The sequence below is a fragment of the Photobacterium sp. GB-36 genome (assembly GCF_003026135.1).
GTDB lineage: Bacteria > Pseudomonadota > Gammaproteobacteria > Enterobacterales > Vibrionaceae > Photobacterium.
In genome coordinates this window covers 57,672-115,342 of record NZ_PYNY01000004.1, presented here as the reverse complement: position 1 = coordinate 115,342, position 57,671 = coordinate 57,672, and the positions used below count along the sequence as shown (strand labels likewise).

Below are 57,671 nucleotides of genomic sequence, written 5' to 3'. Positions count from 1 at the left end.
TTATGTCGTTATGCGAGTGTACCTCCACCTAGACAAATTTCTGGTTATGTCTATGAAGATCAATTGACCCAAGATATTGATGGCGTATCAAGGCAGAATGGGTCAAAAGATGCTGGTGAACCCGGCATATCGGGTGTGACTATCACTCTCTATGATTTAACTGATGAAGTCTGTCAACAAACAACAACTGACGGTTCAGGTTATTATCAGTTCACTGTAGGTAAAGGTCACGAATATGAAATTTATGAAACAGCAGATGCCGGAACAATAGATTGCTCAACGGGACCGCCATCATTTGGAAGTGTGGATAAATCGACGGGTTCAGTGGTGAATAACGATGTCGCTGATCCTTCTGGTTATGGTTCAATAACGCCGAATAAAATCGCTCTTGGAATAGTCGATAACGATAGCACTAACAATAATTTTGGTAACTTTGTTGCCAGTCAACCATTTGATACCTGTAGTATTACCGCTTATCTTTCAAATAATTCCCCAACGGCGACAAATTACAGTCAAATAGAATTAATTTCTGGTGGGCGTACCAACATAAACAGCTCATCAGCTGCGACCGTTCACGCCATGGGATACAGTGTGCGACAGCAAAGAATATGGGGGGTGTCTGCCAATTACAATGATCTCATTGCTCTCAATTCACAAGGTGATACGGTGGCAAGAATATCCAATGCTGATGTACCGACTCAAACAACAGTAGCGACGGTGACTGATGACGATATTTTGGTGCTTGTTACTAATAATGCGCTAGGTCGGCAATTACGCTTTTTCGACGTGAACCCTAATTCATCATCTTATCTCACCGAAGTCGGTATACGCTCCGGTAATATCGGCATTAATGTTGGTGATATTGCTGTTCATCCGACAGATGGGTCGTTGTGGATGCTTTCTTATGATGACCGTCCGCACCTTTATAAGTTGGTATTAGATAGCACGGGGGTTAATGCACAGTCTATTACCGATGTTGGTGAAACGGACTTACCGAATGGAAGTGATGGTACTAATCCGGGAGCCTTATATTTTGATAAGTTTGGTTATCTATTTGTTGTCATGGAGGGGGCAAGTGCGCATCAAACTTTCCGGTTAGATATTACTAATTTGAATAGCCCATCATTAAGTGCGGAGTTAATGGGCACTGATACATTTTCAGCCAATGACAACATAGATGGAGCCTCTTGTCGTTATAATGGTGTAGAGCCAAATAAAGAAATATCTGGTTATGTTTTTACTGATACAAAGACCGCTGGCGTCAATGGATTCCAAAAACATAATGGACAAATGGATGGTGGAGAAGTTGGTATTGGCGGTGTGACCATCACATTGTTAGATGTTGCCGAAAATATATGTTACCAGGTGAATACGTCAGATGGTTCAAGCGATATTAATGGTGATGGTATTACAGACCCTCTTGGTTACTATTACTTTGATGGTAAGCACGGCAAAGAATATAAAATATTTGAAACCGCGAATGCTAGTTCTATCGATTGTAGTTTAGGTGAGCCATCTGCAGGTATTCAAGATGCTGCAACAGGAGTTGTGTCTGGTGCTGAAATAGCCGATCCTACAGGTTACCTTTCTAGTTCCCCGAATGTTATTCATATTCCACTGATAACGACAAATGTTAATAATCAAAACTTCGCAGATGTTCCTTTCACACAAGGGCTAACGTGTGACAATACGCCATATTTTGCAATTGGCTCAGGCACGGACACAGATTTACACAATGTGAATTTAACTACGGGTAATTTTACAGATGTAACGCTATCAGAAGTCGCTATGTATCGTGGACTTGGCTACAGCACTAGACAAAATATGTTGTTCTCGATCATGCAGCAAGGTTCGAATGATATTATTGCGATTAACAGCCTAGGTGAGCCCGTTCTTAGGTTTGGTGTGGATGCACCTACTTTGTCGGCAATAGCGATTACAAATGACGATATACTCATTGCCATTACTAGAGATTTTTTAAGTTCAGGTATCAATTCTGTACGTAAAATATTGCTGTATGATTTAAATCCGGCAAGAAGCACATATCTGTCTCGTATTGATACTAATGGTGACGGAGCAACAAATGATATCGGCTACACTATTGGCGATATTGCTATTCATCCTGATGGTAGTGTTTTTGCTATTGATGATTCGCTTAAGCTGCTGAAATTAAATATAAACCTTGATTTAAGTTCGAGCTCTTTAGGACAGACGACAGTCACGGAAGTCGGTACGACGAATTATCCAGCGACGATTGAAGCGCCAGATGCACATTTCATGGATAGTAGTGGCTCGCTTTATGTCGTGTCAGGAGTGGTATCTCAGAGTCCTTATTACTATCAAATTTGGCGTTATGATATTTCAGACTCCAATGCCCCGAATTTGAACGGTGAGTTTATAGGGCGCTTTCAAAAAATATCACCAACAGCGAGTTACCACGACGGGGCCTTATGTCGATTTGTCGAAGTGCCTAAACTCAATAAAATATCGGGTTTCGTATTTGAAGATACGTTAACAACTGATCCGAATGGTATGTTGAAACACAATGCCGTGAAAGATACCGCAGAAGTAGGGATTGGAAATATAACGGTGACGTTATTTGATGTTGCTGGCAATTCTTGTTCTCAGATAGATACTTCTGATGGTACGCAAGATATTGATAATGACGGTAATATAGATAGTGCTGGTTACTATTTCTTTAAAGCTGAGCCTAATAAGGAATATAAACTGTATGAAACAGCAGGTGTTGGCACCATTGATTGTAGTGCGTCAGCACCATCTGGTGGTAGTGTAGATACGGTGACTGGTGCATTAAGTAATGTGCAAATCAAAGATCCAACAGGTTACTTATCAAGCTCGACTAATATACTTCATATACCATCACTAACTTCTAGTATCGAAGGTATGAACTTTGCTGATATTAGTTTTTCTAACGCTCTCACATGTGATGAAACGTTGTATTTTGCAACAGGTTACGGTTTCGATACTAATTTACATAATATTAATTATGCTAATGGCCAGCTGAGCGATGTTAATACCTCTGGTTCTTTTATCTACCGAGCAATTGGATATAGCGTAAGACAAAACTTACTCTTCTCTATATTGCAAAACGGAAATAACGATATCGTTGCTTTAAACAGCGCCGGTGAGCCTGTATTGCGCTTTGATGTTGATGCACCAATTGTTTCTGCTTTGGCGGTGACGAACGATGATATTTTGATCGCAGTAACGCGTAATCATTTAAGTTCTGGCATCAATTCGGTCAGAAAAGTGATGTTATATGACGTTAATCCAGCCCGAGAAAGTTATTTAACACGCATCGATAACAATGGTAGCGGTGCGCAAAATGATATTGGATATGATATCAATGATCTGGTTATTCACCCTGACGGTACCATTTTTGCGGTAGATACTAATCGCCATTTATTAAAACTAAATATTGCTACTGATCTCACATCAACAGCTACGATAGGACAAACATCGATAACCGATCTAGGAGAGATTGACTTCCCCAACAACATTAATGCGCCTGATGCACAGTTTATTGATAAAACAGGGGCTTTGTTTATCGTTTCTGGAGCTGAAACCACCACACCTTGGGAATATCAAGTTTGGCGATACGATCTTTCAGATTCATTAAACCCAGATTTAAAAGGTGGCTTTATAGGAACCTTTGCCGTACCTAGCGCTTCGACTGATTATAATGATGGTACCTTGTGTCGTTATGCGGAAGTACCAAAGGTACAAAAAGTATCGGGTTATGTTTTCCATGATGATAATACGACATTAGTCAGTGGTTTCGAAATTCAAAATGGGTCTATGGATAGTACCGAGCAAGGTATTAGCGGAGTTGGGGTAACGTTATATAATGTGACAGACAATCTGTGTACTGTTGTTGAAACGGCTGTAGGCGACACGGATGCTAATGGTGATGGCAGTATAGATTCACAAGATATTGGTTACTATGAATTTGCATTAGAATATCAAAAAGAATACCAGATATATGAAACCTATGGTGTTACCACATTAAACTGCGCAACGGGTCCACCATCAAGCGGCAGTATTAATACCACACTGGGCGCATTAGAAAATAGCGAAATAGCCGATCCTCCAAACCATTTATCTACAACAGCCAATGTCATCGATTTAGGTCAGGCTTATGGTAACTCTCTTAACCAAAACTTTGGTGATAGAGTGATACCTGCTCCTCATTCAGTATGTTCAACAACCGCATATTATTCAGACAATACGTCTACAGAAACAGATGTATTTACTCTCGATCTTTCCACTGGCGAGTTGACAACATTTATTGACGGCACTACAGCTATGGCGTCTATGGGTTATAGTGTGCGACAGCAAATGATTTTCGCTGTCGATACCCAGATTTCAGGTGATTTGGTCGCAATTGATGCTAATGGCGATAGGATAATGCAACTTGCATTAAACTTACCAACAGCAAGTATTGCTACTGTTACCAATGATGATGTTTTAGTTGTCGTTAAAAACGCTATTGTTTCACTGTTCGATTTAAACCCTTCTTCATTAACCTACCTTCAACAACTAGGTACTTCCTCTGGTGATATTGGCACAATTATTGGTGACATTGCTGTTCATCCAACGACGGGGGAAATCTGGGCATTGAGTGATGGTTCACCAAATAAGTTAGTTCGTCTAAACATAAATACATTGTCAGGCTCAGCGACGATTACAGAATTTGGTAACACAAACTTCCCTGGGGAAGGTGAAGCACCTCAGGCCTTATATTTTGATAAAAATGGCTATTTATACGCAAATACCAATTCACACACACCGCAATTATGGCGTTTTGATATTAGCGACCCAAATACGCCATTAGGTGGATTTATTGGTGAAGGAGATCAGAGTGGTACCGGTGATGGTAGTCTTTCAGATGGCGCTGTCTGTCGATATGCAGATATACCAGCCGTTCAACGTGTTTCTGGATTTGTCTTTAATGATGATGGTAATAATAACGGTACAACAGATGATGGAGTAAAACATGATGATGAACTAGGTATTGGTGCAGTCAATGTTACGCTCTATAACCAAACAGATGGAACCTGTGAAACTATGATGACATCGGATGGAAATACCGATGTGACAGGCGATACTGTTAATGATCCTCTTGGCTATTATCAATTCGATTTATTATTTGGCAAAGAGTATAAAATATATGAAACAGCAATGTTTACCTCTATCTCCTGTGATAATGCCAATGGCCCAAGTAATGGACAAATTAATACTTCAACGGGGGCGGTTGAAAATAAACAAATCGTAGACCCAGTCGACCATTATTCAACTAGCCCAAATGTTATTGATTTAGGTTTTGCCTACGGTAATTTACCCAACTCTAATTTTGCCGATCGTGTGACACTTTTTCCATTTGAACAATGTCCTAAAGTTGGCTATCTGATGACGAAAGCAATTTCTGATTTATATGAAGTCGATATTGTTGCGGCTGAAGCCTCTATTAAATATCAGTCAGGCGTTGATCCTATCGTTAGTTTGGCTTATAGCCCCTACCAGAGTTTTCTATGGGGAGTTGAAGGTAATGGGCAACAATTAATGATGATCAACGCCAGTGGATATATCGCATCTCGTTTTACGATACCAGAGATAAGCGGAGTATCTATTACAGGGGGAGATGTCAGTGACGATGATATTTTGGTATTAACGGACAGTAACGGTGCCTTCCATTTCATTAATATAAATTCTTCCACATTAGATTTTCTAAATTACGTGGGTGTGTCAAATAACTCAGGCTATAACTTAGGCGATATTGCTCTTCACCCAACGTCCTCAACATATTGGGCAATTGAACAAATACAGAATGGTCGTTTATTAGAATTTACCTTAAATACCGTCAATGCAACGTTTACAGTCACTGATCATGGTCAGACGAATATCTCAGCTGGAGCTGACGGTATTTATTTTGATCGTGATGGAATTATGTTTGCCTATATTGAAAGCTCAGGCGAGTACTATCGGTTTGATATCAGCACACCAGCTTCACCTAACGTCGTGGGTGGAAAAGTCAGTACGATAGCAACGGGTACTGGTAATGGTGATAGTGCTTTATGTCGTTATGCTAATTTTGATATTGATTTTGGCGATGCACCGCAGAATCGTTATTCGACACGCATGCAACAAAATGGTCCAAGGCATGAGATGAGCGCAGGTTTACCTAAGATTGGCTCGCTGGTGGATCCTGAATTAGATGCAATCACCAATGATAATGCCGATATTGATGATACAACAGACACCAATGATGAAGATGGTTTCACACAGCCAGAGATCGTTGCTTATCTATCCGATACCGATACGTTAACACTGCAAGTCCCTGTAATGTCAGCAGGGGCTGGGTATATCTATGGTTGGATTGATTTTGATGGAAGCGGTAGTTTCGACTCTGATGAAAGAGAGTCATTCAACTTTTCACAAAGTGGTAATGTTGATTTAGATTTCTCAGTACCGAGTGATGTTCAACCCATTGATACTTATCTTCGTTTAAGGGTATGTACTAACTTTAGAGATTGTAATCAGCCTAATGGTGGTGCGCCTGATGGAGAAGTAGAAGATCATCTTATTTCACTCAAACCTGTGGCGGATTTAGAGTTAACCTTAGATTTAGACCCAGGTAGTACAGTTACAGAAGGTATTCCATTTAATGTTGTTGTCCAAGCAAGAAATTATGGACCTGCAATAGCCTTCAACACGAATGTGTTATTGGACATTCCTGATGACTATATATTTGTTCGGGCGTATGAAGGAGATGGTGAAACACCTCTAGCGGATGGTCGTTATGATCATGCTACGGGGATGTTGGACTTAGGTGCTGTTGGGCTTGGTTTTAGTGACTACGCGACAATAAGACTTGCATCTAAAAATCTCTCACCATCAATAATCAATAGTGAAATAGAGTCATCAGACGTAAGAGACAGTGATGCTACTTTCAATAATGGGTTTGGTAACGGTGAAGATGATACTTTCAGCGTTACTCCTTCAGTTGTAACTTCCGTTGCGCCTGATATTTGTATCGCTCCAAGAGTCTATGAAAAAGACGCTTCTTTCTTAGATGAGACCACTAACGAATATATTATTACGTTACCACAGACTAGCCAGCGAGGTTATTTGTGGAGTTACGACCTGATGGATTTAAATAAAAGCCTTTATTTCGAACTTGCTGTTTATTTAGGGGATCGTTCCTGTAACCAAAACTGTAATCAAGGAACTGGCTCGATAGAAGCAGGTGCTGATGGTATGACATTTATTATCACTTCAGATGATAGAGGCTTTAATGCGTCGGGCTCTTGGGGGGGATTACTGGGTGTTGGTGTTGGTGCGAGCGGTGGAGGAACTGGGCCTATATCTCCATCAGTCGTCGTTGAATTTGATACCTATGATAATTTAGGGAATGGCTTTACTGATGAACTCAGTAACAGTAGTACCGGGCGACAATTTATCGATCACACTGCAGTATATTTAGATGGTGATTTGAGAACACCTTCAACGGCGTCGACATTGATGGCGCCAAAAGCTGTCGGTGGACCAACAGCAACGGCGCCTAGCGGTGAACTCGAAGATGGACGTTATCATCTAACACAGTTCTATTGGGAGCCAAGTACGAATAACTTAAAATACTATGTTGATGGTGAGGTCATTGGTGATATTAACTATGATCTGCGCTCACATTTTAATACTAACATGGTACGTTTTGGTTTCTCGGGTAGTACGGGGGCGGCATGGAATTTACAAAAAGCTTGTTTTACAGAGCCGCCAGATGTACTCGGGCCTGATCTTGGTGATGCTCCTGATCTTACCTCTGGCACTGGAGTCGGAGACTATACAACGACTTATGAAAACAATGGCGCGATTCATGTACAGTCTGATGATGATGATAATGGACAAATTGATTTACGTTTAGGAAACATGTGGGACACAGATTTAGGTGATGGACAAAACCCAACAGCAACGGCGGATGATGAAAATAACTATGATGATGAAGATGGTGTTACCTTCTCATTAATGCATGCGAAAGGTGGTGACACTCTTAATATCAGTATTGATGTTCAAGCAGATACTGCCGCAGCAGGCCAACCTATCCACCTCTATGGTTGGTTAGACTTTAATAGAGATGGTGACTGGGATGATGCGAATGAGCAAGTAATAAGTACATCTTCAGCAGTAAATGGGACGAATGTTTTCCCTGTTACTATCCCGTCTGATGTGACATTTGGTTATAGTTTTCTTCGTGTAAGGCTGTGTGACAGTACCGTTTGTAATAAAACATACGGCACTGCGAATAAAGGTGAAGTCGAGGATTATCGTTTCCTATTTTATGAGCTGAATGAGAATGCGACGTGTAATTTGACGATTCATACTCAAGAGGTATCGGCGTCGAAACGGTTAGAAAATATTGATTTGGCAAATACGCCGATAAGTATGAATGGCATTGTTGATCCTATAACTATCATTAACCAAACAAACGTATCGAATATTGATGCGATCGGATTTGATGCTGTCACAGGCTTTATTTACGGTATATTTGTTAATGCAGATACAAATAATATTCATCTATTTGTGACTGACCGTGACGCAACAAGTGTGGTTGATCTTGGTTATATATATGCTGAGAGTAATGTTGATATCAATAAAAGTGATGGGTCTACTGTATCGCTAGAGGAAGGGCAAATATTAAACACATCACTATCTATTCCCGCGCCATCTGCTGGAGATATTTCTTCTGATAATCAATACCTCTTTGTTTGGCATCAAGATCTTACTTCGATCATTAAAATAGATACATCGACACAATCATTTAGCGTTATGCCACTTCAATTACCGAATGGCGTCACAGCGCTTTCGGGAGGCGGAGATTTAGCTGTTGATGATACTAACCATAATATTTATTTTGTGGATATAGAAGCCGGCAAGTTCTACGAGATTCACCCAACAAACGGATTAGTTACTTCGTATTCGTTAACGTTTAATGGGCTTGCAGGCCCACAAGTAGATGGTAATGGCAATTTGAAGGTTGAGGGTCTCCTAATGGACACGACAACCAATTTATATGTCATGACAAGTGGTGGCAATCATGACTCAAATAATGACAACATCATTGATGTGATGGGTCAGTCAGCATTGTATCGCATTAATATACCAACCAAAGAAGTCAGTTTCTTAAAACAGACAACAGCAACAAGTATTGAAAAAGCAGATATTGCAGGTTGCTATCAATCAAAAGACTTTAGTGATGGCGATAGTCAATATACTCAAGCATCGCACCTTTATATCGATAGCAAAAATAATAATGATGGAACGGTGACACCTGATGGGGTAGGCGACTTCTTACTGGGTACATCATTGGATCCTGAACTTAATGCGAAAGTGCATGCTTTAGCAACAGGGGATGACACTCATGGGCATGATGATGAAGACTTAGCCATTCCTTCACCAATCATTGTCGAGACACCGACCGCGGTGAGTATCCCTGTTGTTGGTAATGGTTACATTAATATTTGGGTTGATCTAAATAATGATTTTGATTTCGATGATCCTAATGAGCATTTACACGATGACACCTTCTTAACGACAGGTACACATTCATTACAGTTAGAGCTCGATGCGGCAAGCGCATTTGGATACAGTGGTGATACAACCATGCGTATTCGCTTCTGCTCGACAGCAAATAACTGTGATACTCCACACGGAGAGGCCTTAGATGGAGAGGTTGAGGATCACTTATTTGAGCTCTTAAACAGAATAGTACTTAGTGGTTATGTGTTTGAAGATAACGGTGTAAATATAGCAACTGCACATGATGGTATTAAAGCAAGCTCAGAAATAGGACTTAAAGACTTTGATGTCACAGTCACATTTAATGATTCTGGTGTTACAGGTGTGAGTGCCGGCGATGTCATATCTGCGAAATCAACACGTGGTGACGGATACTATAAATTTATACTAGGTGTTGATTACGCCGATAAAGATTTACTGCTAAATATTAAATCTCAATCTAAATGGGTGGATATTAGTGAGGCTGACGTTAGTGCTATTTCACAGGTTTCAAGCTCGAGTGTGTTTGACAATGAAATGGCAATCAACGCGAGTGCAGGTGATGACATTACAGGGCTAAACTTTGGTAAAGTCACAGGGCCACGTTTAACTGAAAGCCATACCAAGACTTCAGAACCTGGAAAGCCGTTATTAATTCCTCATAAATTTAATTTAAATACAGAAGCAGATATAACATTTAACGTTATACCTGATAATCGCTACAGTGCTACCAGTGGCTGGGTTGTATTACTTTATCATGATCAAGACTGTGATCTAAATATTGATGAGACCGATCCAAAAATAAATTTAGGTGGGGCTCAATCAGTATCGGGAACAACAGAAATATGTATAATTAGTCGAGTAAATATTCCATCGACAGCAACCAATGATCAACAGTATCAATATCAAATAACGGCTGATGTGGATTATGCTCAAAATTCTCCCTTTATGACACAGTTGATAAAGCAAGCAGTTGTATCTGACACGATTAAAGTTACTTATTCGGGATCTGGTGAATTAAAGCTATCTTTAACCGTAAATAATATAACAACAGATAATCAAAACGTATTAAGTAATCAAGGTACACCGAATGATATTTTAGAATATGTTGTTACGTATTCTAATGTAGGGACGGGGCCAATTAGTGACATTGTTATTTTTGAAACAACACCGCCATTTACTGAACTAAGTGAGCCGATTACATGCAGTACCCTTTTACCTTGTAATGTTGATACAGTCCATGGTGCTAATCAAACCGGCTATCAAGGTGATATATCTTGGATATTAACAGGGCAACTACTTCCAGGCCAACGTGGAGAAATATCATATCGCGTTAAAATTGAAGATTAATATTAAGACTCTTTATTGAAAACTATTTTTAATTATTAAATTTAATAATTTTATCAAATTTAATAATTGTTTATTTTTTTTGTTCTTTTTTGTTGTTTTCATGAACGCCTTTTTTCTTAAATTTGATTCTTTTATTTTTATCTACTCAGTTATATTAAAGATAGAGAAATAAAAATAAAAATAAAAAAGTCAACTTTGTTATAACACAGCATCACGTGCATAACTTTATTATGGATATTTAAACATGCTGAAGAATTATCTACGTATTGTTTCATTAATGTTTTTGCTTTTTGGTGGCGTCTTGCCATCAATGGCAGGACATTCAAATCACGGTGATATGCGCTGGAAGTTTTGTTTTTTTAACGAAGGGCGTGATATACCCGCGGGTGAAACGATACCGTGGTCGTTCTATATTTTTGAATACCAAGCAATGGATACTGATTATTGTACGATGGCAAATCTTAATTGGTCTTGGGATAGCACAATGGGAGGCGGTCACGACATAGAAGGGCCAATACCAAGGGGAACGGTGAAATGTTCAAATAATCGTATTTCTCATGAGATAAATGTAAACGGTTCTGTTCGCGCACTTGTTGCTGGTCGTCATGTGGGGTGGAGCTTTAATGGGGAAGGTTCCCATAATGAATGGTGGCATGATTTCACTAAATGGGAAAATAACTGTGCTAACGCTGGGAATCCGATAGAGTTTTACGATGACCATTCAATGCTTGATAGTCAAAATAATACTGAAAGTAATATTAATCGAAGTACCATCAAATACTGGCCAAACTATACCGCTTATGATGAGGGTGACGATTACCCACGAGCCGAAGATACGGGAAACAGTTATCATGGTGATGGAAAAGGTGACATAGATGATCCTTATCATATGTTTATCACTGTCTTTGATGTTTTAGATGGGTATGAGCCTGTTGATTTGGGGGATGCGCCAGATCAACAATATAATTCCACTGTATGGCCATCTTATGCAACGATGTTGTCCTCAAATGGTCCTGCCCACCAATTTAAAGATGAAAATAATGACGGTGTTCAGGATATACGTATTGGTCCATGTTGGGATGCAGAAGATGAATCTTCTCCAAATAGTTTAGCTAATTCAGATGACACGAGTTTAGGCTATCTCAATAATTGTACAACAAGTGATGAAAATGAAGGCAGTATTCGAATACACAGACATAGTACTGGAGACACTCTTGTTTTGGATAACCCTGGGGTGTCTCAAACTTTATGGATAGGTGATACTTATACTTTTTATGTTGATGTACACTTTGAAAATACCGATACAGATAAACACTTAGAAGTTGGTATCGATTTTACAAAAACAGGTGATTTTACAACGGTTCTCGTTGCTGACTTAGATAGCGCTTCAAGCCCACATACCGTTTCTCAGGCATTCACTATTCCATTTTACTCACATAATGTAGATACCCTTCAAACTTATATGAGAGTCCGTATTTGCGACTCATCATGTACTTATACAACCGATTCACTGGGGCAGAAAATTTTAACTTCGACGGGCGTGCAGCCTGCTGGAGAAATTGAAGATTATAAAATTAGTTTACGCTCACCATTTGATTTAGGTGATGCCCCATTTGATGCCAATGTTGCGGACTTTGCAGATGAGTCAAATGGCCCTATGCACCATTTCAGATCCTCTATGTCAAATGATTATTCTGAACCGGCTCTTACTTTAGGCTCTTGTTGGGACTCTGAGGAGTATATGACAGGTAATGCTAATGCTGATGTCGATGATAATTCTGCAGTGGTCGGTGGGGCTACAGGCATTTCTTTTGGTGGCTGTGGTAATGATGATGAAGATGGTGTGACATTACCAGCAACTTTTGTTGCGGGTGAGACAATTAATGTTTCTATTACTTACAGGCTAAATTATTTTACTGCGAGCGAAGTTGATTGGGCGTTGTTTATTGATTGGGATAACAATAATGACTTCACTGGTGACTTAACTAACTACGGTACGATATCTCATTCACTAACAGAATCAGGGCAAGGAGCGATTAGAACAATTAATGTTGCTGTTTCAGTTCCAGAAACAGCAGTATTAGGTGAAACATATTTAAGGGTAAGAAATTGTTTAGGAGGTATTATTGGTGAGGAGTCCTATGATTGCCAAGTACCGAAAGGCAGAGCATTAAGTGGTGAGGTTGAAGATTATAAAATTTCAATTGAAGGACCTAAATTAGATTTTGGTGATGCTCCTGATACCAGTGCAGGTACTGGCGCAGGTAATTATCAAACAACAAGCGGTAGTGGTGGCCCTTCACATAAAATTTCAGATACTGATGTAGATGGAGTGGTTGATTTTCGTCTTGGTACCAATTGGGATGATGACAGCGGAACTCTGCAAAATGCTACAGCAACAGCGGATGATACTAATGGTACAGATGACGAAGATGGCATTTCAATTCAGCAAATATTAGCGGATAACTCTTTACCTGAAGTTACCAATGTTTATGCAGGGGATGCGATTAAGCTAACATTTACTGCTGGTATAGATACTAACTCCGGTCACCCTGCCACTGCTTATATCATGAAAACGTGGATTGATTGGGATCAAAGTGGGACATTTGACACTGACGAAGTCCTTTTTGCTGAACAAAGAGCGTTACCTACAACAAGTGACACTTACAACAAATATTTTCTTAATTACAGAGTGCCACTTTACAATTCGACGGGTGATGTATTTATTCGTTCAAGAATATGTTCAACCGATTCATGTCCATCAGGTGGTAGTTTAAATGCTACTGGCCACCTTGATGATGGGGAAGTTGAAGATAAAAGGATGAACATCCAAAGTAGTGAATATGACTTTGGTGATGCCACAGATACTAATACTTACACCAAAACACAGGGTGATTATGCCTCGATATGGACACAAGATGGCGACCCTGTTCCTATGCACCGTAAAGCGGATAGTGATGGTGATGGTCAGGTTAACATCAAATTAGGAAGTATTTGGAACGCCGATAATGGTACAACGACTTCATTTACTGACAGCAGTGATGATGGATATGCCGGTCCTTTCTATTTACCTAAATGTACAAGACAAGATATAACGTTTACCGTCACCGCTGACAATGACTTTTTATCAACAGCGTATATCAATGCATGGATAGATTTTGACAGAGACGGTGAATTCAATACTAGTGATAACTGGTTCCGTCATACAGAAGACTTCTCTTCTGGATCAAGAGTGAGAGAAGTTACTTTAACTGACCAGTTAATCGTATGTTTTGTAAGTTTAGGAGCAAGTTATTTACGTTTTAGGGTTTGCTCTGTTGAAGATGAGTGTCAATATCCAGAAGGCAATATTACACCTAGTCACCTTGTTGCCACTGACGGAGAAGTAGAAGATTATCCAATTACTATTGGTGAGCAACTAACTGTTTCTGGAAAAGTTTATAGTGATGTTAACTCTGACCAATCACCGAGTGGTGGGGCAGAGTCAGGTATCAGTAATGTATTGATTACCTTACATGATAAAACGACTAATACGTGTCAATACGAATCAACCGATGCCAATGGGCTTTACAGTTTCGATATTACATTCGGTAATGATTATGATGTGTATGAAACCTCATCCAGTGGTACGTCAGCCTGTCCTCCTTCTCCTTCTAGCGAGATAGGAGACAGTAGCGGCTTTATTTCAACCTCGCCTAACAAAGTTGAATTAGGCACTGTTACCTCAGATCAAGAGATTAATTTTGGCGATAAATTGTTAGGTAATGCTTTTTCAACTTGTCCTTCAGAGGCATTTGTTAACCCATATCGTTTCTCTTCAGGTGCAAATAGCTATTTTGCTAAATTGTATCCCGTTACTGCATCTGTAACGGCAACAAGTTCAAGTAATAATGATTACGATGCGTTTGGCTTTAGTGTTCAACAGAACAGAATATTTGGTATAGATATAGCGACTCAACACGTAGTTGCGGTTGATTCGGTTGGTTATAAAATATTCAGCGTGAATGTTGGGTTAGATTCTGCAAGGGATTACGTTGCAGGTGATATCAGTGACGATGATATATTGGTTGTAATCGATGATCAGTCAAATGTTCGCTTCATTAATGTTGATTCAAAAAGTGCTAATTATTTGTCAGTGGTAGGGACCACTAGTTTATCGAGTGCGATCAATTTCCAAGATATCGCATTTCATCCAACCAATAGTAACGTTGCCTTTGCTGTGGGTAATAATAACGATGCTTACCGTTTAACCTTTAATTTCTCTAATTATACGGTTACATCGTCGTTAATTACTTCAAATACCCCAAGCAATGTCACAGGCCTTTTCTTTGATGCACAGGGCGTACTTTATATGTATGACCACAATAATGAAGAAATCTGGCGTTTTCCTGTTTCAAGCTCTTCTGCAACGTCGATTACAGGATACTTAGTTAAAGATAATATCGCGGCATTAAATCCTAATATAGGTAGTGATGCTGCAATGTGCCGTAATGCTCAATTCTTAACTGACTTTGCTGATGCACCAGATAGTTACGCCACATTATTTGCTTCTGGTGGGCCAATGCATGACGTAACAAATGGTGGTTTACCGCAAATTGGTAGTGGAAGTTCCGACCATGAAACTGAAGCTGCTGCATCGACGAGTGCAGACGGTGATGATAATGCAGGTTCAGATGATGAGCATGCGTTAACAAAGCCAACATTTTATGGGTATCTTGATTCTTCTAGTGCTGATAGTTCATTGAACGCATTGTCCTTTAATATTCCCGTTACGCCTGCTTCGTCTTCTGGCCATATCTATGCTTGGATCGATTTTGACGGTGATGGTACCTTCTCTGACGAAACCCTATCTACTTCTACCATTTCAACATCAGCAAGTTCAGTGCAATTAACGCTCCCTGTTCCTGCACATGTTCAGCCTGTTGATAGTTTCATCCGTTTAAGAACCTGTGTGACCAGCTCAGACTGTGACATGCCAACAGGTTTATTATCTGCTTCAGGTGAGGTTGAAGATCATGCCATTTCTTTGATGCCTACAGGGGATATTGAAGTAGAGTTGGCACTTGATCCTGGTCAAACAGTCACTAATGGTATTCCTTTTAATCTTGTTGTGTCTGTCAGAAACCACAGTTCATTTATTGTGCGTGATGTTATCTTACAAATGACAATTCCTGATGATTATATTTTCATAAAAGCTTATCAAGGTGATGGCCAAACTGAATTGGCGCCAGGTATTTATGATGAATCAACTAAACAATTAAATCTCGGTAATGTTGGTGTCGGTTTTGATGACTATGCGACATTAAGGTTTATTACGAAAACAACATCGCCAGCTTCTCTTGTGGGCGAGGTGCTTTCTGCGAAAATACAAGATACTGTTTCTTCAAATGATAGCGACACAGAAACTCCAACAGTAGTTACAACAGTACAGCCTAGTATATGTGTAGCACCCATGGTTGAAGAAAGAGGGGACGCTAAACTCGATGCGGCAACTAACGAGTACATTATTACCGAAGAAACAATAAGTCAGCGTGGTTATCTGTGGAGTTACGACCTCATTGATCTTGGTGTTCCGCAATATTTTGAATTGGCAGTTTACCTAGGAGACAGATCATGTAACAGCGGCTGTAATGCTGGTACTGGAACAATAGAAGCCGGTGCCGATGGCATGACTTTTATCATGACAACGGATTCCCGTGGTTTCAACGCCGTCGGTTCATGGGGGGGATTACTAGGTGTTGGCCCTGGAGGTGATGGTCCAATAAGTCCATCGGTTATTTTTGAATTTGACACTTATGATAATGCAGGTAATGGCTACAATGACGATCTGAGTACTGCTGGCGGTACGCCAAATTATATTGATCATACCGCGGTCTATCTAAATGGTGATTTAAGTTCGGGTAATGATGCTATTACATTGATGGATCCTGTTGCGGTTGGTGGCCCTACTGCGACTGGAGCATTAACCGGTGAACTAGAAGATGGCAGATACCACATCACACAGTTTTATTGGGATCCTGCAACGAATAACTTCCGGTATTATTTAGATGGTGTTGAGATAGGAAACGTTACTTTTGATTTTGTCAGTCACTTTAATAATCAAGATAAAGTGCGATTCGGATTCTCTGGTAGTACGGGAGCGGCATGGAACCTACAAAAAGCATGCTTTACTAAAGCTCCAGTTGTGTTGGGCCCCGATCTTGGTGACGCTCCGGATATTTCTGCATCAACAGGAGTCGGTGACTATACAACGACTTATTCGAATAATGGCGCTGCACATGTTCAGTCTGATGATGACGATAATGGAGAAATTGATTTACGATTAGGGGCTCAATGGGATACAGATTTAGGCAGTTATCAAAATCCTATAGCACTTGCTGATGATGCTACCAATTTGGATGATGAGGATGGCGTCACCTTCTCTGTCTCTGAAATTGATGGTGTACCTTTTGCCGCAGCTGGCGAAGTCATTAATGTGACTGTCACCGTCAATGCAGATACTGTGGCGCAAGCAAATCCTATTCACCTATATGGTTGGTTTGACTTTAATCGTGATGGTGATTGGGATGATTCTGGCGAGAAAGTTATAAGCAGTACTAATGCTAATAATGGAATAAATAACTTTAGTGTCTCAGTTCCTAGCAATGTTACGTATGGGTATTCCTTCTTTAGGATTCGAGTATGTGACTCAAGTGCGTGTGATCGAATCGATAGTACTGTGGATATTGGCGAAGTAGAGGACTATAGATTCCTGTTTTATGCCTTATCAAGTAATAGTACCTGTGACACAGCACTTCAAACGCGTTTTGTTAGCTCAAATTACATTTTTGAGCGACTCAACTTGGCTAATAATCCTTTAGATACCACAGCAATAGAATCACCATTAACGGTGATTAATCAGTCAAATATTTCTGGGCTTAATGCCATAGGTTTTGATACAAGCAATGGCTACATTTACGGCGTGTTTGAGAATACGACTACGCAAGAGTTGCATCTTTTTGTTACCGATCGCTCGGCTACAAATGTCGTTGATTTAGGTTATGTTTACGGTGATAGCAATATTGATATTCAGCTATCTGATGGCAACTCTGTTGCTATTTCTAAAGGGAATCCTTTCAGTACAGCTGCTCTTGCTAGTCCTACTGCCGGTGCGATGTCTTCTGATAACCAATACTTATATGTATGGAACCCTGCTTGGCACTCGATAATAAGGATCGATGTTGCAACACAAGAGATGTCAGTCATTGATTTCAACTTCACGGGAGGTATTACAGGGATCTCTGCTGGCGATGATATTGCGGTTGATAGTATTCGTCATCATATTTATGCCGTAGATATTGTGGCAGGGTATTTATATCAAATAACAACATCAGGAGATGTAAGTCGAACCTCATTACAGTTCAATGGATTGGCGTCACCGACAGTGGATGGAAGTGGTAACTTACAAACACAAGCGTTGGTGATGGATAATATGACCAATTTGTATGTATTTACCAATGGTGGTAATCATGACACGAATAATGATAATACAATAGATAGTTCAGATATATCAGCTGTTTATAGAATTAATGTGCCTACCGCTGCTGTGACATTCCAAAAAGAATTGAATACCAGTTCCCAAGTAAATTCTGATGTTGCAGGGTGTTATCAGTCAAAAGATTTCAGTGATGGAGATAGTCAATACCCGACCGCATCTCATTTATACGTTGATAATATAAATAACACAGACAACTCAAATGTGCCTGATGGTATTGGAGACTTCTTATTAGGGACAAATATCGATCCAGAGTTTGAAGCGAAAGTAAGCGCTCAGGCAACGGGGGATAATTATCATGCATTGGATGATGAAGAGCTTTCTATTCCTTCACCAATTATTGTTGAAACACCAACTAATATCGATGTTCCTCTTGTCGGGGCTGGCTATGTGAATGTTTGGGTTGACTTAAATCGTGATTATGACTTTGACGATGCAAATGAGCAGATTGTTAATGATAGTTATTTTAATGCTGGTGCCAATTCTGTTTCTATTGATCTTGATGCCGCGAGTGCTAATGGGTATAGCGGTGAAACGACGATGCGAATTAGGTTCTGCTCTGCACCATCAAATTGTAATACGCCGACGGGAGAGGCGAATGATGGCGAAGTAGAAGATCACGTCTTTGAATTACTTAATCGTATCGTATTAAGTGGATTCATATTTGATGATAATGGTGTTTCAAGTGGTACGGCTCATGATGGCATTAAAGATAGTGGTGAAAGTGGCCTCAGTGATTTTGATGTAACGGTAACGTTTAATGACAGTGGAGTTGCAGGTATTACAACTGGTGACATCATATCAACCAAAACGACTCGCGGAGATGGATATTACCGTTTTGTATTGGGTGTAGATTATTCAGGTAAGAATTTAATTTTAAATGTGGTGCCTCAATCAAGATGGATTGCGGTGAGTGAAGCCAATATTACAGGTGTAAGTCAAGTTACTAGTACAAGTAATCAAGATGGACAAATGTCAGTGAATGCTTTTGCGGGTGATGATGTAGCAGGGCTAAATTTTGGTAAAGTCGCAATGCCATCGTTGACTGAAAATCTATTTAAAGAGACTGAACCAAACAAAGCCGTTTTATTCCCTCATCGTTTTAAATTAGCAACATCTGCGAATGTTACATTTACCATTGAGAAAGACAGTAGGTACACAGACTCTAGTGGTTGGAATATTACTCTTTATTACGATACAAATTGTGATGGAAATATAAATAATATCGATAATAAAGTTATTTTAAATTCAGCAATACTTTATACAGGTTTGACTGATGTATGTTTAATTAGTCGTGTTTTTGTTCCTGCGAATGCGTATTTTAATACTCAGTATGCATACAAAATAAATGCAAGTGTTGAATTAGCAGGTGTTTCTCCTCAATTAACTAAACAAGTTGTGGTAGAAGATACGACTAAAATAACGTATGCAGGCTCTGGTCAGTTAAGTTTATCTTTAACAGTTAATAATATATCGAAAGATAACTCACCATTATTAATTAATAATGGTGAGCCCGGAGATATTCTTGAATATGAGATAACTTATAGAAATAGTGGTACAGGCCCAATAAGAGATATCGTAATTTATGAGAATACACCACCATTTACGAAACTCTCAGAACCAGTAAATTGTTCTTCTTCTGAATTAAGTTGTGTCGTAAATACAACACACGGCACTAATACCGTTGGATATCAAGGTGAAATTCAGTGGACGCTTACAGGCGACTTATTACCAGGACAAATAGGCACATTAAAATACAAAGTTTCTATTGAATAATAATATTATTTTTTCTTAAAAATGGTATTAATAAATTCAGTTTATCTAATATTATTTATATATAGCTATTAATTTTTTTTCAGGAGGTTATTTTATATATAAAAATAATGTAATTATTCTCAATATGCGAAGCCATTATATTAACTTTAATTTAATTAACTGAAAAATAATGATTTATTTATTGGCATGCGATTAGCATGATGCTTTCCTGACATTGTGTCTTTTATATTTAAATGGAGTAAGTATGAAAAACTTAATATTAATTTTTTTACTTAATTTAGCACTTGCGTTTTCTGCTTCTGCTAATCAACCGCTAACAAGTCAAATGAATGCCTATTTAATAGAAGTTGATAAAAATGGTAAAGAGTTATTAAAGTCTGCTGATGAAGTTTCACCTAAAGATACAGTTGAATATCAACTGGTTTATAAAAATCATAGTGATCAATCATTATCTGGTTTAGTTATTACCGGTCCAATCCCTGAAAATACTCAATATGTAGGTAATACCGGTAAAACCATTATTGCATCTAAATTCTTGGTCAGTATTGATGGTGGTAGCACTTTCGAAACTGAGCCCGTTAAACGCGAAATAATGAAAGATGGTAAAAAAGTGGAGGTCATTATACCACCAGAGAAATATACCGATGTGCGTTGGATTCCTGAAAGTCCAATTAAAGCATCAGAGCAACAGATATACACCTATCGTATCGAGGTTAAATAATCAAAGTTGAGGCCCGTGCGGATGCAAGGGATTAGCTAAGTAATACGAAGATCAATTAACACCTAAAAGGTAAATACTACATGAATACGCAACTAAAACCCATAATGACGTGGTTTGCTGCGGGTTTAATATCAGTAGGTGCAGGTGCTTTGTCTAGTCAAGCCCTTGCAGCCACGGCAGCCGGAACTGATATTAAAAACTTAGCAACCGTAACGTATGAAGATGCCGCTGGTAATACATACAGAGCCTCTTCGAACGAATCAGTTGTAACGGTACAACAAATCTATAGTGCAACAATCGAAACAGATAACGATGTATCTGCAGCTCCAGGTTCTACCATTTACATCCCTCACGTGGTGACTAACACCGGTAATGGTCAAGATGTTTATACATTGACCTTTGCTGATGGTTTACCTGCAGGAGATGGTCGTACCGACACCATAGATTCAGTGACATTAAAACTGTTTGATGACGCTAACACAAATGGTACACCAGATGCAGGTGAAACAGAATTCACAAGCGGCGATACCATTACATTACTCGCTGGTGAAACAATGAACTTGATCGTTGGTGTGGGTGTACCTGCAACAGCGAATATGAGTGATACCTTAGGGATTACCTTAACGGCTGAAGCGCATAATGCTGGGGGTGCAGTTAGTACTCCAGTTACAGATTCTGTAACTGATGTAGGTACAAATAATGACTCTGCTAACGGTACTAACGCCGATGTAATTACAGTAACTAATAATGCTGTAATTGATATCAATAAGGCGTCAACTCACTTAACGGGTCTAGGTTATACAGAAAGTTCATTTGGCTTGGATCTGGATAATGATGCAACCACTGACCATCCAGTAGAGTTAATTGAGTATGTTGTAACGGTAGCGAACAATGGTAATACAAACGCTGATAATGTGACTATTTTTGATGGTCAGCCAGCTAATACTGCCATTATTCAAGGCCAAGCGACATTGACACAATATAACCCGATATCTGATGGTCTCTTTGCTGCATATGGTGATACAACGACCACTTATGCTGCAAATATTGTTGACGAAACGAGTCATGGCGTCGACTTAGACCAAGATGGTTCAACAGAGGCAAGTGGTGAGAGCCTTATTGCAGGCGGTACTGATGTCAACTCTGATGGTGATGCAATAGATGATAATATTCCGGGTTTATACGCTGTCGATGCCGAATTACCCTCTTTCACCTCTGTGTCAATGACCTTCTATGTTGCTTATTCACCAGCGATAGTTGATGGTGATGTGGTCGTTCGAAACAGTGCATATGCCTGTTCAGATTTAAACGGTGATGGTGATACAGTAGATACAGGTGAGTGTGCTGATCCAACAAGTCCTCCACCAAGTACTTCAAATCCAACAGAAGTCGTCACAGAAACAACCACAGGTGTTGATGTGTCCGATACGGGGACAACAAGTACAAGTGGTTTAGGTGGTGATGACGATAACACTGTTGATGATACTCAAACTATCACGACAGCACCGACTGGCAGCGAGTTCTTCCTTTATAACAAAGTGGCGAACAACGGTAACAAAATTGATATGTTCGATGTTACCACACCAGCACCAGGTGACCCAGGTAACAGTTTCCCTGCTGGCACAACGTTTAGTTATTGGAATGCAACAGGTACTGCTCAGTTAGTCGATAACAACAGCAATAGTATTCCTGATACTGGACCTGTCCCATCCGCAACGTGTTTAAATTCAGGTTTACTTGCCGATGCAGCAAGAACTGAAGATGGAATAACGTTGAACTGTAATGAAATGCTAATACGTGTTGTTGTTCGCTTACCACCAGATGCTCATAATTCAACTGCACCATTTAATGCAACAACAACCATTACGTCTACAAATGATCCAACAATTTCAGCATCGAAAACTGAAAGTTTGACTACGGTATCACCACCAACGGTTGATGTGGCAAACCAACAAATTACGCCAAATCCTACAACCAATGTGGATCCTGTCGATGTAACAGATGGCACATTAGATCCTGCTGATATCGCCACTGTATTTAATGATGCAGAACTTGGTCAAACGTTGACAACGACAGTATATATTACGAACGAAGGAGGCAGTCCTGATTCATTCACACTAACCACTGGCGGTAGTTATGACGTAGCTGGTACAGCTTGGCTTGCGGATATGCCAACAAACTGGACTATTGTGTTTAAAGATGCAGGTATCGATACCGATTCAGATGGTACTGTAGATGTTCTTGGTACTAATACTGTCATTACGACCACACCTCCTATTCCAGCCAATGGCACACAAGTATTAACGGCAGAAATAACCGTTCCACTGGATCCAATCTATGCTCGTGCACAAGCAAATGATTCCGCGTTACCGTTTGCTGCTGGTGAGCAAGCAAGTGCAATAGATGCAAATAGTGATGGCGATAATGATTACATTATTTATATCCAAGTAACCTCAGCAGGTTCTGGTGCGACAGACATTAAAGTAGAAGCAATTGATATTCGTACGATTGCGAGCATTGATTACACGCCTACTACACTGTCAAACCAAATTGAAGCTGGTGGTGGTATTGCATATGAACACTTCCTATCTAACACTGGTAACACAAGAGAATACATCACATTAGATTCTGCTAACGATAAAGCAGCAGATGGCTTTGATAATACGTTAACTATATTAGATAACGATACGGGCCAACCTATTGAGATTGGTAACTTGTGTGATACAGGTGATAGAACCATTAATGTTGTGCCAATGGATGGTGGTGCTCCAATCGCTGTTGAAGTGCAATGTGACGCAAGTGACGGTACTGATTTACAGCCAAATATCCAGTTAGAACCGGGTGAAAGTATTCCTCTATTGAATACGGTATTTGCCCCAACTAATGCAACTGCGGGTACTGTGAATAAGACAACACTTACTGCTGTCGTCGTTTCTGCTCCAACTATTACCGCACAGGCTGAAGATAACTCAGAAGTTATTGCAGGTCAGCTACGCTTGTACAAATATGTAGATCTTGACGCAAATTGCGACTCGATTCCAGATAGCGATGGTGGATTCCAACAAAGACATTCTACGCTTGTCGAGCCTGGTCAATGTATTATTTGGAAGCTTGTTGCAGTGAATGAAGGTACAGATGATGCACTTAATGTAGTTGTAACGGACGAGTTAACCGAATACACCACGTTCCTCGATCTCACAGGTGCAAATGTTGGTGAGCTTAAGTCATGTCGTAACTCAATAACTACTCCTGTGTTATTTGGTGCTGGTACATATTCATTAACGTCAGATAACTTAGGTCCTCTATGTAACCCTGATGCTACAAGCCATACAGCAGGTACCATAACTCAAGGAGTTAGTGGTTCTGGTGTTACTTACACCATCGGAACACTTGAGCCTGGTGATAAAGTTATCAGTCACTTCTCAGTAACCGTTGATTAAATCACATTAATAAAGTCCTCCCTACAATTGTAGGGGGGCTTATTAAGCGTATTGCTAATTCGTTTAATAAGCCCTTTTCTTTTTCCCTTGGAGATCGCAATGGCATCCTATTATGTGGTAACTATTTTTAAGTTATTAGTTATCTTCATTCTATGTTGCAATAGTTTCTATGTCTCTGCTCTTACTCCTGCAGGGACAAGAATCACGCATCAATCGCAGATAACATATTTTGATCCAGAATCTGGAACAAACATTTCGGTTATTTCTAATTTTTCGACAATTACTGTTGCGCGTGTTTATGATTTCGAATTAATAACTGATTTTAGTGATGTTGAAGATGAAAATAGCCAAAGGTTAGCAGCAGCAGGAACAACGATTAATATACCTATTACGATTAGAAATACCAGTAATACAAAAGATAGTTATAAGGTTAATGTAATTAACTCTCCAGGAGATAATGGCGATATATACTCATTTAATTCAGGTGAAGTTAAAATATATAATGACTTTGATGGCAATGGTATTCTTGATGCTGGCGAAAATGAATTAAAAAAAGACAGTGATGGCAATTATATAACGTCTATTCTTGGTGTTGATGAAATAACAGCGTTACTTTACGTAATATCGATTCCAAGTCATGCTGTCGAAGGAGATTTTTATAACTTAAGTGGTAATATTGTTTCACTTGGTAATAATAATAAATCAGAGTTTAGTAATATAAAGGTTGTTGTTGTAGATGGTTCAGTAATTAATCTAACTATTCATAATAATCCTATTTGTTCTCAACATGTTGGTCCACTTGGCGATATGGAATATATCGTTCATTATAATAGTATTGGGAATAAATTACCTGATGTATCCTCTGACGGTTATCTCGTTTTTACCAAAAATGAAGCGGGTCAATTACTTTCATCATATGTGACCGGTGTATTAATTACGGTAACACTTCCCGCCAATGTTCGGTTAAAGCAAGATAAACTTAATGATGACGGGACTCCACTAAGAGATCATGCACCTATTAATTTCACTATGCCTAATTCAAACGGCGTGTTTAATGGAGGACTTGTCGTTGTTGGGATTAATAATACGTTCTTACTAGAACAAGAAAATGAAACCTTAGACTGGCATGATTACGGTACTTGGGATGGTGACGGTAATGTAGAAAAGATAGGTTTTCTTGTATCACCAGATCACCTTAAACCTGGGCAGTCGGGACACTTTAGCTACTATCTAGAAGCGAATACTATTTTACCACGTGGTGATTTGAGCCCTCTTCAAGTTTACTCTAGAGCAGAAGCTGAGATCTCTGATTCTGAAAACATTGTGACTCAAAGCAGTAAAGTTTGTAATACCTTGTTTGATGATAGCTCTTCATTTTCGAATGACCCTGATAATAATCAAGTGATTAGATTTCAATTGTTTAACCCTGAATTGTTTGCAGCGAGTCAAAATGTTTTAGTGAGACACTCTGATGATGATCACTATATTGATAACGATTTTTATTTTGTTAAAGAAACGGAAGAATTTCATGTAAAGCTTGATGCAATTAGTGCGCGTATTGAATTAGTAGAAGCCAATATGCATCGTTCGGTTATCGATATTATTGGTCCAGAAAGTTCTCACTATCCAATCATGGTAAGAACTGAAAAAGGTAAAGATTCTTTTCATTGGATGTTTGCTGAAACAGGTGCCAATACAGGCATATTTAGAAGTATTATACCGCTTCATGCATCGTTAATTGATGAAGATTTTCTTCGTGTTAAACAAGATCACTGCCTGGATGATGTCAATAGTAGTGTGGTTCCTTCAGGAGCTGGTTCTGGTTTTTCGGCGCTCTCAGACTTAGTGTCAGGAATAACAGCATTGGTTAATTTTAACGCAGATTTTCTTCAGGGGACTACGGCGGAAAATTGTGAAATTAAATCAGAAACGGATGACGTACTTTACTTAGATGTTATGCGTCGTGGCTCTGCAAAAATTATTTTGGATACCACCGCTAAAATAAGCCCAGAGTTCACTGTGTTTGATACAACGACATTTAAACCTGTAGAAAATGTAGATGTACATTTTTATCAAACAACAAATGGTTCCGCCCCTGATGCTAAAGTAAGAGCGCCTAATGTTGATAATTATAAGGCTCCTATTGCGTCAGTGAGGACGAATGAAAATGGTATTGCATTATATCCTAAATTAACTAAGTCCGATAATGAATATTATTTTATTTCTGTGGATCCTCCTACAGGATTTACGTGGCCTTCTAATTATACAGATATTAATACATTTAATATTTTTAATGTTAAGCCTGAGTCTTATGGTCCTTTTGGTAATGAAAATATTGCTGATTCAGGTATCTTTGAAATTAGAGGTCGTACATTAGTAAATCAATTCGATATTCCGATTGATCCAGGAATTGTCGATAGAAAATTAACGTTAAGTAAAACGGCAGATAAAAAAACAGCTGAAGTTGGTAGCTTTGTTAAATATACAATAATAGTAAATAATACCTTACCTGACGGCTCACTCTATAATGCTAAAATTATTGATAAGATTCCTTATGGATTTAAATATATAGAAGGCAGTGCTCGTTTAAACGAGGTTAAGATAGATGATCCAATAGCGAATGAAAATAAAGACACTTACACATTCTCTATTGGAGAGCTCAAAGGGGTAAACTTTGAGCCTACTTATGGTGTATATACGCTTGATTACGTCTTACAGTTATCTGCAGGTGCGATTGATTCTGATGGAATTAATTACGCCTATGCCGAAGCCTCTTCGATGGCTGGTGGAGGACTAATCACATCAAATGTCGATAATTATCAGATCATCCCTTCTCAAACAGGCGTGATGTCCGACAGTGGTATCATTTTTGGTCGTGTATTTATTAATGCCAAATGTAATAAGTTAATGAAAAGTGATATCTGGCCGATTGGTGGAGTAAAAATATATTTAGAAACGGGTGATTATGTTATCACAGATGAAAATGGTCAGTATTCAATGTTTGGTATTAACCCCGGAAATCACGTACTAAAAGTTGATAGAGAAACATTACCAGATGATATTGAACTATCAGTAAATGGAAGTAGAAATGCTGGAGTACCATTTTCTCAATTCATTGATCTCATGGGGGGGGAAATGCACAAGGCAGATTTTGTTAGCCCATGCCCTACAGATAATCAAGAAGAAATTTATGAGGAACTTAAGAAGCGAAATGAAAATATTAATGGCGACTGGTTATTTGAAGAACAAATAAAAAGTAATGGTAATAAAAAGACAACGTCGAAAAAGGTAAACACGTCAGATTTAGTATCTGGTGTTGTCAGTGGGCCTAAAAATAAGGGTGATAATAAAAACGAGAGTGTATCAAAATTGTCTTCATTTAAAGGTTATGCCCTGCAAACATTTGAAGGCAATCAGATAGAAGCTGAAAATTTCATCAATAAACTGCCACGTAATATAAAAAAGAAATCATATATTTATCCAGTCTCTAATGATGTTGTTGGAGTAAGAATTGGTTTTAGTCACAATCAAGAAAATTTAATTAATTTACGCCAAAAGTTGATTGAAAATAATATTGAGAATAAACCAAAAGAAACATTATATGATCGTATTTTAGATGACGATAAATTAAACATTGATAATCTTATAGAAGATAAAGTACCTCTACCTCAGGAAGAAGTAAAAACGATTACTCAGTCTGAAGCAAAAGAAGGTACATGGTATTGGCCAAAAGGCGAATATAGTTATGATGGTCGTTTTATTGTTGTAATTAGAGGTGATGTTAACCCTAGCTTATACATTAATGGTGATCTAGTTGATGACACCCAACTTGGTGAACGTATTATCAATAAAAAGGAAAGGGCCCAAATATTAGCTTGGTATGGGGTAGAACTTACTGATGGAACAAACCTTGCCCAAATAAAAACAATGGATAGTTTTGGTAATGAAAGGATATTGTTAGAAAAGGAATTTCGTCACCCTAAATCAGCGAAAAATATAGAATTAATTTTAGATGAAACATCATTACAGGCTGATGGTGGACGATCTGCAATACCAATAACATTAAAATTAACCGATGAGTTTGGAAATTTAGCGCGGGGTATTTACTTTGTAACGTTAAATAATGATATGGGATTGCCTTGGTTAGAACCAGATATCCAAGCGTCTATTAATGGTCATCAGGTTCGAGTAATTAATGGGGTAAAAACGATCTATCTGCGTAGTAGTAACGAATCAGGAAAAATAAAAGTTAAAGCAGAGCTCAATGCGCTTGAAGATGTTGTAGATATTTATCAAGTCGCAGCAAGTCGACCTTTATTTGTTAACGGTATACTTAGTTATACTGGTAAATATGGTAAATTTTCAGGTTTAGTACCGTCTTCACAAAAAGAGGGTTTTGAAAATCAACATTATTCTGACGATGAAAGAGCCGCTATTTTCATGAAAGGTAATATTAAAGGAGATTTACACTTAACATTAAGCTATGACTCGGCAAAAGAAGATGTAGCGTTACAAAGAGAAATTTCACCTGATAGTTACTATCCTGCTCCCGGTGACGCAAGTATCAGGGGTTATGATGCAAGAAGTGATTCAAAATTATTCGTTAAACTCGAAAGAGATCGCAGTTATGCAATGTGGGGTGACTTCAGTACATCTGACGGTGTATATGAATATGATTTAGCCAGAACAAGCCAAATACTTAATGGTTTTAGTGGCGTATTTGATAAAGGTCCCGTTCGCCTTCAATTATATGCCTCACAAGCAGAAGATTTGCATAAGGTCGAGGAAGTACCCGGTAATGGTACAGCAATGGATTATACCTTAACTGATGGTCGATTAGTTCGTCACTCTGACATTGTTTCCCTTATTACTTACAGTAGAGATAACCCTGGTCTTATAATAAAAGAGACATCTCTCAAACGTTATTTTGATTACACAATTGATTATTTTACAGGTGCTATCAGATTCAATAGGGTCATCCCGATGTTTGATGAGGATTTTAATCCAGTTAAAATTCGTATTGCTTATGATTTAGATGGTGACGGGGAAAAGTATGAAGTCGCTGGTACGCGCGGGTTTTATAAGTTTAATTCATACTTTGATTCGGGCTTTAGTTATGAATATAACAGCAGTGATTCTACTGGTTATCACTTAGGAGGTATTTGGGTAAATTATAATATAAATAATAAAACTGAGATCAAAGCATCCGTCGCATCCTTATCACACGATAGGCTGTCTGAGGATGAAATGCTTGGTTCAATATCATCAATCGATGAGACTAAAAAAGTCTCAAATGCAATGGCTTATAAATTAAAATTAAAACGCGATTGGAGCCCTGGCAGCTTCTCTGAATTAGAATACTCATATGCAGATGATGATTTCTCTAATTCTGCAGCACCAGTAGTAGCTGGAAGGCAGGAGTTTAAATTACTTCATAGACAAAAATTATCTGGATTAATGAATTTAAATATTAATGCTAGCCACTCAGAAAAATTATCGACTAAAGATTATCAACAGTCTGTGGCAGTAAATATCGATTCAAAAATTTTGGGTTCTAAGTGGACAACGACATTAGGTAGTCGATATATAAAAAATAAAACAGAAGAACAAACGGAAAGTTATACAACGGCTATTTTAGGATTAGGTCGAACATTTGATTTATTTAATAAGCCCGGTCGTATTGATTCTGAATATGAACGAAGCTTCGGTCATAAGAGCAAACAGCGTTTTAATATAAAAGCAGATTGGCAATTACACAAACAGGCAAGCGTTTATAGTCAATATGAATACATTGATTCACTAACGGGTATTAATAATTTAGGTAGTGGAACAACAAGTCAGTTTACAGCTGGTATTGATATAGATTGGCTGCATGGAGGCAGTACATTTAACGAATTTAGGCAACGTGGCGTTAGCAACGGAAAAATGATGGAACTGGCTAACGGTTACCGTGGACAGTTTGAAGTTATTCCAGGTATCAGCGTTGACCCATCTGTTGAGTATGTAGAGGTTTTAAAAGGGGATAAAGAGTCAGGTTTTGCCGTTTCTTTGGGGGTAGCTGATATACGTAACCCTAATTTTAAAACAACAGGGAGAATGGAATTTAGACGTGGTGATCAGGAAAACTATTACGGTTTCCTTGGTGCGTGGATCACACGCTTAAATCAGGATTGGAGCGGTTTAGTAAGGGAAGAGTATCGATACGTAGATAAAAAAGAGACAAAGAATACTTGGGATAACCATTTAAGTATCGCTGCTGCTTACAGACCAAGATTAAAGAATAATTATCACCTTCTAACATCCTATGAATGGAAAGTTGAGGATAATGAAAACAAAAGAGAAGCCCATATCTTTTCTGCTCATCAAAATCTTGAGTGGTCAAATGATTGGATATTATCTGGTAGGTTGGGAGTTAAATTAGAAGATTTTTCATATTACGATGATTATTATAACTCTGTATCCACCATACTTGATGCGAGATTAATTTATAACTTTAGTACACGTTGGGATTTCGATGTTCATGGCGGAATATTAGGAACTGACTGGTTTGATAGTCGACGTTATTCAGTTGGTATAGGAGCAAATTATATAATTTATAGAAATATTCGTCTTGGCGTTGGATATAATTTTATGGGATTTGCTGATAGTGACTTAGACCCTCAGGGTTATAACTTAGATGGATTTTATTTCGATATTATGTTCGCTCTTGATGAGAGTCTGTTTGGTTGGCTAAGTGAATAATGAGGTAATACCTGAATGAAGAAGTTATTATTTCTATCAGTTCTTTCTTCTTTTCTCCTAATTCAAAGCGGTTGTGTTAAGGAAGAAGAGATATTCGTCGACTATGGTGATTTATCTCAATTAGATTCAGATTTATATAGTGTTTACTACGAATGGCCCAGTGTGATTAATTTTGATTTTGATGATTTTCAATTAGATTATGGTGATAAGTTAAAGTTAGATAAAGTGGCGCAAACATTGCTTAGTAATATTGAGTTGAAAGTTGCGTTAATTGGATCAGCTGATCCTGAAGGCAGTAAAAATTACAACAATAAATTATCACAAAATAGAGCCTTATCGGTGGCGAGATATCTAATTGATAGTGGCGTTATGAGAACTCGAATAGTAGTAACTTCATCAGGGGTTAGTAACAAATACCTGAAAACGAATGATAGAGATGCCAATTTTGTTAATCGGCGTGTTCAAATTCTTTTACTTGGCACTGATTCTAATCCAGTTGAAATGATGTATGAAGTAAAACAATCTGACTAATTTTTACAGAGGACGTCATATGCATTATATAAGGTACTTCTTTGGTCTAATTGTAATATTTTATCTTTTTGTGAGTCCTCTTAGTTATGCATTGACCGAGTCTGGTACGATTATTAAAAACCAAGTAGGTGCGACCTATAAAGACAGCAATAACATTACTCGTTCAACAGCTTCTAATATAGTTGAAACATTCGTTCAGCCCGTTGTTTCTGTAACGGTTAGCGCTGATCAGACTAAGTTTGTTGCCCCCTCTGGTACAGTAAGATTTAATCACATTATTACCAATACGGGTAATGATGAAGATTCTTTTACATTATCCACGTCTCTTTCTAGCACAGCAATGACGAGCATTGCTATTTATCCTGATGAAAATAATGATGGTATAGAAGATGAGTCCTTAGGAATAATATCTTCTATTGGTCCTTTGGCGCCGGGTGAAAGCTATCATGTTGTTCTTTTGGGTGCTATTTCACCGAGTGCATCAAATGGAGATACGGGTACCGTTTCTTTTACTGCAACAAGTCAGTCATTTGCTAATAACGCGACAACGGTGCTTTCTGGTGGTGCGAGTTCTGCGATTAATACAGATACAGTGACAGTAACAAATTTACCGATCATAGAAATGACCAAATCTATGAATCAAAATGAGGGGGCTTCTCCAAGTGGTCCATATGTGGTGACATTGTCTTATAGTAATGTCGGTTTAACCGATATGTCATTGACTCAGACAAACGGCATTATGCTAAGTGATGAGCTTCCAGTTGGAATGAGATTCAATGGGAACGTAACTTGGAGCCTGAGCAGCGGCATAATTGGTGATATATCTAGTGGCAGTGTCAGCGAAGGGGATAGTGATTTATCATTCACATCATGTATAGCAGGTGCTCCATCTTGTCTTTCGCAAGATAAAGTTTCGTTTACTCTAGATGGCTTATCTTCAAATCAAAGGGCGACGATAAGTTTTGAGGTAATGATAGATTCTGGCTTAGTTGCCTCTAGATTAACGAACCAAGTAACGTTTGGCTACGATGAAGACAATGACGGTATTGTGGGAGCAAGCGAGCAACATAAATATAAAACCAATACCGTCCCATTTACTATCACACCACTTCATGCAGTTGTTGCGAATACAGGGGGATGTGGTGCCAATGATACGGCTTGTAATGCAACCGATAATATTAACTATGAACTAATGACTGTTGCCAATGCAGCGCAAGGTTCTAGAGTGTCATTTACAAGCTATATCTGGAACTTAGGTAATGATGAAGATACATTTAATCTTGAACTCTTACCTTCATCCACATTCCCTGCGGGTACAAGTTTTATGATCTATGCCGGTAACGGTGTAGTACCTTTACTCGATAACGACGGTGACAGTAAAGTCGATACCGGTGTTATTCCTGCCGCTGGCTCAACCTGTCCTTCTTATTTGATTACAGCGGCTGGTAGCCAATGTGGTGCTAAAGTTATCGTTACAGCGACATTACCACCGGGTTCATTTGGTGGTGGGCCCTATTTTGTAGCACTACAAGCAACTTCTTCGAGTGATACTTCTCAGTCGGATACAGTGGGTAACCAATTAACAACGATTGCTCAAAGCACTGTCGACATTACAATAAATTATCCTTCTGAAACATCATCAACGACACAGAATAACTGTGATAATGTGAATGACGGCTGTGGGTATGGAGCCGGTGTCGAGGGGGCTGCTGTCGTTACGAATACAGCTAACCCGTCTACATCCACAACGTTTACGATATTTATTACCAATACCTCGACTGTTGCAGATACATATGTATTAGATTTTAGTAATGTTATTCCTTTCTCTTCAAAGGTATTAACAAGTGGTTTTACCGTTGTGTATACAGACACGAATGGCACACCAATAACAAATATTCCTCTTCTCTTACCTGATGAAAGCATTGAAATCAGAGCGCTAGTTTCTATTGACCAAACGGTAGGTATCTCAACTGAAAACCTCTATTTTAAGGTGAGTTCCCCTTCTACTGGTGCTGAAGATACCGTTTTCACTGCGGTTTCCGTTGAGTTAATTAATATTGTTGGTCCAGGAGGTGGAGGAGACCAATGTTTAGTCATCGGTACACCAAATCAATCTGGCGTTACCCAGCCAGGGCGAGCAACCATCTATAAACATATTATTGATAACAATACAGCAGAATCATACACAGGCGTCTCATTCTCTCTATTGGATTCAGAGCCCGGTTTTACATCAATGATATATTTAGATAGCAATGGTAATGGTGAGTTCGATGGTAATGATACTAAGATTGATTCCACAGTGGACTTTGCCCCTTTAACGGAAGTCACTATTTTCTTAAAAGTCACAGTTGATTCAAATGTCCCATTAAACACAGTCAATAACTCGTCGATTTCGGCAACAGTAAGCTGTGGGGATATTTTAATGGTTGACTCCACAACTGTTGCCAACATAAGTATGCGAATCATCAAAGAGCAGGCTAAGGATGCCGGCTGCGATGGTATAGTTGATGCAGGAAGTGCTTATTCATTAAATTCGTTCTCTGTTGCGCCCGGTGAGTGCATACTTTACCGCTTAACTGCTGAGAATATTGCAATAGAAGATGCACATGAAGTTGTATTAACTGACGCGACGCCAGCTTTTACAACGTTTAAAGTGGTTGGGGGAATTCCTAATATAGACAAAGGTTCAATCAATATTATCAGTGATGGAAGCACTGGCGCGATAATTGGTAATGTAGGAACCGTCGCGCCCGGAGAAAGAGCGGTAATGGAATTTGCTATAAGAGTTGATGATTAAAAACTAACGTAATATTAAGCGAATAAAAAAATCCATATTTTCTAAATATGGATTTTTTATTTCATCTTATGTCTTTGATAATTTTTAACTATGTGTGTACTTAGTTAATACTATTGATTACTTCAATCGCTTTTTTATTACCATTTCGGGCGGCTTTATTTAGCCAATATTGGGCTTTTTCAATGGATTCACTTGTACCATCGCCATTTGCATACATACTTGCCAAGTTATACATAGCAGTATTATTTCCTAAATTGGCTGATTTAATATACCAAAATAAAGCTTTTTTATAATTTTGTTGAATGATAGTGCCTTGGTCGTAGATACGAGCCAAATAAAAACTAGCATCTGGATTGCCTTTATTATCCTCTTTCTCAAGTGCTTTAACTAAATCATATTCATTGTTTTTAATTAGAAAAGGATTATCGATGCTTAGGGTGATTGATTTAAAGTGAGCATTAGGTATATTTTGTTTTGCTGCCATTTGATAGTGTTTATGACTTTTAGCGATGTTTTTCTTCTTGTTATAAAGTCCACTTTGATAAATTTCGCCTAATGTAAAATGTGAATAGCCATGTCCTTTTTTGGCTGATTTTTCAATTAAATCAATGGCTCTTTCAATTTCAGAACGAGTATTAATCAAAGATATTGCAAGAAGGTAGTCACTGTATTCATTCCTTTCGAAGTCATCAACTGAGAAGATTTCAATGCAACGTTTAAAGTTATTTTTAATAAAATACAAGTAACCTAATGTGTACGTTGATGGAGCATGCCCTTTAGCATTTGTTTGTAGAAGTAGCTCTTCTGCATAATTTAAGTCAACATCTCCTCCTCTGCCATCAATTAACATTAATGCCAAAGAGTATTGAGAGAAAGTATGATTATCATTTGAAATGGAGATTTTATAGTAAAAACGCGCCTTTTCTTCAGATAACTCAACCCATTCTCCAAATTCATACAGATGACCTAAATAGTATGCAGCATCAGAATCGCTATTGGCGAGCTCTTTTAACTTATTGATAGCCTCTTGTTTATCATGACTGCTATAAATAGGATGTTCAATGATGGAAATAAACTCTTTAATTGTAAATTTTTTATTATTATCAAATGACAAATTATTTATTGTTTCTTTTTCAAAAGGCAAATCTTTATTATCATTTTGAGAGTTTTTTTCTTTATTTGCAATTTCATTGTTTTTTAAATCATTATCAGAGCTGCAACTCATTAATAATAAAATAATGACGATACACTTCCTCATTATTGATTTCTCCTTTCCCTGTACTATTTTTAATTTTAGAACATAAGTGAAGGGATGTATTATGCGTTATCTATTTATTTTATTATTAAGCAGTCTATTAACAGCGTGTGCGTCAAGTAATATTACGTCATCTTGGGTGGACTCGTCATATACAAAGTTTCCAATAAAAAGCACGATGGTTGTTGCTATGTCTGACAACTTACGTGTAAGACGGATCTTTGAAGATGATATGGTCAAACAATTACAAGCTCATGGGGTGGATGCGATCCCAAGTTCGCAAATTTTTCCTAATGAATTACCGTCTAAAGGTGATATTGCGGCTTATGTGAAAAAACATAATACCCAAACCGTTTTTGTCGCAAAATTGATAAATATTGAAGATAAAGAAGTGAGATATCCGGGTAATACCGGTTATGGCTATAATCGAGGTATTAGTTTTAACAGCTACTACAATACGTCTTATAGTTATATTTACGATGATAGTTACTCTGTTTCTTACGAATTTGTAAACGTTGAGTTCACCTTATTTGATACGCAAAGTCATATCCCGATTTGGTCAACATCATCAGAATCTGTTGATCCAAGTGATATGAATAATATTATTGATGAATTAACGGGAATATTAATCACGAATATGAAAGACAATAACGTGATCAGATAGAAATTTAAAAATAGAACTAAGCCCTGCAATAAGCGGGGCTTTTTATTGCTTGCGAATAGACAATAATAAAGAGTATGAATAAATATCATACAGATAAAAGCAAAAACACTTCATTAAAAAACAAGCCTAATATTTGTTTGTTATACAAATTGATACTAGTCAATTACTAATATCCGAAAGTTTATTACTATCACCTCAAGAATTTGATGATAAACGTTTATAAAGTAATGGCTGCGTATTCATGTCTCAACATACGCAACAATTAATATTTTATCTCAATACAAATATTATTCACTTCAATTAGGTCGTAGTAATGGTCTCACAGCCTCATAATGTAGAAAAATATCAAGCCGTTATTGGTTTGGCTGGTCATGTTGATCACGGTAAAACCGCTTTAATTGAAGCACTCACAGGTATCGTCACAGCGCGTCCACATGAACAACAATTAGGTATGACACAAGATTTGGGTTTTGCCTATTTTAAAGATGATAACAATAATACCATTGGGGTTGTGGATGTCCCGGGACATGAACGTTATCTACGTAATATGGTATCAGGTGTATGGCACCTTAACGTGCTATTGCTGGTTATAGCGGCAGATGAAGGGTGGATGCCGATGACCACCTCACACTTACAAGTTGCACATGCGATGGGAATAGAAGATATCGTCGTGTGTATTAACAAGCGCGATAAAGTCACGGCAGAGCAACTCAGTGCGGTAGAAGATCAAGCGCTAGACAATGTGATGGAGATGACGGGCTTATTACCTGAGATTATCAGTGTATCAGCCTTAAAAAATGACAACATTCCTGCGTTACGTGATCGACTGATTGAGGCGGTTAAAGCCAATATTGATCGTAAAGCATCGACGGATATTGCAGATGATCAGGTCGTAGCCCCAATAATGTATATCGATCGTTCATTTGTCGTAAATGGCATGGGCACCGTACTTACAGGTACATTGGCACAGGGAACATTGAGTATTGGCGATAAGGTTCGCTGCTTTCCTAGTAACATCATGGGGACAGTTCGTTCTCTGCAAGCTTATCATCAACAACATCAGCAATTATCTGCCACCTGCCGTGTCGCTGTGAATGTTAAAGGGATCAGCCGTAAAGAAGTAGGGCGAGGGCACTTATTAACATCTGCGACAATAACCCCGCCATTACATAGTCAGTGCATCGTTCGTATCAATAAGACGTCAGACAAACTCAAGCAACGTAAACAACGCCATGTTGAAGTTGCCATGGGGACTTGGCATGGCTCAGCATTGTTAAGTTATATTCCGAATACTCAATTAGCACGACTAACCTTTGAAAAGCCCATCCCAATGATTTTTGGACAACGATTAGCAATGATCCAAAAAGGTGGCTGTGGGCTACAACACGGTGCTGAAATTGTGTGGTCAACACCTGTTATGGGTTATCAAAAACGCCGTTTATACCAAGCATTAGATAATTTACCGGTACTTTTAAAGCCTGAATCACAACGTGAGATGTTACTCGCTCTACAAGGTTACTTTGAAACGACCGAAGCAGGTTTTGAATCGGCACAAGGACAAACTTATTTAACGCCTTATTGTTTTGAAGATAGCTGGTTAGCTGACAATGTTATGCAAATTCAGACGTTACTGTCTGATGGGATCTCAATGTCATCTGCCGAAATAGCAACACGTCTACGTATTAATGAAGCAGTGATTGATATCTTAATGCAGCAATTAAAGCTGCAAGAAAAAGTACATGTTAGTTATGGTAAATGGTGCTTAGGGCAAGGTGATAACGAAGATGAATTACCTCCTGTGGCACAAGAGATTCTGCAACAAATACGCGAGCTAGGTAAAGCAGGACTAGAACTGAATAAAGTAACGGTTGCAGGGGGGAAAAAGTGGCTTAGACAGCTCAGCCATCAAAAATATATTACCGCTTTGGATGATACCATTTACTTCGATATGGGTTTATATCTTGATTTAGTTAAAGCCGTGATAGCTGAACATCAGCCTCAAGATCGCATATCGATGGGAGATATTAAAGATCGGACAGAATTAAGCCGAAAATACTCAATCCCATTAGCAAATAGAATGGAAAAAGATGGTTGGGTACGTCGTGATGGTGATGAGCGTATTATCCTAAAAGCGTGGGATCAGTAGTAAATCTAACGATGATTAAAGTGAGTGTTGAAGTTACCCGTAACAATCAATGTTAGTCGCTATTTTAACTTACTTGATATTACGGGTTATTAAACTCGTATTAGCTAGCTATAACTATTAACATAATGCGTATTATTGTTAATTGATTAAAGAAGTTGTGATTATGTCTTTACCGCCGTGCCCAAATTGCCAATCTGAATATGTGTATCAAGATCAAGCGAACCTAGTGTGTCCTGAATGTGCCTATGAATGGAACCCTGCTGAAGTTGCAGAGGAAGAAACCATAGTAGTGAAAGATGTTAACGGCACATTATTGCAAGAGGGCGATAAGGTCACGCTAATTAAAGATCTGAAAGTCAAAGGCAGTTCACTGGTGCTAAAAATAGGAACGAAAGCGGTTATTAAACGTATTGCTGAAGGTAAAGACCACCAACTAGACTGTAAACTTGATGGTGCTGGTGACATGATGGTTACTGCAAAATTCGTTAAAAAAGCGTAATACATCATTACGCAATTTTATTAACAAAGTTTGATTGATCCCGTCACGTTTGACTGAGCCAGTAACCACTAAAATCTCTGTGGCATCGAGTGATAAATCACACACAACATTAACCGCAGCGACTGTCTGTAACGGACCGATTCAAATGGGTTGCGAAATAACGGGCATGTTTCACGCCCCTCAATCACTTTCCAATTAGTAAGATCGTTGGTATCAACATGCAGTGTGTCTTTTTCGGTTTCGCGCATTTGCCATAATTTGACAAAAATCGTTGTACCTTGATGGCTAAAGTACAAGTGTTTCGTGATTGGTTGCATCAAGAAGTGAAAGGATGATTTTTATAGGAAATAACAGCCAATAAAGGGTTTTAAACGTACTAGCACTGTGTTTATTAAATAAGAACAAGTGATGCACAAAAAATCCAATTTACCCGCTAAGGTGTGTGTGGTTTGCCAACGGCCATTTACTTGGCGCAAGAAGTGGCAACAATGTTGGGATGAAGTGAAGTATTGCTCTGAACGTTGTAGGCGCACGCGCCAACACATGGACTCATCAAGAAAGAAAGTAGGCTGACACATAACGAAAAATGCGTCAGCCATTGTCGTTTTTGCGGTGTTATTTAGGCTTTAAAAATCTTCAGCGACTTCAAACACCATATGCTCGTTAGTTGTTGGATGGTTGAATGCCAAGTATTGAGCATGTAAGCATAAACGATCGCCTTTTTGCCCGTATAAATCATCACCGACAATAGGCATGTTCATCCCTTTAACATGGGCGGAATGGACACGAAGCTGGTGTGTACGACCTGTTTTTGGGTAGTAATAGACCTTGGTTCTTCCATTCTTACGCTCAAGCACTTCCCATGTGGTTTGTGCGGGTTTGCCGTATTGATAACACACGATTTGACGAGGGCGATCGTCTAAATCCACCCGGATTGGAAAATCAATCTGCCCGCTATCACTGTCACTGTTACCTTCTAATAGGGCAACGTAACGTTTTTCGACTGTGCGCTCAATAAACTGTTTTTGCAGTGCTTTGTGGGCATCTTTGGTTAAGGCAATGACCATTAAGCCAGAGGTCGACATATCTAAACGATGGACAATCAACGGGCTATCGCTATCTGGGAACATGGCTTGCATTCGGCTATATACTGAATCGGTAATGGTTTTACCGGGTACAGATAAGAACTCTGCAGGTTTATTAACAATCACCATCGCATCGTCTTGATAAACAATACTTAGCTCTTTGCCTTCGGCTGGGTTTTGCTCTAGTGGATTCTCGTCTATCTCAATGCCAGACAACATATGGGCTAAAATAGGCTCACATTTGTTTTTTGAGGCTTCATAAAAGTAAGCATGTTTTAGCATTTGTGGCGCGGGGGACTTACCCCACCAGAAATTTGCCATTGCTAACGGTGTTAATTGGTGGTTAAACGCATACTGAAGCAGTTTGACGATAGCGCAATCGCCCGCCCCTTGTAATGGCTCATCAAACAACTGATTGAGATCTTTATATTCCTCAAATTGGTTCACAAAGCGGTATTGGCGATGAATACTTTGTTCTAATTGTGTTGCTAATTTATCTTGCTTAGCTTTCAGTTCAGCAAGCGCAGTGGTATCTGCTTCAAGCTGTTCGCTTAGTGATTGCAGCGTTTGTTGCCACTGTTGGCGCAAGGCTTTTTGCTGATGTTTATCGTAAGCGCTTTCACGGGCTAGGCGATGAAACACGTCAGTTTTAACGTTTTCATCCTCACTTTGCTCGGCAGCTTTGCGTTGCAATTTTCGCTGTTTTCGCTGTTCAATCATCTGTAAACGAAAGGCTTCAGATTCTTGCTCAGCTTGCGTTTTCGCTTGAGTATATTGCTGTTGCAGCGCAATGAACTGAGGCGAAGACGCAATAGATTCAATGTCAGATTCTAGTGCTGTAAGCGCGTGTTTAATCGCTTGGATCTCAGGATCGGTGTTAAGCGCATCAAACACAGGTGGAACAAAATGGGGTAACTGTGTTTGCCCTGCGATAGTGCCTGAAAATGCCGATAGATAACCGATGTCACCTTGCTCGTTTTGTACCACTAACACACCGAATATGTTGCCAATGGCGTGATTATCGCTGTCTTCATTTAAGCCATCTAAACCAAAATCGTGTTGCCATTCGGTTTGTGTTTCTAGGTGTTGTTGCAACTCTTGCGCGGCTAACACACTCAGTGGATGTGGCTTATAACAAAAAGGATAAGTAAAACGTTCAGGTAAGGCGATAGCCTCAATCGATGAGCGAAATGGAGTAAAAAGGGAATCGTACATGGCTTAATCTATCGCAAAATGGGGCGTGGATTTTACCACTCTCTGGGGGAGAGTACGAGTGATTGGATTTAGCTACAGAGATAACGTCTCTTATTGTTACGTTAAATGATGACTTCATAAGAGAGGGCCCAGAGTTTCAACAAAAAGGCTATGAATATATATTGTGTCCATTATTTGGTGTTTTCGCTTCGTTACATATGACTTTTTTAAGGGATGTTTTACTGCATCACAAAGACAATTTATCTAAACATATGTATGACTCGTTAAAATCAGAAATGAAAGAATATAAAAAGCAATATTCTGATTACTTAAAACAGACGATTAAAAATCAAAGAGAGGTATTGGAAAAAGACCGTCCTCCTGTAGGGCAACATCGTACTGATACTTACAATTATTTTTTTTCGTCCAGCACTATCGCTGTAAAATATTGCGATGACTTTATACAAATGTTTGAGCAAATGGATATTGATGTTAATCCAAGATCATTTGTATTGGACTCAAGTAAATTTAATGACATTTACTCTCCAGCTTACGGCACTGCGGATGATTGGGATCAAGAGTGTAATGAGGTTGCCCATGGTGGAGGAGGGGTGATAGGAGGAGTATATAGACAGCCAACGCTATCTTTCACTTCACTGTATCTTGATTACTTCGATGGGCGCCCAGTAAACTTAAACGTTTATTATCCTGATGGTAAGGGGCCTATTAATAATGATGGTCAGAGAGTAAATAAAACAGATGTTATTGCTTATCCAGCATCAGGGGTTGAAACAAAAAATGTCACGATAGAGAGTATTGAAGATGAAGAATTTCCAATATCCTATGCGATTATAAAGTCTCAGAGTCTCCCTTCACATTTAACGCTGTATGATATTCATGATAAAGATTATGAGTTATGGGATAGTTATGAGGCTCAATTCCAACAAGAACATAAAGTCGCATTTTTTCCTCGTCGACTTTCAACGATGACAGCTTGGACTCATAGTGCCTATTTTCATCAGGCGATAGGTTGTTTAATTTTGGGCTTTACTTGGGTACCTCCTAAAAATAAGAATGAAGAGTTTCTTCAGCAACATTACATATCATCCATTGAAGAGCCAGATCTTGACGTGTTAAGTGAAGTTCATCAATTAGATGCATACTCGTGTATAACATCTGAACATGAGGCTGCTCGTGATGAGTTTTGGGCTTATGCAACAGATGGGAACGATGATAGAGGTGATAGGCGCGGTGGCTCTATTGATGCATTGCCGTTAGTTGGGCTGGCAGGAGCGGCGCTTTTAAAAGAAGCGATGAAGAAATAAGATTATGTATTCGGAGAGTCATCCTTATGACTCTCTTGATATTACTAATAAAAAAACCACAAATACTGCTATCTATAAATGTGTAAAGTAAAAAGGCTGCTTGGCAGTATTTATGCTGTAAGATTTCCTAATCTTGCGTTTTAATCTGTTGTTCTTGTTTTTCTTTATTCTTCAGTTTTCTGTCTTGGTCGAAGTGCCACTTGATCGCAAAATATCCAGCAACCATTAACGCAATGACTTTAATCGCCATAGCGACATAAGGGAAAAAGTCTGTCCAGTGATTCATCGTAAATCTCCATTCCAACCGATATCAGATTAATAACAAAGAATGTGTTATCAATGAAATTCAATAAAATCTGTCATCGTTAAATTAATATCAAAAAATCGCATGCAAAATATCAAAATATATCCAATTACACATAGGATATGGTGCACAGATATAAAAATGGGTTGTATTTAATTGATATAAAAAGCCCCTCTAGTCACATATTTGGAATGAGGGGCAATGGTTATGATGAACCTAGACACTTGCATATAAATTTATAGTTACGCTAATGCTTTTTATCAAGTGCATTTATCAAGTTGCACCTTCAATCTACTTTTATGTCTTACTTTTGATTAACTCGACAGGCACTGTCCCATAATGATAAATGAGCAGCCGATTGCTATCGTCCAAGCGATGGAACGTAAAACACCGAGATTTATTAGATACAGTATGTGGTAGACAACTCTAAAGCTAATGTGGAGAAGTGCCAATAACTGAATTGTTTCATTTGTGGTGCCTGTTGCGATTGCTAACAAAACGGCCATGGAAAAAATAATCAGTGATTCAAAGGCATTTTGATGTGCTGCTAATGCTCGCGCACCAAAACCATGCAATTTTGCTTGTTGGTCTCGGGGATGGTTATTATCGTAGCCTCCCACTTTATGCATTGCGACGGCGAGAGGTATTTTGGCTATGTAAGGAAGTAATGCTGCGGCAATTAAACTATAAATTAAAATATCCAATGAATCGTCCCTGATTTTATCAACTCGCCATTTGATTTTATATTAATAAGTATACTTGTTCTTTACCGTGATCATCAGTCAATTAGGTATATGAAGGCAGAATCTATTGCTAAATGAAGACTTTTCTTGAGGACGTTGAAATAAGTTTTTAGCTGTTTTTCAATCACAAATACTGTTCATCCCTGACGATTTATTGATAGGGTATATATTGAATTAGGATTTAAGAATGCGAAGGAGTTAACGATGGCACAACAAAAAGCGATACTTGCTGGCGGCTGTTTCTGGGGGATGCAAGATCTTATTCGTCGTCAAACTGGGGTGATAACAACCCGCGTTGGCTATACGGGCGGTGATGTGGCAAATGCAACTTATCCCAATCATGGTACTCATGCTGAAGCGATTGAAATAACTTTTGATGATGACCAAACCAGTTTTGAAAATATTTTGGCGTACTTCTTTCAAATTCATGATCCAACAACGACCAATCGCCAAGGTAATGATATCGGTACTTCTTATCGCTCTGCGATTTTCTATACTTCAGAGGCGCAAAAAAACACGGCCCAAGATTTGATTAAGCGTATTAATGCTTCTGGCATTTGGCCGGGCACGGTAGTAACAGAAGTCGTGCCAGCAAGTGATTTTTGGCAAGCAGAGCCAGAACACCAAGATTATTTACTTCACCGACCTAATGGCTATACCTGTCATTTTCCGCGTCCTGATTGGGTATTACCTGAAGAATAAAGGTGAAGCGAAGTCATTTTTTGAGTATTAATATTACTTTTTTAGGATGAGACTTTTTTTATTTTTAGGCTTACATTCAGTGTCAGATATTTAAGAGAATTACTGAGGTGTATCATGAGCTTAAAAATCAAATGTGAACATATGGAACTAACTGATTCAATCAAAGCAGTAGTATCTGATTATATTGAAAAGATGATGGTTATCGATCCTGAATTTAAACATCTTCATGTGGATATCATCAAAGAAGATACAGGCTATGCTGTTGATTTGAAAATGGATACTGAAGTATTCCATAAAGTGAGTGCTAAAGCGCATAACGTAAATTTAGAAGAATGTATTAAAGAAGCATTTTTCCATTTTGAAAAAGTGGTTGAGAAGAAAGCAGCGCATCAATAATTTCATGCGATTGCATTTCTTGTCATCAAAATTAAAGGCTCGTAATGAGCCTTTTTTATTGTCTGCCTATTACGGTTATTGCTCTTAAATGTATGCAATACCCAATCACATAATGATAAATTTAATTCTATGTTTATTGTCAAAGCCCTTATACTGTTTGAATAGTAAAGGTTAAATCATCTATCGCGTTAAATATTCAGCTTCAAGTCATTGTTTAGCGAATAAGATAAGATTGTTATCTCTTTTATAACGTATATTTTGGGGAGTTATATGATGAAATCACTATTATTGGTTGCGCTATCTATTCTCGCTTTTCAAGCACATGCACAAGATAGGTATGTGTGTAAAAGTGATCATTCTGAGCGTGTCATCGAAGTTGTTTATGCTAATCCAAATAGCAAAGTACCGTGTGAAGTTCGCTATACTAAGCCGGAAGGCACTGCTGTATTATGGGATGCGAAACATGAGGTGGGTTACTGTGAAGAAAAAGCGAAATCTTTTGCTGAAAAATTAACCAGCTTAGGGATGTCATGCTCTGGCGTCGATGTCGCATCAAGTACTCCTGCTGCAACAGCGCAGCCAACAGAAACCCAAACCCAACAAGATGCCGCTACACCTTTAGCAGCACCTTTAATCGATACTCCAACATCTTCAACGCCAGAATCTACCAATGCAGCGCCAGTTGTAGAATCACAAACGCATGCTGACTCACCAACAGCAACGCAAATTCAGCAAGATGCGGCAGCACCCTTAGTTGATACTCCAACCTCTTCAACACCCGCATCTGCAACAGAAGCAGCACCATCTCAAGCGGAATAGGTCCGTTATTCATGGTTGATATAAATTGAGTGGGTACTAACTTTCTCGCTCATTTTATTTCAATGTGATAACGGATAACATGGTTAAACTATTTTAGAAATAAATAACACTGTTTGAGATTTATGAGTTTTGAAGAAAAACCTTACCTACGAGAAATCGCTTTAAAGCGCGAAAAAATTGATAATTACGATCAATTTCCGTTTTGTATTCCAGCCCTCAAAGAGTTATATGTCATTGAATTTCATCCTGATGTTACTTTTTTTGTCGGTGAAAATGGTTCAGGAAAATCTACGCTAATTGAAGCGATTGCAGTCGCGATGGGGCTTAATGCGGAAGGGGGGAACAAGAATACCGGTTTTGCTACCGCGCAAACGCATTCTGAGTTAGATCGCTACATTAAAACCGTGAAAAGTTTTAAACGCCCGAAAGACTTCTATTTTTTAAGGGCTGAGAGTTTTTATAATGTTGCCACTTATTTAGATCAGCTTATGCCGCCACCGTTGCAAGGTTATGGTGGGCAATCACTACACCATCAATCTCATGGTGAATCTTTCATGGCAACGATCTCTAATAAGTTACGCGGTAATGGTTTATACATTATGGATGAGCCCGAAGCTGCTCTCTCACCAGCTAGACAAATGGCTGCGCTTTCAGAAATGCATCGTTTAGTTGAAGCAGGTTCGCAATTTATTATTGCTACTCACTCACCGATTTTATTGGCCTACCCAAGAGCTAAAATCTATCAGTTCAGTGATAGTGGCATCGATGAAACAACGTATGAGGATACCGAGCATTATGAGATCACTCGAAACTTCCTGAATCACCATCAGCAGATGATGAAAATCTTAATGGAAGAAGAGTAATTGAGCTTAATATTGCTCGATGAATCGCTTAAGTTTACCTATTCAAGTTTACTTTGAATAAAGTTAATAAAACAGCGAGTCTTGGCGGGTAGTAACCGTGTTTCGGTTATGGCGTATATCGGCACAGGAGAACTTTGCCAGTCCGGTAATATGCGTTGTAATGTTCCTTGCGCTAACTCAGCTGTGATCATTTCTTGTGGAAGTAATCCCAATCCCATATTGAGCACTATTAATTGCTTGATCATGCCAATACTATTTACAAATAGCTTACTGTTTACCTTAATATCTGCCGATTTATCTTTGCTATGTAATGCCCAATGGGCTGACTTTACGATACTAAAACACTGATGTTGAGCAAGTTCGTCTGGTGATTGTGGTTCGCCATACTGCGCTAAATAAGCGGGAGAACCATAAACATAGTGATGGAAGTTAGCGAGTTTACGAGCAATTAAGCTTGAGCTTTCACTTTCACCTGCTCGAATTGCTACGTCGAAATATTCCGATGTCATATCCACACGCCGTGAAGATAAATCAAATTCCAATTCAATATCGGGATATTGTTTTGAAAATTCGGGTAGTAATGGCGCAATGAAGTGGGTCGCAAAATCAATAGGGGCAGACACGCGAACCGTACCACTAGGATTTTCTGCTATATCACTCAATTGTTGATGGGCGAGTTTGGCTTCTTCAACAATACGACGACAACGCTCGTAATACAGTTGACCGGCCTCTGTGAGTTCAATTTTTCGTGTTGTACGGTGGAGCAAACGCAGCCCAATGGCTTTTTCTAATGCACTGATGCGTCTTGAAAGGGTGGAATTAGGCACTCCAGTAATCTCTGCGGCTTGGCGAAAGCTCATTACGTTGGCGACTTCTACAAATAACGCCATATCATCGAGTGATTTCATAATTATCCCATTTTTGAACCAATCATTTCCATTTTATAGTATTTAATCCAAATATAGAATTATATAACATGGCTTCAACGTCAGAGATTAACGAGAAAATGATTATGCAAACTCAAAAGAAGAAAGTACTTGTTGTTGGTGCCACAGGTTTCCTAGGTCGTAAAATTTTACGTAGTTTAATGCAGCATTCAAACGTCGATATTAAAGCGATGTCACGCCGTGGTGCACCAAAAGGTGAATTTTCAGAGCTAGAGTGGGTACAGGCTGACATGATGGATCCTGCTTCTTTAGATGCTGCATTACAAGGTGTGGATGTTGTGATTAGCTCTGCTAACGGTTATATGAAAGAGAGCCTTGATGCCGATTTCCAAGGCAATAAAAACCTCGCAGAAGCGGCAGCACGAGCAAACATTGAACGCTTTGTTTTCTTGAGTATTGTTAATAGTGATGAAGCGCAGAGCGTGCCACATTTTCATGCTAAAAAAGTTGCAGAAGATGTGATTAAGCAAGTCGGCATTCCTTATGTATTTGTGCGTGCACCAGCGTTTTTAGATCAAACGTCTGATTACATTGCGGATGGCTTTAAAGCGGGTCGTTTTTACGCAATTGGCGATACAACGACCAAGTGGTCGTACATTTTGACTGATGATTTAGCTGATTATCTTGCTAAAGCTGCCGCATTTGAAGGTGATGAAATCAATAATAAATCGATTGATGTAGGTTGGAGTGATGGTGCTAAAAGCCAAGCGGAATTGGTGCAATTAATTAGTGAAGTGACTGGTAAGAAGTTATCAACATGGACTGTGCCATGGTTTGTTTTCCAATTACTTGTTCGCCCAATCAAACTATTCAGTGAGCTTGGCTATGACATGCTTGAAATGTTCTTGTTCTTCAAAAAAGGGCGTTTTGTTGCTGATATTAGCGATCAAGAACGTTTCTTTGGCCCTGCGCCATTAGCAAAAGAGGTGATCACTCGTTGGGCTAAGAATAATAAGTTCATTGATTAACATACAACGTTTTCAATAGAAGCTGACTTAATGTCAGCTTTTTTATTATTGGTTTTATTCACTGTCATCAAAGGCATAAATCCAACCAATAATGAAATTCAATTTTGAAAATAAAGATTAAAGAAAAATATGCATGATTTCTATTTTAATACGGCAATTTTTTCTGAGGAGTAGGATAACCACTCTCCGTTTTATCATTTTTTGATTATTTTTATTATTAGTCAATTTCGTGAAAATTAAGCTGTTGATAGTAGTTATATTATCCATTTTCAACGATGTTTATTTTTTCATAACTGCTCATACTAAGTAAATTTTTCTCTTATTTTGTTTGCTTGTTTAAATTTAAATGTTAATAGAAAGAGAATTTATTTAAATGTTAATGGTTTTATGTGCTTTATGCATAGACTAAATGCAGATGTATCATTTTACTGAGAATTACCGCTGTAGTAATTTCATTCAATATTAGTTAATTGCCTTAGTTCTTATTTTAAAAGCTACTTAAATTTAACTGCTTATTTAGTGATTTTTAATATAAGTATTAATTATTATTGGAATATGAATCAGTGAATAAATTAACAGATGAAATTCAATTAGGCTTATCACAAGCCAAATTCAAAAACCGCATTGTTATGGCACCAATGACCATTCAATCTGCATTTTTTGATGGTGGTGTTACACAAGAAATGATCGACTATTATGCCGCTCGCTCTGGCGATGCTGGCGCAGTCATTGTTGAAAGTGCGTTTGTTGAAAATTACGGTAGAGCATTTCCCGGTGCATTAGGTATCAATACCGACAGTAAGATTGCTGGGCTTAAGAAGTTAGCATCGGCAATTAAAGAGAAAGGCTCAAAGGCTATTCTTCAGATCTACCATGCCGGCCGTATGGCAAATGGCGAATACAATGGTGGCCATCAACCTATATCGGCGAGTCCTGTCGCTGCGCTTCGCGATAATGCAGAAACACCACTTGAAATGACGAAAGAGCAGATTGGCTTCATGATTGATGCTTTTGCTAATGCTGTTCATCGTGCAATTGTTGCGGGCTTTGATGGTGTTGAGATCCATGGCGCTAATACATACATCCTTCAACAGTTTTTCTCTCCGCACTCAAACCGTCGAAATGATAAGTGGGGCGGTGATATTGAAAAACGTACGACATTCCCTCTTGCTGTTTTAAATGAAGCGAAAAGAGTTGTCGCTGATCACCAACGCGATGATTTCATTATTGGTTACCGTTTCTCTCCTGAAGAAATTGAAGAGCCTGGTATTCGTTTTGAAGATACCATGTACTTGCTTGATAAGTTGGCTGCGAGTGGTCTTGATTATTTCCACTTTTCGATGGGTAACTATACTCGAAATTCGATTGTAAACCCTGAAGATAAAGAACTACTTATTCGTAAATACCATGCGCTTAAATCTGACAATGTTGCCAAAATCCCTGTAATAGGTGTTGGTGGTATCGCTCAGCGTTCAGATGCTGATCAAGCGTTAGCACAAGGTTACGACATGGTGAGTGTGGGTAAAGGTTTCCTTGTTGAGCCAACATGGGCGACTAAAGCGATCAATGGTGAAGAATGTGCCGAGTTCGCTGATATTGAGCAACAACATCAACTGAAGATCCCAACACCACTTTGGGAAATCATGGATTACATGATTGTTGATAGTAAAGCTGAGGCATTAAAGCACCAGCGTATTAAAGAATTACAAAACGTTGAGATCACCTTTGAGCCTGGTGAGTACACCGCTTATGGCTACGGTCATAATGGCAAATTACCTGTAACGGTGACGTTCTCTGAAGACAAGATCCTCGATATTATCGTTGATTCATCAAAAGAGTCAGACGGTATTGCTAACCCTGCGTTTGAACGTATTCCACAACAAATTATGGAAGGCCAAACGCTAAATATTGATGTGATTTCTGGTGCGACAGTGAGTAGCCAAGCGGTTATTGACGGTGTATCTGATGCTGTTGATTTAGCGGGTGGTAACTCGGAAGCGCTTCGTTGTAAAGCACGTGAAGCGGTTGAATGGTCTACGGAAGTTATCGAAAAAACTGTCGATGTTGTTGTTGTCGGTGGCGGTGGTGCAGGTTTAAGTGCAGCGCTTACTGCTTTAGATAATGGTAAATCTGTTATCTTGCTAGAAAAATTCCCTGTTGTTGGTGGTAACACTGTACGTACAGGCGGTTGGGTGAATGCAGCAGAGCCTAAGTGGGTAAAAGATTTCCCTGCTATTGCTGGTGAAGTGGATTATCTTAAAGCAATTGCCGATACACCTGAATCAGACATTGCAGAAGAATATCTTGCAGATTTCCGTAAACTGAAAGATCAACTAGCTAACTATTTCCTTGATACTGAAAGTGGCAAAAATTACCTGTTTGATTCCGTTGAACTGCACCTAATTCAGACATACCTAGGTGGTAAACGTACTAACCTTGATGGCGAACCAATTCACGGTCAATACGATTTGGTACAGACGTTAACAAGTCGTGCAATGGAATCGATTGATTGGTTAACGGAAAAAGGCATCGACTTTAACCGTGGCATGGTGGATATCGCTGTTGGTGCGCTATGGCGTCGAGCGCACAAACCTAATCGCCCTAAAGGTGTTGAGTTTGTCGAAAAACTGCAAAAGCAAGTAATTGCCCAAGGTGGTCATATCATTACGGATGCGCGAGCTGAGGAATTGATTGTTGATGATGGAAAAGTGGTCGGTATTAAAGCAACGCATTCAGACGGTACAAAATATGTGCTAACCACTCATTGTGGTGTTGTACTGGCGTCTGGTGGTTTTGGTGCTAACACCAAAATGCTGCAAAAATACAACAACTACTGGAACGAGATTGCCGACGATATTAAAACAACCAACTCACCTGCGCTTATTGGTGATGGTATTGAAATCGGTGAAAAAGTCGGTGCTGATTTAGTGGGCATGGAATATGTTCAGTTAATGCCGATTGGTGATCCTAAATCTGGTGCGTTATTAACGGGTCTTATTGTTCCACCTGAAAACTTTGTCTTTGTTAACAACCAAGGCAAGCGCTTTGTCGATGAATGTGAAAGTCGAGACGTGCTTTCTCGTTCTTTCTTCGACAATGGTGGTGTGATTTATATGATTGCTGATGAAGCTATCCGTCAAACAGCAGCGAACACCACAGATGAAACCATTGAGCGTGAGATCGAAGAAGGTATTATTATTAAAGCGGATTCAATTGAAGAATTAGCGCAAAAAATTAATGTACCGACCGAAGCGTTAACAGAAACGATTCGCCGTTATAACAGTTACGTTGATGAAGGCCGTGATCCTGAATTCCACAAAGGCGCACTTGGCTTAAAAGTGGAAAAAGCACCGTTCTATGCAACGCCACGTAAGCCTTCAGTTCACCATACAATGGGTGGCTTGAAGATCAATACTCAAGCGTGTGTATTGGATAAAACGGGGACACCAATCTCTGGGCTATATGCAGCCGGTGAGGTGACTGGTGGTATTCATGCTGGTAACCGTTTAGGTGGTAATGCGTTGATTGATATCTTCACTTATGGTCGTATAGCGGGTGATAGCGTATCTAACCGCGTTTAATTAGATATATACCCAAGCATCTTGAAGTTACTTGGGTACAAAGGGAAGCCATGTGCTTCCCTTTTTACTATTTAACGAGAACAGAGTTAATGGCAAGTTATAAAACGCGTTTTCCTATGATGGGAACCTTTATTGATCTTGTGGTTCATCATGAACGTGGTGAAGCATTGATCAAAGAATGTTATCTGCAACTTCAAGAATTTACTCAACGTTTTACGGTTAATCAGACGCAATCTGAACTGATGCGCGTCAATAACTACGCAGGGATTCGAGCTGTCCGTGTAAAGCCGGATCTTTATGCGCTGATTAAGAAATCAAAAGCGATCAGTGTCGATCCTCAAAATCCGTTTAATGTGGCGATTGGGCCACTAGTTAAAACATGGCATATCGGCTTTAAAGATGCCAAGTTACCCACCGATGCGGAGCTTGCGGAAAAATTACAGCTTGTCGATCCATCAAACATTATCCTAGATGATGACTATCAGTCGGTATACCTTTCTCAAGCTAGTATGCAGATAGATTTAGGCGCTATCGCTAAGGGATATTTTGCTGATCGGATCAAAGATTTTCTTACCGCTAACGGGGTCGAGCATGGCTTTATTAACCTTGGTGGTAATGTACTGACCATTGGTTACTCGCCTGAGAATGCTTCACAAACATGGAATGTCGGTATTCAAAACCCGCTGGCAGCTTCGCGTGGCGATATCTGCCGAGTTGTGCCTTTAAGAGATTATTCAATGGTAACGTCTGGCATTAATGAACGTTATTTTGAATACCATGGGCAGCGATATCATCACCTTCTTGATGGGCAAACGGGCAAGCCTATCTCAACCAATATCGCGAGTGTGACGATTATTTCAAAGCTCTCTGTTGATGGTGAAATATGGAGCACTGCTGGCTTTTTATCATCCATTGATGATGCGCTTGCTTATCTTAATCGTCAGGCAGGCATTGAGGCAGTATTGATCTCAAATCAAGGTGACGTTGTTATCACCGACGGCCTTACTGATAGCGGTACAGTTATTCAGATGCGCTAAATAGCAATATTTGACTAGTAAAGAGAAATACAGCTCTATATTTTTCTGTTTTCACCACTTAAAACGACAAAAAATGTGTAAGTTGCATTTCCTACATTGCTCCATGATGATAAGTTTCTCACACAGATAGATGACTGGCTGGTATTTGAGTTTGTCAGTGTTTGTACAAATAAAACGATATTATTCAATTGCCAATTATTCGGTATGGAGAAATGAACATGGCGTGCTCAGCGATCAAAACAGCGGTTATTGGTTATGGCTTTTCTGCTCAAACCTTTCATATTCCATTTATTACAAGCCTAAAAGAGTTTGAGCTAACGGCGATAAGCACAAGTAAGCAACAACAACTTCAACAAGATTGGCCATTAATTCAACATTTTGATAGTGCAGAAGCGCTGATAACTGCTTCCGATGCTGAATTAGTGATCATTACCGCGCCAAATGATGTCCATTTTCAGTTAGCTAAAGCAGCCTTAGAGAATGGTAAACATGTCATTATTGAAAAGCCATTTGTCACCAAGGTTGAAGATGGGGAAGTGCTGATCGCATTAGCAAAAGAAAAGGGGCTAATGCTGAGTATTTACCACAATCGACGTTGGGATGGTGATTTTCTTACCGTGAAAAAAATGATCGATGAAAAACGTTTTGGAGAGTTAAAACATTTTGAATCTCACTTCGATCGCTTTCGCCCTGTGGTTCGCGAACGTTGGAAAGAGCAAGCCGCAGATGGTGGCGGCATATTGTTTGATTTAGGCTCGCACCTACTAGATCAATCAATCACCTTGTTTGGATTACCAGACGCGATCACGGCAGATTGTAGAGTCACGCGTAAAGGCTCTAATAATGTTGATTACTTCCATTTACTTTTACATTACTCAACTCACCTTGTTGTGCTTCATGGCGACATGATTAGTGCTGGCGAAAATAAGCGTTTTACCATTAAAGGTACGGGTGGCTGTTATGAAAAGCTGGGTATTGATCCGCAAGAGCAATACTTAGTTTCTGGTATTAAGCCTGTGAATGAAGATTGGTCAGCAGAATCACCTTCTCAATATGGTCACTTTTATGATGAGCAAAACGGTATTCCAGTGCCAACAGTGAAAGGGTGTTATCAGGAATATTATCATCAAATAGCTAAAGCCATTCGCCAAGGTGCGACATGTCCTGTTAAAGCAGAAGACGCATTGTTAAACATTAAATTAATAGAATTGGCGTTGGAAAGCAGCCGTTTAGGTAAGAAAATTCAACTTAAAGATGCTGTCTAAATATAGCCTCAATAGATATTTAAAATGTTAATCAGTTTTAAATAAAAGCCAAACTTAACTTTTTAAGTTTGGCTTAATTTTTGGGTTAATAAAATTAGATTGGTCTTATTACACCGTTTTCATCTGTACTCCAGTCGACCATAGCATTATTTTTACCCACTAATCGACATATGCTACTGACAAAATGACTTTCATCTGTGTTGGTATTATGACTATAAATTAAACCATAGAATTCATGAGCAAAAGCGTCAACGGTTTTGATACCATTATCATTTGAGAAGGTAAAGGTACCACTTAAATACACTTGGTCGGATTCGACTTCTTGACTATTGGTTTCTTGATCCGTTGATTCTGGTACTTTAATAAAGTTGGTTTCTGTTTGTGTGTTAGCAATATTATTTTGATTGAGTTTAAAAGTATTTGTGTTTTGATTAATTAAAGGTGCATGAAATTGTATGTCTTTAACAGTACTTATCTGAATCTTATCAGCTTGCTTTTGAACAGATAAAGTCCCTGATATCTCTTCAATACTCAAACCTTCGTTATGATTGCCACTATCGATAACGGCACAAGTATTATCGGTTTCGCCAATGTTAAGATCCTTTGCACAATTTAGAGCGCTTTCAGTAATAACTAAAAAAGTATCGTAGTTAACTTGTGCGTATTGCTTTTTAACATCAGATGTTAAATTACCAAGATCAAGGGGTGTAGCCTTGTCGTTACCACCGCCACCACCGCTATTATCGTCATTACCGCCGCCACCGCCACAACCAATTAATATTGTGGAAATGAGTGCGAATAGGCATAACTTTTTCATATGAAAACCTTTTTTAAAATGTGGGAAAATGTCATGTAATAGATATATTTGATGACCTCAGAATATAATCAGCAAATAAATATGAATAATTTAAATATAAGCGACTGATTTAATAGAGTTATCATTGCTTTATGTTGGATGTATTTTATTGTTATCTATTGTCATGATATATAAACAAGCATTTATATAACCCATAACGAAATATTATGTTTTATATTTCTAATTATTCTTGATAAGAAAATAAATTAGTGGTTTTTTAAATGAAGTCATGAAAATGCTTAATAAGCTTAAAAATATAAAGGTTATTAGTAATGGTTTTTTACCAAATTTATTTTTACGGCAGTATTAAATAATAAAGGCTTTTCTTTTGGTGGAGAGTATATATAAATAGCCGACATTACATCGGCTTTTAAATGTATTATTCAAAAAACGCTGGATGATAGTTTACTTCACCTGTCGGAATTGAACCTTTAACAGGCAGAGCTAAGAAGTATTCAGCTGGCACACCTGTAAGGGTTAATTCTGGTTGGGCTTTAAAGCCAAATCGACCATAATATTCAGGCTCACCTAATATTACGAATCCCTCTGCACCATGTTCTTTTAACTGGGCTAATCCTTCGTTAATTAACGCTTTACCAATCCCTTTTCCTTGTTGTTCTGGCAATACTGATACAGGTGCTAAACCGTACCAGTTTGTAGCTTCACCATTGATCAGTACTGGGGAGAAAGCGATATGACCAATAACTTGATTGTTTACTTCTGCGACTAACGACAGTGTTAAAGCGTTAGCATCTCGTAGGCGGTTAACGATCAAGTGCTCGGTTGGCTCTGCCCCCGCTTCATGATGAGGATGATCTTTAAAGGCACTGTAAGTTAGCGTTTCAATCACAGTAATGTCTGACTCTTTTTCTGCTCGAATGATCATGTTTAACCTTTTTTCTTTAATACAAAGAATTGATAGCCGTATTGATCTAAATAGTGCTCATGGACATGGATTTCGTTCTTAATATCTTTAATGGCATTGGACGTGAAATGTTGATTATCCAATTGAGCGATCTTGTTTTGTAATGGCACTAGGTAATTTGTCCATGACTGATCACTCTGGGTAAAGTGGTTAATCGCTTCAAAACCTGCTTGCTGCATTTGTTTGATTCGCTGTGCGCTGGTGGTCATATCTGGATAGTTTTGTTGCCAGAAGTCGACCGCTTCTTGGCTTGGATTATCGGTTAACCACACTAAGTCGCTGATCACCAAATAACCATGAGTCTTAATTAATGACTTCCATTGTTTTAGTGCTTGCTCAACACCCATGATGTAAGCACTGCCTTCAGCCCACAGCACATCAAAACGTTGTTCTTCAAAAGGCATTGTGGTCATACTGGCGCAAACAGAAGTGATGCGATGTTTAAGCCCGTTTTCAATAGCTGCTTCGTTTAAACAACTTAAGTTATATTCATCGTTGTCTAATGCCGTGATATGAAAATCGCCATGTTTAGCTAATAAGGTAGTAACAACACCTTTACCACAGCCGATATCTAACACTTCACCAGATTTAATGGGCAATGTTTCAAGTGCTTTTAGAGAGTCTTCATCACAACTAGGGCCAAGTCGTTCTAAATCATCAAAGATCGCTTCAAAGTCTGCCATGTATTGCTCATGTTCGTTCATATCTTTTGATAGCCATTTTAATCGTAAGGCTTGTTTTTCACTGAAACCTTGCTTCATTAGCCACTCTAAGTGAGCCGAGGGTGCTGCTGATTCCATTGATTGATGCCATTCTTTCATCGAATTTATACCCAGCATGGCAGAAAGCAAATCACGGGCTTTCTGTTTTTGGGCGATTTCTTCATCAAGAATATTTAGCCGTTGAAGTAGCAGATCTCGATCTATTTGGGCATCTAAACAGGATTGGCACTCTTTCAATGAAAGCCCGCCTGCTTGCAGTTGCCGTAACAGTTTTACCCGTTGCACATCTTTGTCGGTATAGCCACGATAACCATTGCTTAAGCGTGTGCCAGTGATCAGTTTAAGCTTTTCGTAATAAAGTAATGTGGAACGACTTAATCCCACCTTTTGCGCTAACTCAGAAATACGGTACATGGCAGCTTTCCCCTTTATTGATAGGCGAACTATAAACTATGAAGCTTTAGACAGGTCAAGGGTTTTGAGATACAAAAAAGCCGACATCACGTCGGCTTTTTCGTTTTATTGGTTACTGTAACTATTAATCATCCGCAATTTCATGGGTCCAGAATAAAATGCCTGTTGCAATTAAGCTTAAGATGATCGGGAGAAGTAATGCATATTTGAAGGAGTAATCCATCACTTGTGTTCCTGCAATTGCGCCAAGAAAGATGGATAACCATAAGCTGAAATGGCGAAAAAACGTGCTACGATCGCCTTCACCCATTAATAGCATGGCAATAGAACGTCCAGTATTAACCAAAAAACCTGTTACGTAAGTGAGTGCGGTTGATTTTTCAATGGTTAATCGCAGTGCGATATTTTGAATACCCATAGCAAAGCTTAAGAAGAAATTGGTCACAATTGGTTTAGCGATAGGCTCAACAAACAATGTTGCTGATAGCACTAATGTGA

The 57,671-nt window shown here is 38.8% G+C and carries 29 protein-coding genes (2 of these 29 cut by a window edge); 20 read left to right on the top strand and 9 right to left on the bottom strand.

The window, feature by feature from the left end; genetic code table 11:
- The 7 genes from C9J46_RS05260 to C9J46_RS05230 form a co-directional block, all read left to right on the top strand.
- A protein-coding gene (locus tag C9J46_RS05260; RefSeq protein ID WP_107290629.1) for a GEVED domain-containing protein crosses the window boundary here: on the top strand, window positions 1–10,923 show its 3' portion. The gene continues 5,703 nt to the left of window position 1, outside the view; 10,923 of the gene's 16,626 nt are visible here — the last part of the coding sequence; its start codon lies beyond the left edge, outside the window; it ends in the stop codon at window positions 10,921–10,923.
- A gap of 1,783 nt (window positions 10,924–12,706) precedes the next feature.
- Complete coding sequence (locus tag C9J46_RS05255; RefSeq protein ID WP_369918875.1) at window positions 12,707–20,233, top strand: GEVED domain-containing protein; 7,527 nt, start codon at window positions 12,707–12,709, stop codon at window positions 20,231–20,233.
- A gap of 244 nt (window positions 20,234–20,477) precedes the next feature.
- On the top strand, window positions 20,478–20,954 hold the full coding sequence (locus tag C9J46_RS05250) for a hypothetical protein (RefSeq protein WP_107206757.1): 477 nt from the start codon (window positions 20,478–20,480) through the stop codon (window positions 20,952–20,954).
- Between the two features lie 80 nt (window positions 20,955–21,034).
- The gene (locus C9J46_RS05245) at window positions 21,035–24,394 is read left to right on the top strand and encodes a hypothetical protein (protein ID WP_233217690.1); all 3,360 of its coding nucleotides are present in this window, start codon (window positions 21,035–21,037) and stop codon (window positions 24,392–24,394) included.
- A gap of 99 nt (window positions 24,395–24,493) precedes the next feature.
- The gene (locus C9J46_RS05240) at window positions 24,494–31,135 is read left to right on the top strand and encodes a DUF11 domain-containing protein (protein ID WP_107206756.1); all 6,642 of its coding nucleotides are present in this window, start codon (window positions 24,494–24,496) and stop codon (window positions 31,133–31,135) included.
- Between the two features lie 15 nt (window positions 31,136–31,150).
- Window positions 31,151–31,666, top strand: coding sequence for an OmpA family protein (locus C9J46_RS05235; RefSeq protein WP_107206755.1), 516 nt, complete (start codon window positions 31,151–31,153; stop codon window positions 31,664–31,666).
- A 19-nt stretch (window positions 31,667–31,685) separates the two neighbouring features.
- The gene (locus C9J46_RS05230) at window positions 31,686–34,463 is read left to right on the top strand and encodes a hypothetical protein (RefSeq protein ID WP_107261207.1); all 2,778 of its coding nucleotides are present in this window, start codon (window positions 31,686–31,688) and stop codon (window positions 34,461–34,463) included.
- A gap of 100 nt (window positions 34,464–34,563) precedes the next feature.
- Here C9J46_RS05230 and C9J46_RS05225 read toward each other — a convergent pair whose 3' ends face one another.
- Complete coding sequence (locus tag C9J46_RS05225; RefSeq protein ID WP_107261209.1) at window positions 34,564–35,721, bottom strand: tetratricopeptide repeat protein; 1,158 nt, start codon at window positions 35,719–35,721, stop codon at window positions 34,564–34,566.
- A gap of 187 nt (window positions 35,722–35,908) precedes the next feature.
- Between C9J46_RS05225 and C9J46_RS05220 the strand changes: the two genes are divergently transcribed.
- The 4 genes from C9J46_RS05220 (at window position 35,909) to C9J46_RS05200 (ending at window position 39,600) form a co-directional block, all read left to right on the top strand.
- Window positions 35,909–36,382 (top strand): hypothetical protein, encoded by a 474-nt coding sequence (locus C9J46_RS05220; protein WP_233217689.1) that lies wholly within the window; start codon window positions 35,909–35,911, stop codon window positions 36,380–36,382.
- A gap of 313 nt (window positions 36,383–36,695) precedes the next feature.
- Window positions 36,696–38,528, top strand: a complete 1,833-nt coding sequence (gene selB / locus C9J46_RS05215) for a selenocysteine-specific translation elongation factor (protein ID WP_107206751.1) — start codon at window positions 36,696–36,698, stop codon at window positions 38,526–38,528.
- A 163-nt stretch (window positions 38,529–38,691) separates the two neighbouring features.
- The gene (locus C9J46_RS05210) at window positions 38,692–39,027 is read left to right on the top strand and encodes a zinc ribbon domain-containing protein YjdM (protein WP_107206750.1); all 336 of its coding nucleotides are present in this window, start codon (window positions 38,692–38,694) and stop codon (window positions 39,025–39,027) included.
- Between the two features lie 408 nt (window positions 39,028–39,435).
- The gene (locus C9J46_RS05200; RefSeq protein WP_107246412.1) at window positions 39,436–39,600 is read left to right on the top strand and encodes a DUF2256 domain-containing protein; all 165 of its coding nucleotides are present in this window, start codon (window positions 39,436–39,438) and stop codon (window positions 39,598–39,600) included.
- Between the two features lie 53 nt (window positions 39,601–39,653).
- Here C9J46_RS05200 and C9J46_RS05195 read toward each other — a convergent pair whose 3' ends face one another.
- On the bottom strand, window positions 39,654–41,327 hold the full coding sequence (locus C9J46_RS05195; RefSeq protein ID WP_107290627.1) for an RluA family pseudouridine synthase: 1,674 nt from the start codon (window positions 41,325–41,327) through the stop codon (window positions 39,654–39,656).
- A gap of 62 nt (window positions 41,328–41,389) precedes the next feature.
- On the opposite strand from C9J46_RS05195, the gene C9J46_RS05190 reads away from it, so the two are divergent.
- Complete coding sequence (locus C9J46_RS05190) at window positions 41,390–42,631, top strand: Twin-arginine translocation pathway signal (protein WP_199189200.1); 1,242 nt, start codon at window positions 41,390–41,392, stop codon at window positions 42,629–42,631.
- A 127-nt stretch (window positions 42,632–42,758) separates the two neighbouring features.
- Here the strand turns inward: C9J46_RS05190 and C9J46_RS21635 are convergent, their stop codons facing one another.
- Together C9J46_RS21635 and C9J46_RS05185 are read right to left on the bottom strand one after the other, a co-directional pair.
- Window positions 42,759–42,917 (bottom strand): hypothetical protein, encoded by a 159-nt coding sequence (locus C9J46_RS21635; RefSeq protein ID WP_005366214.1) that lies wholly within the window; start codon window positions 42,915–42,917, stop codon window positions 42,759–42,761.
- Window positions 42,918–43,249: 332 nt separating this feature from the next.
- Window positions 43,250–43,639, bottom strand: a complete 390-nt coding sequence (locus tag C9J46_RS05185) for an MAPEG family protein (protein WP_107261215.1) — start codon at window positions 43,637–43,639, stop codon at window positions 43,250–43,252.
- 243 nt (window positions 43,640–43,882) lie between these two features.
- On the opposite strand from C9J46_RS05185, the gene msrA reads away from it, so the two are divergent.
- From msrA to C9J46_RS05165, 4 genes are all read left to right on the top strand, one after another.
- Entirely contained in the window at window positions 43,883–44,380 is a 498-nt protein-coding gene (gene msrA, locus C9J46_RS05180) for a peptide-methionine (S)-S-oxide reductase MsrA (RefSeq protein ID WP_005366207.1), read from the top strand.
- A 114-nt stretch (window positions 44,381–44,494) separates the two neighbouring features.
- Entirely contained in the window at window positions 44,495–44,776 is a 282-nt protein-coding gene (locus C9J46_RS05175; protein WP_107246254.1) for an HPF/RaiA family ribosome-associated protein, read from the top strand.
- Between the two features lie 270 nt (window positions 44,777–45,046).
- On the top strand, window positions 45,047–45,595 hold the full coding sequence (locus C9J46_RS05170) for a hypothetical protein (protein ID WP_233217687.1): 549 nt from the start codon (window positions 45,047–45,049) through the stop codon (window positions 45,593–45,595).
- 122 nt (window positions 45,596–45,717) lie between these two features.
- Window positions 45,718–46,458 carry an AAA family ATPase gene (locus C9J46_RS05165; protein WP_107290626.1) on the top strand — a complete coding sequence of 247 codons (741 nt, stop codon included), beginning with the start codon at window positions 45,718–45,720 and terminating at the stop codon, window positions 46,456–46,458.
- Between the two features lie 38 nt (window positions 46,459–46,496).
- On the opposite strand, the gene C9J46_RS05160 is transcribed toward C9J46_RS05165, so the two are convergent.
- Window positions 46,497–47,366: a LysR family transcriptional regulator gene (locus C9J46_RS05160; RefSeq protein WP_107261221.1), complete on the bottom strand. Its 870-nt coding sequence runs from the start codon at window positions 47,364–47,366 to the stop codon at window positions 46,497–46,499.
- A gap of 104 nt (window positions 47,367–47,470) precedes the next feature.
- Here C9J46_RS05160 and C9J46_RS05155 point away from each other — a divergent pair, with 104 nt between their 5' ends.
- From C9J46_RS05155 to C9J46_RS05140, 4 genes are all read left to right on the top strand, one after another.
- Window positions 47,471–48,373 carry an SDR family oxidoreductase gene (locus C9J46_RS05155; protein ID WP_233217686.1) on the top strand — a complete coding sequence of 301 codons (903 nt, stop codon included), beginning with the start codon at window positions 47,471–47,473 and terminating at the stop codon, window positions 48,371–48,373.
- A gap of 563 nt (window positions 48,374–48,936) precedes the next feature.
- Window positions 48,937–51,954: a flavocytochrome c gene (locus C9J46_RS05150; RefSeq protein WP_107261223.1), complete on the top strand. Its 3,018-nt coding sequence runs from the start codon at window positions 48,937–48,939 to the stop codon at window positions 51,952–51,954.
- A gap of 89 nt (window positions 51,955–52,043) precedes the next feature.
- Entirely contained in the window at window positions 52,044–52,991 is a 948-nt protein-coding gene (locus C9J46_RS05145) for an FAD:protein FMN transferase (protein WP_107261225.1), read from the top strand.
- 218 nt (window positions 52,992–53,209) lie between these two features.
- A complete protein-coding gene (locus C9J46_RS05140) occupies window positions 53,210–54,256 on the top strand; it encodes an oxidoreductase (RefSeq protein WP_107261227.1) in 1,047 nt (348 codons plus the stop codon).
- Between the two features lie 94 nt (window positions 54,257–54,350).
- On the opposite strand, the gene C9J46_RS05135 is transcribed toward C9J46_RS05140, so the two are convergent.
- The 4 genes from C9J46_RS05135 to C9J46_RS05120 form a co-directional block, all read right to left on the bottom strand.
- Complete coding sequence (locus tag C9J46_RS05135) at window positions 54,351–55,073, bottom strand: hypothetical protein (RefSeq protein WP_107261229.1); 723 nt, start codon at window positions 55,071–55,073, stop codon at window positions 54,351–54,353.
- Between the two features lie 418 nt (window positions 55,074–55,491).
- Window positions 55,492–55,998 (bottom strand): GNAT family N-acetyltransferase, encoded by a 507-nt coding sequence (locus C9J46_RS05130; protein ID WP_107246244.1) that lies wholly within the window; start codon window positions 55,996–55,998, stop codon window positions 55,492–55,494.
- Window positions 55,999–56,000: 2 nt separating this feature from the next.
- Window positions 56,001–57,173, bottom strand: a complete 1,173-nt coding sequence (locus C9J46_RS05125) for a MerR family transcriptional regulator (RefSeq protein ID WP_107290625.1) — start codon at window positions 57,171–57,173, stop codon at window positions 56,001–56,003.
- Window positions 57,174–57,297: 124 nt separating this feature from the next.
- Window positions 57,298–57,671 carry the 3' portion of a YoaK family protein gene (locus C9J46_RS05120; protein ID WP_107206732.1) on the bottom strand. It continues 280 nt past the right edge of the window, so the window shows 374 of its 654 coding nt (coding positions 281–654); its start codon lies off the right edge, out of view; the stop codon is at window positions 57,298–57,300.

Coding starts and splice junctions, on each gene's coding strand:
- C9J46_RS05195 (WP_107290627.1), bottom strand. CDS start 41,327: ATGTACGATTCCCTTTTTACTCCATTTCGCTCATCGATTGAGGCTATC.
- C9J46_RS05165 (WP_107290626.1), top strand. CDS start 45,718: ATGAGTTTTGAAGAAAAACCTTACCTACGAGAAATCGCTTTAAAGCGC.
- C9J46_RS05145 (WP_107261225.1), top strand. CDS start 52,044: ATGGCAAGTTATAAAACGCGTTTTCCTATGATGGGAACCTTTATTGAT.
- C9J46_RS05245 (WP_233217690.1), top strand. CDS start 21,035: ATGAATACGCAACTAAAACCCATAATGACGTGGTTTGCTGCGGGTTTA.
- C9J46_RS05170 (WP_233217687.1), top strand. CDS start 45,047: ATGATGAAATCACTATTATTGGTTGCGCTATCTATTCTCGCTTTTCAA.
- C9J46_RS05140 (WP_107261227.1), top strand. CDS start 53,210: ATGGCGTGCTCAGCGATCAAAACAGCGGTTATTGGTTATGGCTTTTCT.
- C9J46_RS05250 (WP_107206757.1), top strand. CDS start 20,478: ATGAAAAACTTAATATTAATTTTTTTACTTAATTTAGCACTTGCGTTT.
- C9J46_RS05235 (WP_107206755.1), top strand. CDS start 31,151: ATGAAGAAGTTATTATTTCTATCAGTTCTTTCTTCTTTTCTCCTAATT.
- msrA (WP_005366207.1), top strand. CDS start 43,883: ATGGCACAACAAAAAGCGATACTTGCTGGCGGCTGTTTCTGGGGGATG.
- selB (WP_107206751.1), top strand. CDS start 36,696: ATGGTCTCACAGCCTCATAATGTAGAAAAATATCAAGCCGTTATTGGT.
- C9J46_RS21635 (WP_005366214.1), bottom strand. CDS start 42,917: ATGAATCACTGGACAGACTTTTTCCCTTATGTCGCTATGGCGATTAAA.
- C9J46_RS05160 (WP_107261221.1), bottom strand. CDS start 47,366: ATGAAATCACTCGATGATATGGCGTTATTTGTAGAAGTCGCCAACGTA.
- C9J46_RS05210 (WP_107206750.1), top strand. CDS start 38,692: ATGTCTTTACCGCCGTGCCCAAATTGCCAATCTGAATATGTGTATCAA.
- C9J46_RS05230 (WP_107261207.1), top strand. CDS start 31,686: ATGCATTATATAAGGTACTTCTTTGGTCTAATTGTAATATTTTATCTT.
- C9J46_RS05200 (WP_107246412.1), top strand. CDS start 39,436: ATGCACAAAAAATCCAATTTACCCGCTAAGGTGTGTGTGGTTTGCCAA.
- C9J46_RS05225 (WP_107261209.1), bottom strand. CDS start 35,721: ATGAGGAAGTGTATCGTCATTATTTTATTATTAATGAGTTGCAGCTCT.
- C9J46_RS05240 (WP_107206756.1), top strand. CDS start 24,494: ATGGCATCCTATTATGTGGTAACTATTTTTAAGTTATTAGTTATCTTC.
- C9J46_RS05135 (WP_107261229.1), bottom strand. CDS start 55,073: ATGAAAAAGTTATGCCTATTCGCACTCATTTCCACAATATTAATTGGT.
- C9J46_RS05125 (WP_107290625.1), bottom strand. CDS start 57,173: ATGTACCGTATTTCTGAGTTAGCGCAAAAGGTGGGATTAAGTCGTTCC.
- C9J46_RS05220 (WP_233217689.1), top strand. CDS start 35,909: ATGTCTGACAACTTACGTGTAAGACGGATCTTTGAAGATGATATGGTC.
- C9J46_RS05155 (WP_233217686.1), top strand. CDS start 47,471: ATGCAAACTCAAAAGAAGAAAGTACTTGTTGTTGGTGCCACAGGTTTC.
- C9J46_RS05175 (WP_107246254.1), top strand. CDS start 44,495: ATGAGCTTAAAAATCAAATGTGAACATATGGAACTAACTGATTCAATC.
- C9J46_RS05130 (WP_107246244.1), bottom strand. CDS start 55,998: ATGATCATTCGAGCAGAAAAAGAGTCAGACATTACTGTGATTGAAACG.